This is a genomic window from Pseudomonas sp. GW821-FHT04D07 (genome assembly GCF_059420225.1).
Window position 1 is genome coordinate 1 of record NZ_JBWKTH010000023.1, and the last position, 55989, is coordinate 55989.

Sequence of the window (55989 nt, forward strand, 5' to 3'; positions counted from 1 at the left end):
CCCCCCCCCCCCCCCCCCCCCCCCCCCCCCCCCCCCCCCCCCCCCCCCCCCCCCCCCCCCCCCCCCCCGCTCCCACACAGGGCCACGGTTGTTCATGAGGTGGAGTCAGGCATTGACCCACCGCCAAGACAGAATTCAACACAGGTGTTTCACATGACCACAGCCAACGTTTACCAACAACGCCCGACTTCCGGGGCCAAGGCCGAGTCGTCGTTGCACCATGCCGATCTCGCCAGCCTGGTGGGTAAAGGCCGCAAGAACGCCGGCGTGACCGTGCGGGAAAAGAAACTGCTCGGTCACCTGACCCTTCGTGGCGATGGCCATGATGCGGCCTTCGCCGCCGGCGTGCACAAGGCTCTCGGCCTGGAACTGCCAGTGGCGCTGACCGTGGTTGCCAAGGGCGAGACCAGCCTGCAATGGCTCGGCCCGGACGAGTGGCTGCTGATCGTCCCGAGTGGCGAAGAGTTCGCCGCCGAGAAGGCGTTGCGCGAAGCCCTGGGCGACCTGCATATCGCCATCGTCAATGTCAGCGGCGGCCAGCAACTGCTGGAGCTGAGCGGGCCGAAGGTCCGTGAAGTGCTGATGAAGTCCACCAGCTACGACGTGCACCCGAACAACTTTCCGGTGGGCAAGGCCGTCGGGACTGTGTTCGCCAAGTCGCAACTGATGATCCGCCATACCGCCGAAGACACCTGGGAGCTGGTGATTCGTCGCAGTTTCTCGGATTACTGGTGGTTGTGGTTGCAGGATGCAGCGGCCGAATACGGTCTCAGCGTCCAGGCCTGAGAGGTTGTTTGACCTGTAGGAGCCAGCTTGCTGGCGATGAGGCCGGTGAGCCTTGCATCGCCTGAGCGGCCGCCATCGCCAGCAAGCTGGCTCCTACAGGGTTTGCGAACACAAGGGCAAGGATTGCCTGGAGCCGCTACCAAGAGGCTCGCGATCAACCGCTTGGCGGTTGCCCCTCACGAACAGGAGTCAAGCAATGAGCCGCGCCCCCGATACATGGATTTTGACCGCCGACTGCCCCAGCGTGCTCGGCACGGTGGATGCGGTGACCCGCTACCTGTTCGAGCAGGGCTGCTACGTCACCGAGCACCATTCGTTCGATGACCGCCTCTCGGGGCGTTTCTTCATTCGCGTGGAGTTTCGCCAGCCCGAGGGTTTCGACGAACTGGCCTTCCGCGCCGGCCTGGCCCTGCGCGGTGAGACCTTCGGCATGCTGTTCGAACTGACCGCGCCGAACTACCGGCCGAAAGTGGTGATCATGGTCTCCAAGGCCGATCACTGCCTCAACGACCTGCTCTACCGCCAGCGTATCGGCCAATTGTCCATGGATGTGGCCGCCGTGGTCTCCAACCACCCGGACCTCAAGCCCCTGGCCGACTGGCACCAGATTCCCTACTACCATTTCCCGCTGGACCCGAACGACAAGCCGGGCCAGGAGCGCCAGGTCTGGCAGGTGATCGAGGAGTCCGGCGCGGAGCTGGTGATCCTTGCCCGTTACATGCAGGTGCTCTCGCCTGAGCTGTGCCGCAAGCTCGACGGCAAGGCCATCAATATCCACCACTCGTTGCTGCCTGGGTTCAAGGGTGCCAAGCCCTATCACCAGGCCTACAACAAGGGTGTGAAACTGGTGGGCGCCACCGCGCACTACATCAACAACGACCTGGACGAAGGTCCGATCATCGCCCAGGGCGTCGAGGCGGTGGACCACAGTCACTACCCTGAAGACCTGATCGCCAAGGGCCGCGATATCGAAGGGCTGACGTTGGCGCGGGCGGTGGGTTATCACATTGAGCGGCGGGTTTTCCTCAACGCCAACAGAACAGTGGTGCTCTGAAGGTCGGTCGTTTTACGACCTTCGCGGCGGTGCGGCGGTCCGACCAGCACCGCTCCCACATTAGATTTGTGTCGTACTCAGCAAGTACATACGACTCGGGACCTGTGGGAGCGGAGCTTGCCCGCGAAGAGGCCCGCAAGAACAACGCAACAACCACAAGCAGTAACCCGGGCAATCTCCCACAGTGGGCGCGGTGCCTGCCGTGACGCAATTCCCTTGTGGGAGCCGGCTTGCCGGCGATGGGGCCCGTAAGAACAACGCAACAACCACAGGCAATAACCCGAGCAATCCGCGCGTTGCCCCCTGGCGGCGCGCTGCTACATAAAAACAACAGCGAGGTGAAAGCATGTCTGGCAATCGTGGTGTGGTGTATCTCGGCAATGGCAAGGTCGAGGTGCAAAAAATCGACTATCCGAAAATGCAGGACCCACGCGGCAGGAAGATTGAGCACGGTGTCATCCTGCGCGTCGTCTCCACCAACATCTGTGGTTCGGACCAACACATGGTCCGTGGCCGTACCACCGCCCAGACCGGTCTGGTCCTGGGTCACGAAATCACGGGTGAAGTGATCGAGAAGGGCAGCGATGTCGAGAACCTGAAACTCGGCGACCTGGTCTCGGTACCGTTCAACGTGGCTTGCGGGCGCTGCCGCTCCTGCAAGGAACAACACACCGGCGTCTGCCTGACCGTCAACCCGGCCCGTGCCGGCGGTGCCTACGGTTATGTCGACATGGGCGACTGGACCGGTGGCCAGGCCGAATACGTGCTGGTGCCGTACGCCGACTTCAACCTGCTCAAGCTGCCGGATCGCGACAAGGCCATGGAGAAGATCCGCGACCTGACCTGCCTCTCCGACATCCTGCCTACCGGCTACCACGGCGCGGTCACCGCGGGCGTCGGCCCGGGCAGCACCGTGTACATCGCCGGTGCTGGTCCGGTCGGTCTCGCGGCGGCGGCTTCGGCACGCCTGCTGGGCGCAGCGGTGGTGATCATCGGTGACGTCAACCCGATCCGCCTGGCACACGCCAAGGCCCAGGGTTTCGAAATCGCCGACCTGTCCAAGGACACCCCGCTGCACGAACAGATCGCCGCGCTGTTGGGCGAGCCTGAAGTGGATTGCGCCGTCGATGCGGTAGGCTTCGAAGCCCGTGGTCACGGTCATGAAGGCGTGAAGCACGAGGCTCCGGCCACCGTGCTCAACTCGCTGATGGGCGTGGTCCGGGTGGCGGGCAAGATCGGTATTCCGGGCCTGTATGTGACCGAAGACCCGGGTGCAGTAGATGCCGCCGCGAAAATCGGCAGCCTGAGCATCCGCTTCGGCCTCGGCTGGGCCAAGTCCCACAGCTTCCACACCGGCCAGACCCCGGTGATGAAGTACAACCGCCAGCTGATGCAGGCGATCATGTGGGATCGGATCAAGATCGCCGATATCGTCGGTGTCGAAGTGATCAGCCTCGACGACGCGCCGCGCGGTTACGGCGAGTTCGATGCGGGCGTGCCGAAGAAGTTCGTGATTGACCCGCACAAGCTGTTCAGTGCGGCGTAAGCAGTAAAGGGCAAGACGGAAAAAGGGCGACTTCGGTCGCCCTTTTTAATGTTGCGGTTTTTGTTTTGGCTCTGGAAAGGCAAGGTCGTTTTTTGTCCGCTCGACATTCCAGGGGGACTGCCGGTTTTTTGAAGGCTTAGAGACCGATCGCGTTGATCGCAGCCTTTTCGATGATGTCGTAAGAGATATGGACATCCTCCTTCGGATCGAAGCCCGCGAAGGCATGGATAACGATGGGGGTGTTGCTGTTGTAAGGAAGGGTGTAGCCCTGGCCCTTGAGCTTATGAGTTTCTACATGCTTGGGGGGCGGGCAGCCCATTTTCGTTGACGCATAAAGCGGTCGATCGAGCCGGTAATAACCGGCCGTTGTTTTCTCAAGATTGCTCTCGAGGCCCTCGCGCCTGAGGTAATCAGACATGTTGCAGTCGTACAACAGGCTGATTCGGGCGTTGATCCTGACCTCGAGTTGCTCTTCGTCTGGGCGTTTTTTCAGGAAAAACACAAACTTTCTATAGCCGTTTTCGAGGGGCTGATGTTCCAGGCAGGTCGCATGATCGGCGTCCGTGAGAGCAGACAGGGTGTCGATGCCTGCTTCGATGATTGCGCTGGTGAACATATCCATATTCAAGCCTCTGTGCATTGATTGAGGGGTGTTGTCCTGCACAGTCATCTTCGTCAATGTCGAGCGGGGGCCGATGAGAGATAATTATGGAAAGCACCCTCCATAACAGATCTTGAAAAAACAAAAATATGGCAAAAATAGCCAGATTTCTGCAGCGTTGCTATAGTGAGCAGGCCCTCCCAGCTTGCGAGCACATGCCATGATTGCCTTGCCTGACCTGCTTGATCTGCCCCGCCAGAATGCCTCCCAGGTGAAGAACAAGTGGGCCGACGTTGTCCGTCTGGTCCATCAGTCCGGCACTGTGGCGGTGACTAACCACTCGACTGTGGAAATGGTGCTGCTGGCCGCCGAGACCTATCAGCAACTGATCGCCGAAGTACAAGCCTACAAGGCCCGGGAGCAATCGGCCCTGGAGGAGTTGACCCAGCGTTTCGATGCCCGCCTGGAGGTTCTGCAACAGCCTGAATCTGCCGCTGGCGTGCGCTCGCTGCTGGCGGCCAAAGGCAAGCTGGGCAAGCGACCCAAGGCAGGATCCTCCTACTGATGAGTGAAGTGTTACCCAGCGAACGTCCTTACATTTTCGTCTTGGCAGGTGTCAATGGTGCCGGTAAAAGCTCGGTAGGTGGTGCGCTCCTGGCAGAATACGGGCTGGAGTGGTTCAACCCGGATAGCATGGCGCGTGAGTTGGTCGGTTCCCGGGACATTGATCCTGTTCAGGCTAATGCCCTGGCTTGGGAGTACGGTCGCTCCCGGCTGGAAACCGCGCTGCTCCAGGGGCACAACTATGCCTTCGAAACCACGCTGGGTGGTAACACGATTGCGCGTTTGCTGGCACAGTCCGCCCGGACTCATGATGTGGTGATGCTGTTTTGCGGATTGTCTTCTGCGGAGCAACATCTGCAACGGGTACGTTTTCGCGTGTCTGTCGGTGGTCACGATATTGCGGAAAAGAAGATTCGCGAGCGTTGGGTCTCCTCTCGAGCGAATCTGGTCAGCCTGATGCCACTGTTGGCGCACTTGCAAGTCTTCGATAACAGCGCCGACGCCGCGCCGGGTGAGGATATTCCAGACCCCGTGCTGATTCTGGAGATGGTGGCTGGACAGATCACTTTTCCGGATCCGGAAGATGCCGCTGCCTTGCAGGGCACACCACAATGGGCGCGGCCGTTGGTGCAGGCCGCTATTGAATACCTTGCGCAATAGTCAGTATGGAACGCCGCTGATCCTGCAGGACCACGCGGCTTTTGGGTTCAAAGCGCCGCCAGCGCCCCTTGATACAATACCGGTCCGGTCGGTTGCCCAGTCGGCGAGCCGCCCGTTGGCTCAAGGCTGACCGCCAGCACCGCCGAGGTGCCGAGCAACGCCCTATGCGCTTCGCTCAACTCGACCCGCCCCTTGCCTTCCTTGGGCAGCAGTCCCAGGGACACCGGTTTGCCGCCCACCGGAATCACCCAGAGTTCCAGGCTGCGGTCGGCTTGTACCGCCGCCAGGCTCAACGGCTCCACTTGCAGATAGCCGGTATGGGTCTGGACTCGCAATGCCGGGGTTTGCGTGCCGCTGAGCAGGGTCGCGCTGGCGCTCGCCGGATCATGGTTGTAGAACACGCCCAGGGCGACCACCAGCACCAGTGAACACACCGCTGCGAGGATCCGCAGTCCGCTCCAGAACCGCCGTTTTTCAGGCAGGTGCAAGCGTTGCGGGTCGATCCGTGCGACAACGCCTTGCCAGACGCGATCCGGCACCGGCTGATCGGCCACGGACTCGGTCAGGGCCATCAGGTTTTCCTGCCATTCGGCGACCTGGGCGCGCAGTTTCGCGTCATCGCGCATCAATTCTTCGAAGCGTCGGCGCGCGGCCTTGGACATCAGGCCAATGGCATAGTCGGCGGCCAGGGCACGGCGCAGGCGGGGGTTCTGGTAGTTCATGATTCAAGGCACCTGCGCAGGCGCTCCATGCCGCGACGAATCCAGGATTTGACCGAACCCAGCGGCGCGGGCAGTTGTTTGGCCAGTTCCGCGTAGGACAAACCGTGGAAATAGGCCAGGGTGATCGACTGGCGCTGCGGGCCCTCCAGGGTTTCCAGGCAACGGTTCAGGGCGCTGGCCTCGCGGGCGCTGTCGAGCAGTTCGTGGGCCGACGGGCTGTCGTCAGCCACGCTGTCTTCCTGCCCATCGGTCAGGGGCACTTCACGCAACCTGCGCAACTGATCGATGGCCAGGTTGCGGGTGATATTGACCATCCAGGTCAGCGGCGCCGAAAGGTGCGCTTCGTAGCGCGAGGCGTTGTTCCAGATGCGCACGAAGCTCTCCTGGAGGATTTCTTCGGCCAGGTCGGCACGGCCCAGGCAGCGCAAAGCCACGCCGTGCAGGCGCGGGGCGACACTGCGATACAGCGTTTCAAAAGCATGGCGGTTGCCCTGCGAGCACTGGGCCAACAGCTGCCTGAGTTGATCGGCGTCGGCGGTGGAAATGGCTGTTCTCCAGACAATCACAAGACGATGTATGGGCCGCGCGTTGCGCTCGTTACCGGCTGAGGGTAGTCCACGGCGCGCGGTTGTTCCATTCATGGGGGGCCTCACGGGCTACACGGCCTTACGGATACTGTCTTGGCCATGGACCCGTCACTAGGGTCAACGCGGTCATTGTAGGAGCCAGCTTGCTGGCGATGAACTCAAGGACGCCGGGGGGGGGGCAGGCACCCCGCGTCATCATTGACCGCCATCGCCAGCAAGCTGGCTCCTACAGGTAGAGCGGCGGTAGGGCCGGGTTCAGCTTTTAGGCAGCAGTACCTTGTCGATTACCTGGATTACGCCGTTGGATTGCATCACATCGTAAGTGGTGATATCGGCGCTGGAGCCTTTCTCATCCTTGATCACGATGTTGTGCGGGCCGTTCATCATCGCCCACAACTTGCCACCTGCGACGGTGGTCAGTTCGGTCTGGCCGCCACCGGCCTGGATGCGCTTGGCCAGTTCGGCCATATCCAGTTTCCCGGCCACCACGTGGTACGTGAGGATATGGGTCAGGGTGCCCTTGTTTTCCGGTTTGAGCAGGTTGTCGACGGTGCCGGTGGGCAGGGCGGCGAAGGCGGAGTTGACCGGGGCGAAGACAGTGAACGGACCCTTGCCCTTGAGGGTAGGCACCAGCCCGGCGGCCTTCACGGCGGCGACCAGGGTGGTGTGATCGGCGGAATTGATCGCGTTATCTACAATATCCTGGCTCGGCAGCATGCTTTGTCCGCCGACCATTACACTGTTGTGGTCCATGCTCGCCGCCTGGGCCAGGCCGCCGGACAACGCGAGGGTCAGCAGGCTGGCAATCAGGGGTGCTTTGATCGAAGTGCATTTCATGATGGAGAATCCTTGTCGGTATGAAGTCGGCCAGGAAGTTCTGTCCGTGCTTGATATACGCACGGGAGCGAGGATCGGATGCACCGGCGGTACAGTTTTTTTACAGGCGCGGTGGGAGGATTCGGCGAGCGCGGAACAAGTCCGGTTTTTTTGACTCCAACGGCAAGTGTTCAGCGCCTGTCCCCGCTGGCGGTCGGTTTTGATGACTTTCGAGGTGTTGCAATGAAGATTTCACGCGGTGTGGTACTGGCTTCGTTCCTGGCATTCGCCGCTACGCCGGTGTTCGCGGCGTTCAGCCTGAGCGATGCGGCCAATGCGGTCTCGTCCATGCAAGGCGAGCAGGGCGGCAATGCGGCGGCACCGGCAGGCGGCCTGCTCAGCGCCCTCGGGTCGCAACTGAATGTCACTCCGGAACAGGCGGTGGGTGGCACGGGTGCAATGCTGGGCTTGGCGAAGAACCGGCTCAGTGGTAACGATTATTCGCAGTTGAGCAAGAGCGTGCCGGGGCTTGACCAATTATCGAGCGGCGGTGCCCTGGCCGGCCTGGGCAGTTTGCTCGGCCAGTCGGATAACTCGTCGGCGTTGGGCAACGCGCTGGGCAATGTGCAAAACACCAGTGACCTGAACAAGGCCTTCGGCGCCCTGGGCATGGACAGCGGCATGGTCGGCCAGTTTGCCCCGGTGATTCTGCAATACCTCGGGCAGCAGGGCATCGGTGGTCCGTTGCTCAAGAGCCTGGGCGGTATCTGGGGCGCCGGTAGCTGATCAAGCATCGGGCTGGAATAAAAACGCATCGAACGGTTCGAAACTGTTCGATGCGTTTTTTTGTGGCACGGGCGCAACGCTATTTTTGCGCGGGGACGCGGTTTTGTGGGAGCCGGCTTGCCGGCGATGGCGTCCGAACAGGCATCGTGAGACTCAAGGGTCTTATCGCCGGCAAGCCGGCTCCTGCAGGTGCGGGTCAACCGGGCCGGTCTGTTGGCTCGCTCTCGCTACGCAAAGCCGTAATGCGCGGATCCTTTTCGCTCCAGAGCTGGTTGACCCAATCCTGGATCCGCTGGCGAAACAGCGGATCGTTCTCGTAGTCGCCTTGCCACAGGTCCGCAGTCAACTCGCGGGTCTGGAAGTCGATGATGACCTTGGGCAGGTTGCCGCTGATCAAATCCCAGAACCCCGGAATCCGCTCTTGTGGATAAACCACGGTGACGTCGAGGATCGCGTCCAACTGCTCACCCATGGCCGCCAGTACGAAGGCCACGCCGCCGGCCTTGGGCTTGAGCAGGTGGGTGAAGGGCGAGTCCTGCGTCTGGCGCTTGGCCGGGCTGAAGCGCGTGCCTTCCAGGTAGTTGACCACGGTCACCGGCTGGCGCTTGAACAACTCGCAGGCGGCCTGGGTGATTTCCAGGTCATGGCCCTTGAGTTCCGGGTGCTTGTCGAGAAAGGCCTTGGAATAGCGCTTCATGAACGGGTAGTCCAGCGCCCACCAGGCCAGGCCGAGGAACGGCACCCAGATCAGTTCTTTCTTGAGGAAGAACTTGAAGAACGGCGTGTGCCGGTTGAGCGTCTGGATCAGCGCCGGGATATCGACCCAGGATTGATGGTTGCAGACCACCAGGTACGAGGTGTCGCGACGCAGGCCCTCGGCACCGCGAATATCCCAGCGGGTAGGGATGCACAGGACGAAGATCAGCTTGTCGATCTCGGCCCAGGTTTCGGCGATCCACATCACTGCCGCGCTGGCGTAGTCGCGCAAGCGACCCGGCAACAACAGCTTGAGCAGGGCGAAGAGCATCAGCGGGCCGAACAGTACCAGCGTGTTGAGCAAAAGCAGGAAGGTGACGAAACTGCCGGTGAGCAGGCGGCGCATACAGGGACTCTTTCAAAGCGTGAGGGCGCGCCATGATAAAGGCGGGCGCGGGCGGACACCAAATTGCCCGGGCGAACCTGATCAGTCTGGGGTGAACACGATCCCTGTAGAAGCTGGCTTGCCAGCGATGGCGATGTCATATTCACCATCGCTATCGCCAGCAAGCTGGCTCCCACAGGTTGGAGGTGTCGGTCTGTCAGATTTGTTCATGAACCAACGCGGTAACAGCGGTCTAAAATGGCGCCCCTTGTGCGTCCACTTAAAAGGTACAGCGAAGTGAAATCCATTCTTGCCCTGTTGTCCCTCCTGGCCCTGCCGGTCATGGCGGCCGAACCGACCCTCTACGGGCGCTACGAATACATCCAGTTGCCGGAAATCGGCCAAACCTTCAAGGCCAAGATGGACACCGGTGCCTTGACCGCCTCGCTGTCGGCCAAGGACATCGAGCTGTTCAAGCGTGACGGTGAGGACTGGGTGCGTTTCCGTCTGGGCACCGCCGATGCCGACGGCAAGGTCTATGAACACAAGGTCGCGCGCATCAGCAAGATCAAGACCCGCTCCGAGGAAGACGAAGACGGCGAAGTCAGCGACTCGAGCAAGCGCCCGGTGGTGGAGCTGGAAATGTGCCTGGGCAACGTCAAGCGCAGCGTCGAGGTCAACCTGACCAACCGCAGCAGCTTCAACTACCCGCTGCTGATCGGCGCCAAGGCCTTGCGTGAATTCGGCGCGGCGGTGAACCCGGCGCGACGTTATACCGCCAATCAACCCCACTGCTGATTGACGCGGCGGCACGCGTCCGGCACCGTTGCGCGATCAACAACCGTGCTCGGACGCCATGCCCCATATCCTGATTGTCGAAGACGAAGCGGCGATTGCCGATACCCTGATCTATGCCCTGCAGGGCGAGGGGTTCACTACCACCTGGCTGAACCTGGGCGGCGCGGCGCTCGAGCACCAGCGGGCAACGCCGGCCGACCTGCTGATTCTCGATATAGGCCTGCCGGACATCAGCGGCTTCGAGGTGTGCAAGCAACTGCGGCGCTTTACCGAAGTGCCGGTGATGTTTCTCAGCGCCCGCGATGGCGAGATCGACCGCGTGGTGGGCCTGGAAATCGGCGCCGACGACTATGTGGTCAAGCCTTTCAGCCCGCGGGAAGTCGCGGCGCGGGTGCGGGCGATCCTCAAGCGCGTGGTGCCCCAGGCGCCATCGCCGGTTTCCAGCGAGCGCTTCCTGGTCGATCACGAGCGAGTACAGATCGGCTATCGCGGCCAGCCCTTGAACCTGACCCGCCACGAATTCCGCCTGTTTGCCTGCCTGCTGGAACAACCCGAACGGGTTTTCAGCCGTGAGCAGTTGCTCGATGCCCTGGGGGTGGCGGCGGATGCCGGCTACGAGCGCAATATCGACAGCCATATCAAAAGCCTGCGGGCCAAGCTGCGGGCGGTGGCCAGCGATGCCGAACCGATCCAGACCCATCGCGGCCTGGGCTACAGCTACAGCCCGGGGAACAGCTGATGCCGTTGGGGATCCGGATTTTCCTGGTGTACTTCCTCTTCGTCGGCCTGACCGGCTATTTCGTGCTGAACACGGTGATGAAGGAAATCCGCCCCGGCGTGCGTCAGTCCACCGAAGAAACCCTGGTGGACACCGCCAACCTGCTGGCGGAAATCCTCCATGACGATGTGAAGAACGGCACCCTCAGCCAGAGTCGCCTGCCCGAGGCACTCAAGGCTTACGGCCAGCGCAAGCCGGCGGCGACCATCTGGGGCCTGGAGAAGAATCAGGTCAACCACCGGATCTATGTGACCGACGCCCACGGCATCGTGTTGCTCGATTCCGCCGAGCAGGCGCTGGGGCAGGACTATTCAAACTGGAACGATGTCTACCTGACCCTGCGCGGCGAGTACGGCGCCCGCTCGACCCGTACGGTGGATGGCGACCCGAACTCTTCGGTGATGCACGTTGGTGCGCCGATCAGCGACAACGGTCAGGTCATTGGCGTGGTCACGGTGGCCAAACCCAACAGTTCGTTGCAGCCTTACGTGGACCGCACCGAGCACCGTCTGTTGATGTACGGCGCCGGGTTGATCGGCCTGGGCCTGTTGTTCGGCGCGCTGCTGTCCTGGTGGCTGAGCGCAGCGTTGCGGCGCCTGACCGCTTACGCCCAGGCGGTCAGCGAAGGTCAAAAGGCCGAGTTGCCAAGTTATCGCGGCGGCGAGCTGGCGCAGTTGGCCAACGCCGTGGAGCACATGCGCACGCAGTTGGAGGGCAAGGCCTATGTCGAGCGCTATGTGCACACCCTGACCCACGAACTGAAAAGCCCGCTGGCGGCGATTCGGGGGGCGGCGGAGTTGTTGCAGGGGGAGATGCCGGAGGCCCAGCGCGAGCGTTTTGTCGGCAATATCGACAGCGAAAGCGCGCGGATGCAGCAGTTGATCGAGCGGCTGCTGAATCTGGCATTGGTGGAGCAGCGTCAGGTGCTGGAGGAGCAGGTCGAGGTCCCCTTGGCGAGCCTGGTGGATGAGGTGTTGCAGGCCCAGGCCGCGCGGATCGAACGCGGGCGCTTGCAGGTAGAGCAGTCGATTGCGCCGGACCTGACGGTATTCGGCGAGCCGTTCCTGCTGCGTCAGGCCATCGGCAATCTGCTGGACAATGCCCTGGACTTCACGCCGCCGGAAGGGACTGTACGCTTCAAGGCCGAGCGTCAGGGCCGGCAGTTGTGCTTCAGGCTGTTCAACCAGGCCGAGGCTATCCCTGAGTATGCCCTGCCGAGATTGAGCGAGCGCTTCTACTCCTTGCCACGGCCGAGCAGCGGTCGCAAGAGCACCGGACTGGGGCTGAATTTCGTCGAGGAAGTGATGAAGTTGCACGGCGGCGAACTGCGTATCGGCAATGTGCGCGGTGGCGTCGAGGTCAGCCTGACCTTTCCCTGATAAACATGGCCTCTCCACACAGTCTCCACATTCGCCCCATCAAGCCCCCACACAGGCTGCGCAGACTCTCCCCCCTACCAACAGGGAGAGAACCCATGAACCGCAGTCTGGCTATAAAACTCGGGGCGATTGCCCTACTGATGCTGTTGTTGCTGATTCCCTTGATGATGATCGATGGTGTGATCACCGAGCGTCAGCGCCTGCGCGATGGTGTCCTGGAAGATATTGCCCGCAGTTCCAGCTACAGCCAGCAATTGAATGGTCCGTTGCTGGTGGTACCGTATCGCCAGACGGTTCGCGAATGGAAGACTGACGCCAAGGGCGAGCGCTACCAGCAAAGCAGCGAAGTCAGCGGGCGCCTGTATTTTTTGCCGGAGCGTTTCGAGCTCGATGGCAAGGTCCAGACCGAACTGCGCTCGCGGGGCATTTATGACGCGCGGCTGTTTCACGCCAATAACCAGATCAGCGGGAGCTTCGTGTTGCCACTGCAATTGGGCATCAGCGAAGACTTTGCCGATTACCGCTTCGACGAGCCGTACCTGGCGGTGGGTATCAGCGATATCCGCGGCATCGAAAACGCCCTGACTTTGCAGGTGGGTAGCCAGAACCTGGAGTTCCGGCCCGGGACCCAGGTCAGTTGGCTGGGTGACGGTGTGCATGTGAACTTGCCACGTGTCGATGGTCGCCAAGAGCAACGCCTCGACTTTGCCTTCAATCTGGCGCTGCAGGGCACGGGTCAGTTGCAGGTGCTGCCGGTGGGCAAGACCAGCAATATCCATTTGAGCGCCGATTGGCCACACCCGAGCTTTATCGGCAACTACCTGCCGGTCAAGCGGGAAGTCACCGACCAGGGTTTCAGTGCCCAGTGGCAGACCTCGTTCTTCTCCACCAACCTGCGCGAAGCCCTGAACAATTGCCTACAGAACAGCGACTGCGACGGCTTCAAGGCCCGCAGCTTTGGCGTGAGTTTTATCGAACCGGTGGACCAGTACCTCAAGTCCGACCGGGCGATCAAATATGCGCTGCTGTTTATCGCCCTGACCTTTGCCGGTTTCTTCCTCTTCGAAGTGCTCAAGCGCCTGGCGGTACACCCGGTCCAGTACGCCCTGGTCGGGGTGGCGTTGGCTTTCTTCTATCTGCTGTTGCTGTCGCTGTCCGAGCACCTTGGGTTTGGTCTGGCGTATCTGTTGTCGGCCGGGGCCTGTGTCGGGTTGATTGGCTTTTATGTTTGTCATGTGTTGCGCAGTTTGGTCCATGGCCTGGGTTTTGGTATTGGCCTGGCCGCCTTGTATGGCTTGCTCTACGGGCTGCTCAGCGCCGAGGACTATGCGTTGCTGATGGGCTCGTTGCTGCTGTTCTGCCTGCTCGGGGTGTTTATGGTGCTGACCCGCAAACTCGATTGGTATGGGATCGGCCAGGGCAAACCCGCCGAGGCGCTGAACGTTGATCGCGGGGCCGCCCATGAGTAGGTCGCTGGGATTACGCGAGGATCAGCGATGGGGCGCGGAATTGGCCCGTTTGCTGGCCAGTCAGTCAAGACCGAACACGGTCGTTGTGGGTGCGGTGCTTGTCGGATCGCCGCACCGCCGCGAAGAGGCCCGCGAGACCGCTGAAAGCTTCGCGGGCACGCCTCGTTTCAGATTACCTGACGCTTTGTCTTGAAGGCCTCACCAGCGGTCATCCGTGGCGACGGCCCAGCAGCCCGTGCAGGGAGAGGGCCGCCGGAATCCCCAGCCCCAGCCAGCTCAGCGCGTCCCAGGCGCCATCGCCCAGCAGCGCGGCGAACAGGCCGGCGGCGCTGAGCAGGGCGATCAGCGCGGGAATACCGAAGACCTTCCGGATATTCGATGAGTGCGGTTTCATCGGGCGCCCTCGGTTTTCAGGGCGCTCCGCCGGCGCACCCACCACAGGTACACGCCGCTGCCGAGCACGATGATGGTCAAGCCATCCAGCACGGCCCAGAGCACCTTCATCGGCAGGCCGCCGTAATCGCCGAAATGCAGCGGTTGCGACATGCCCATGGCATCCATGTACCAGGGGCGCTGGCCCACGGCGGTGACTTGCAGGGTACTGGCGTCGATCAGCACCGGGGTCAGCAGGTGCGAGGTGAGATGGGTGCTGCCTTTCATAAAGACCGCGTAGTGGTGCGCGCTGGAAAAGCGTGTACCGGGGAAGGCGGTGAAGTCCGGGCGCATGCCGGGGGCGGCTTCGGCGGCGATTTCCAGCAGGTGCGTGGCCGGGGCGAGTTCGGTCAGCGGCGGGGCGTTGCGGTAGGGCGCGACCATGGCGCCGAGGGTGTCGGTGCGCCAGGCGGCGATCAGCAGATCGGCACAGGCGCTGATGACCCCGGTGATACCCACCACCAGGCACCAGGTCAGGGTCACGATGCCGATCAGGTTGTGCCGGTCGAGCCAGCGCAGGCGGGTGGATTTATCCCGGCGCACGCTGGCGAACTTCCGCCGGCGCATGAACGGCAGGTAGAGCACCACGCCGGAGACGATCGCCAGTACGAACAGTACGCCCATGAAGGCCAACAGCAGTTTGCCGGGGAGCCCGGCGAACATATCCACGTGCAGGCGCAGCAGGACCATCATCAGTCCGCCATTGGCCGAGGGCAGTGCCACGGCCTGGCCGCTGCGGGCGTCGAGCATGAAGGTGTGGGAGGCGTTGGGTTCGGTGCCAGCGGTTTGCGCCATGATGGTGGTCACGCCATTGGGCTCGTCCTCGTCCCAGCCGAAATACTGCATGACCTCGCCCGGGCGATGGGCCTCGGCGGCGCGGACCAGTTGCTGCAGGTCCAGGCGCGGGGTGTCGACGGGCAGGGTGGGCAGCTCGGCGGCGTCGCCCAGCAAGTAGTCGATTTCGTGGTGGAAGATCAACGGCAGGCCGGTCAGTGCCAGCATCAGCAGGAACAGGCTGCAGATCAGGCTGGTCCAGGTGTGGACAAAGGACCAGCGACGGATGGTTTGGCTTTTCATGGTTTGCCACAGTCTGGATGGGGGCCGCTATAGAAAAGGGGCTTGCCTCAAGGTTGTTCAGCTAAGCAAGTGGGACATGGGAAACGCCGCAAAATCTGTGGGAGCCGGCTTGCTGGCGATAGCGTCCGAATGGGCGCTGCAAGGCTCAGGGGCCTCATCGCCAGCACGCCGGCGCCTACAGGTCCGCGGTGTTTCAGGTGGCCCGCGTGATCAAGGCGTGCGCGGGTGCGGTTACCACTTGTAGTTCACGCTGGCGGCCACGCTGCGTTCGTCGCCGTAGTAGCACCAGTAGCCGTCGCAGGTGGCGAGGTAGTCCTTGTTGAACAGGTTCTTGGCGTCCACGGCCAGAGAAGCTCCCTTGAGGCTTTGGCCCAGGCGACCGAGGTCGTAGTGCACCGAGGCGTCATAGATGGTGTAGGCGCCGACATGGCCCAGAGCGGTGTTGCTCTGATTGCCATAGGTGTCACCCACATAACGAACCCCCGCGCCGACGCCAAAGCCGTCCAGTACCCCGGCATGCCAGGTGTAGTCGCCACGCAAGGTCGCCTGGTTGCGAGGAATCTGCGGTACGCGGTTGCCCTTGTCGTCACCGTTGAGGATTTTGGTCTCGGTGTAGCTGTAAGCGCTCACCAGCTTCAGGTTGTCGGTGACGTCGGCGGTGGCTTCCAGTTCCAGGCCCTGGGCCTTGATTTCTCCGATCTGGCTGGTGATGCTGTTCTCGGTGATCGAGACGTTCTTCTGACGCAGGTCGTACACGGCGGCGGTCAGCAGGGTCCTGCTGCCGGGTGGCTGATACTTGATCCCGGTCTCGTATTGGCGACCCTGGGTTGGCTTGAGCGAGCGGGTGGCGCTGACGTTGGCACCGGCGGCCGGCTGGAAGGACTCGGTATAGGAAATGTAGGGCGTAATGCCGTTGTCGAAGACGTAGCTCAGGCCGGCATTGCCGCTGAAGGCGCTGTCGCGCTGGGTGCTGGTGACACCATTGTTATTGTTGAAGGTGGTGCCGGTATGGACCCAGTCCTCCCGTCCGCCGAGGGTCAGGCGCCATTGGTCGAGGCTGATCTGGTCCTGGGCGTAGAGGCCGGTCTGGTCGGTCTTCTGGTTGTAGTTGTATAGGTCGAAGTACTGGATATTGGAGAAATTCTGGCCGTAGATGGGCCGGATGACATTGGTGCCCGGCGCCGTACCGTACTGCCAGCGGTAGTCGGTGTCGGAGCGTTGGTGATCCAGGCCTAGCAACAGCGTATGGGTCAGAGCAGCGGTCTGGAAGTCGGCCTGGAAGTTGTTGTCCACGGCGATCTGGGCGATGTCTTCGTTGACGATACCGGCGGAGCGGCCGATGTTGCCGTCGGCGTCGACCGCGTTGGCGCCGCTGGCCACGGTCAGGCCCTGGAAGTGCAGTTCGCTCTTGGTGTAGCGCAGGTTCTGCTTGAACTGCCAGATATCGTTCAGGCGATGATCGAAGGCATAGCCGAGGGCGTAATAGGTGCGGTGGTAGAACTCCCAGTTCGGGTCTCCCAGGTCCTTGCTGTGGGAGATCGGGCCAAAGGGCGAGTCGATTTTTGTTCCTTGCAGGGGCAGGAACTGCCCGGTGATGCCGGTGTTGTCGTGGGTGTACTGGGAAATCAGGGTCAGGTGGGTATCGTCGTCGATATTCCAGGTCAGGCTCGGCGCAATGTTGTAGCGCTCGTCCGGGATATGCTCGGTGGCCGAGCCGCTGTCGCGCACGACACCGCTGACACGGTAGAGAAAGCGGCCTTCGTCATCGATTTTTCCGCTGCTGTCGAAGTTGATCTGCTTGTGGTCGTTGTTGCCGGCCTGCAGTTCGATCTCGTGTGTGCTTTCTGCCTGCGGGCGGCGGCTGAGCATGTCGAGCATGCCACCGGGAGGCGTCTGGCCGTAGACCGAGGACGCCGGGCCGCGCAGTACGGTGATGCGCTCCAGGTTCCAGGGCTCGACTTTCGGGTTGGCGTAGGAGCCTTTGGGCAGGGGCAGGCCATCGAGGAACTGCGTCGGGTCGAAGCCGCGAATCCGCAGCCAGTCGGCCCGGGAGTCGGAACCATAACCGCTGCTGGTGACGCCGGCGGCATAACGCAGCGCGTCGTTGAGGTTGAGCACGCTGCGGTCGTCCATCTGCTGGCGGGTGATCACCGACAGGGAGCGTGGGACTTCGACGATCGGCGTATCGGTCTTGGTGCCGGCGGCGGTGCGCATGGCGGTATAGCCTTCGACCGGGCCCCAGGCGCTTTCAGCAATGCCCTGGCCAGTGATAGTGGTTTCCGGTAAGGCCACGACGCCGCTCGGGATCGCGATCAGGGTGTAGGTCCCGGCGCTGCTCTGGAGCAATTGCAGACCGGTACCGCCGAGAGCGGTGTGCAGGGCGGTGATGGCATCGAACTGGCCTTTGACCGGTGCCGAAGTCTTGCCCGAGGCCAGCGCCGGGTCGAGGCTGAGGGCCAGGCCCGCCTGGCTGGCGATCTGGCTCAGGGTTGAACCCAGCGGCCCGGCCGGCAGGTTGTAGGCATGCACGTTGGAAGTCTGTTCGGCCGCGACCAGCGTCGGGCTGAGCAGTGGGGCGCCAAGGGCAATGGCGACGGCGAGGAGACTGGGGCGCAGCCAGGTATCGAGCGAGCGGGACATAGGGCGGGTTCCTGAATGGAAAAATTTCTCAATGCCTATGGGCCGGACGAAACGCTGGAAGTGATAGGGCTGATTGAAAATAATTTAGATTCACATCGGTGGCAGGGGCGAACACCGACCTTGTAGGCGCCGGCTTGCTGGCGATGGCGTCCGCGAATACACCGCAGGACTCAAGGGCCTCATCGCCAGCAAGCCGGCTCCTACAAGGTGGGGACGTATTCCAAGGCGTATCAGGGCTTGGTGTCGGCCTTGGCCTGCACCGTCACCCACCACTGGGTATGCCGTGCGATCTGTACCGGCAAGGTCGGCAGCAACGCGGTTAGCGCCAGATTGGTATCGTGCAGCGGGAAACTGCCAGTGATCCGCAGGTTGGCGACTTTCGGGTCGACGCCCAGATGACCAGGGCGGTAGCGACCCAATTCCTCGAGCATGTCGGCCAGGCGGACGTTGTCCACCACCAGCATGCCCCGGGTCCAGGCATCGGCACCGGGGGTGAGGGCCTGCAGCGGACCCAGGCCGTCGCGGCGCATCAGCACTTGCTGGCCTTCATGCAGGATCTGTTCGTCGGCAGCGGCCTGCGGATGAGCGGCCACCGCCGATTGCAGGACGCTCAAGAGCGTGCCGTCGTCCTCGCGCTTGACCAGGAAACGTGTACCCAGCGCGCGCATGCGTCCTTCATCGGTTTCGACGATAAACGGCCGGGTATCGTTATGCCCGGTTTCGATCAGGATTTCGCCATCGCGCAGGACAATGCGCCGAGTCTTCTCATCGAAACGTACATCCAGCGCACTGTGGGTATTGAGCTGGATCAGCGTGCCGTCGACCAGGTGCAGGGTGCGTTGCTCACCGGTGGCGGTGCGCTGGTCGGCCAGCCAGTAATCGATGGGCAGATAACGGTGGCCGAGGAACAGTGCCAGACCGCAGGCCAGCATCACACTGGCCAGGCCACTGCCGAGTTTGCGCAGCCGCTGTCGAACGCTGTCGTGGGATTTCAACAGGGCACCGCGTGCCGGGCCGCTGGTGCCGCTGAAGCGTTGGTCGAGTATGCCCAATTGCGACCAGGCGCGGGCGTGTTCTTCATGGGCCGCATGCCATTTCTCGAACTCGGCCTGTTCCACCGTGTTGTGCCCACCGGCGTCCAGGCACAACTGCCAGGCAATCGCGGCATCGAGGACGCGGGTGGACACCGGCCTGGCGCTGAATGGGGTCATGTCGGCTCGCCGTACAGCGCGATATAGCACTGGCGAATGCCCTGGGCCAGGTACTGGCGCACCCGGGGCACGGAAACCCCGAGCTTTTCGGCGATCTCGGCATGACCGAGGCCGTCCAGGCGACTGTAGAGGAACGCGCCGCGGGCTTTGCTTGAGAGCTTGCCGAGCAGCTGGTCGATGGCTCGCAGGTCTTCGAGGATCAGGTGTTGTTCTTCCGGGGACGGTTGTTCGCCTTCCGGGATCCGCACCAGTTCTCTGAGGTAGGCCTGTTCCAGCGCGGCGCGGCGGAAGTGATCGAACAGAAGGCCCTTGGCAATGGACACCAGGAAGGCCCGGGGTTGTCGTGGGGTGTTCAGTTCGTCGCGACCCAGCAGGCGGACGAAGGTGTCCTGGCTCAGGTCTTCGGCCCGCTGCGGGCAGGCAATGTTGCGGCGCAGCCAAGCCAATAGCCAGCTGCGATGGTCGCGATACAACGCGCCGACAAGGGCATGATGGGGGCTTCGGACTGACGACAACGGACATCACCGATAAAAAGTTTAAACTAACGAGAATTATTCGCGATTGTGTCAGAGCATAGGAAGAGGCGCAATTACAACTAGAAGGAGGGGCTCTGCCGACGACGTTTCCACTGGCCCAAACGCTGTTGCAGATTCAACGGACTGTGGATCTGTTGCTGCCGTGCCCGACTGAACAGGATCAGTGCCAGTTCGGCGGTGGCCAGGGCGTCGGCACTGGCGTGATGGCGCTCTTGCACCTGCAACTTGAAATAGTCGATCCAGTCGTCCAGTCCGGCTTCGCGCAGGGTCGCGTGCGGGCACAACAACCGCGCGATATCGGCGACATCGAGAAACGCATGTTGCAGGCGGTAACCGAGGCTGTCCTTCAGCGCGCGCGCCAGCATGTGCTGGTCGAAGGGTGCATGGAACGCCAGCAGCGGGCTATCGCCGACGAACTCCATGAATTCAAGCAACGCCTGCGCCGGATCGCTGCCGGCGGCCAGGGCACTCGGGCCGAGGCCATGGATCAGCACGCTGGGATTGACGCTCTGCCCGGGGCGCAGCAAGGTTCGTTCGAAGCACTGCCCCAGGTCGATGGCACCGTCTTCGATGACCACCGCGCCGATGGACAGCACCTGGTCGCGGTTCAGGTTCAGGCCGCTGGTTTCCAGGTCGACGACAATCCAGCGCTGCTCCCGCAGCGAGCACTCGCCCAGGGGCTCGGCGGCCGGCAGTTGCCTGAGTCGCGCCTGTGTCGCGGCATCGAGGGTTGGCTCGTTGCTCCTCAGCCAGGAAAACAGCCTCATAGCTGATACCGCAGGGCCAGGCTGCTTTGCAGGCGTTGGGCCTGGCGCAGGGCTTCACGCAGGATGCGCCGGTCCAGCTGGTTGAGGCTGTCCGGGTCAACCCGGTTGGAATACGGCAGGTTGTGCCGGGTTTGCAGTTGATGCTGTTGCAGACGGGTCTGCTGGATGAAGTGATAGGCCTCTTCATAGGCCGCGCCATCGAGGCGTTCGATGACTTCCTTGGCCACCAGCTGGCGCAAGCGTTCGAGGGTGTTGCCGGCGTCGATGCCATTGGCCAACGCCAGCAGGCGGGCGCCGTCGACGAACGGGGTCAGTCCCTGGACTTTCAGATCGAGAGTGGCCTTGTCGCCACCGTTGCGGCTCAGTACGAACTCGCGCAAACGCCCTACCGGTGGGCGTTGGCGCAAGGCATTGTCCGCCATCATGCGCTGGAACAGCCGGTTGTCGGCGACCTGGGCGAGAATGCCCTGGCGCAGTTGCTGGCAACCCTGTTCCTCGCCCCAGACCACCCGCAGGTCGAAATAGATGCTCGATGCCAGCAGGTTTTCCGGCGTGGCCTCGCGAATAAAGGCGGCGAAGCGCCGCGCCCATTCGGCCCGCGACAGGCACAGCTCGGGGTTGCCGGCCATGATATTGCCCTTGCACAGGCTGAAGCCGCACTGCGCCAGGCTCTGGTTGATCTGCTGCGCCAGGGGCAGCAGTTTGCCGCGAATCTCGGCGGCCTGGGCGGCGTCGCGGGCCTCGAAGAGGATGCCGTTGTCCTGGTCGGTGTACAGCGTCTGTTCGCGGCGGCCTTCGCTGCCGAAGCTCAGCCAACTGAACGGTACGCCCGGGTCGCCCTTGTCGGCCAGGGTCAGTTCGATGACCCGACAGACGCTGTGATCGTTGAGCAGGGTGATAATCTGGGTGATCTGGGTCGACGAGGCGCCGTGGGCCAGCATGCGCTCCACCAACTGGCCGATCTCGCCGCGAATGGCGATCAGGCTGTCCAGCCGCGGGGCGCTGCGGATGGTGCGCGCCAGGTGCACCAGGTCGACCCGCTGCAGGGAAAACAGGTCGCGTTCGGAGACCACGCCACACAGGCGCTGCTCCTTGACCAGGCAAACGTGGGCGATGTGCCGTTCAGTCATGGCAATCGCGGCGTCGAAGGCACTGTGGTCGGGGGTCAGGGCAAAGGGCGCCTGGGTCATGTGCCGGTCGATGGGCAGGTTGAAGTCCTGGACACCGTCGGCCACCACCTGACGCAGGTCACGCAGGGTGAAGATGCCGACCGGGGCCTTGGCCCCATCGACCACGACGATGCTGCCGACCTGTTGCTCGTGCATCAGGCTCACCGCTTCGCGCAGCGGGGTGTCCGGACTGCAGGTCACGGGGTGGCGCATCGCCAGTTCGCCCAGGCGGCTATTGAGCGAGTATTGGGTGCCGAGGGTTTCCACGGCTTGGCGCTGGACCTGCTGGTTGACCAGATCGAGCAGGCTGCTGACGCTGCGCAGGGCAAAGTTGCGAAAGACCTCGGAGGACGAGAACAGCTTGATAAACGCGGCTTTGTTCAATTGCAGGCAGAAGGTGTCTTCGCCGGCCAGGTGTGCGGTGCGGGTGGCCCGCTCGCCCAGCAGCGCCGCCAGGGGGAAACACTCGCCGCTGGTGATTTCGAACACGGTTTCGCTGCCGTCCTTGGCGGTGTACGGGCGTTCACCGACCACGCGGCCCTGCTTGACGATATAAAAGTGCTCCACCGGCCCATCCGTGGGCTTGATGATGCTCTCGCCGGTGCCGTAGAAACGCAGCTGGCACTGCTCGACCAGATAGGCCAGATGGGCGTTCTCCATCTGGTTGAAGGGCGGGAATCGTTGCAGGAACTGCAAGGTACCGTGGATGTTTTGCAACACCGCGGTCTTCCCGGCCTGGGTGAATGCATCCGCTTTGCTCATGAGCGCTACCGCTTTTTTTGTCCGTTGTCAGAAGGGCGAAGACTCGCTGTTGCAAGCATGGTCGGCCCCCGCTTCCCGGGTGCCCATTGGACGTAAGTCTAGGTTTGTGAAATGGCCTACAGTTGAATAAGCAGATTCTTAACAAATATCGACTTGGAAAACTTTCCGACGAAGTGCACATTGAGCATCCGTTTAGCGATGTCTGAGCACTGTGCTAGGGAATTGGATTGCTAAGGGATACCAGAGAGCCGTATGTCCGACCACGATATTTTGAGCGATGCCGAGCGCGAGGCCATTTTGCAGGTAATGCAGGCGCCGCAATTGTCGTATCAGCGGGTCCTGATCGTCGATGACGACCAGGATGCCCGGGAGTTGCTGTCGGAAATCCTGGCCCTGCACGATATCCACTGTGTGACCGCCGCCAGTGGCGCGGCCGCCTTTGCGTTGCTGGAGTCCAACCGCGGCATCGGTCTGCTGATCACTGATTTGCGCATGGCCGATGATGGGCTGGATCTGATCCGCAAGGTGCGCGGCTCGGAGCGGGCAGCGCTGCCGATCATCATCGTGTCCGGCAATGCCGATGTGCGCGATGCGATTGATGCGATGCATTTGAGCGTGGTGGATTTTCTGCTCAAGCCCATCGATACCACGCATTTGCTGCGGCTGGTCAAGCGTGAGCTGGGGATGGTGGTGTAGGCGCAGCAGGATGCCTGGAATGAAAAAGCCCTGATCGTTACCGATCAGGGCTTTTTGTTTTCAGCGCGGGATTACAGGCCGTTACGGGCCTTGAACTCGCGACGCCGACGGTGCAGCACCGGCTCGGTGTAGCCGTTGGGCTGTTTAGTCCCTTCGATCACCAGTTCGACCGCCGCCTGGAAGGCGATGTTGCTGTCGAAGTCCGGGGCCAGCGGGCGGTACAGCACATCGCCGGCATTCTGCCGATCGACCACCGGGGCCATGCGCTTGAGGCTTTCCATGACCTGGTCCTGGGTGACCACGCCATGGCGCAGCCAGTTGGCGATGTGCTGGCTGGAAATGCGCAGGGTGGCGCGGTCTTCCATCAGGCCGACATCATGGATGTCCGGCACCTTCGAGCAACCGACACCCTGGTCGATCCAGCGCACCACGTAGCCGAGGATACCCTGGGCGTTGTTGTCCAGTTCGTTGCGGATGTCCTCGGCCGACCAGTCGGTGTTGCTCGCCAACGGGATGCTCAGGATATCGTCGAGCGAAGCCCGCGCGCGCTTGGCCAGTTCGGCCTGGCGGGCGAACACGTCGACCTTGTGGTAATGCAGCGCGTGCAACGCGGCCGCCGTGGGCGACGGTACCCAGGCGGTGTTGGCGCCGGCCAGTGGATGGGCGATCTTTTGTTCGAGCATCGCTGCCATCAGGTCGGGCATGGCCCACATGCCTTTGCCAATCTGGGCGCGACCTTGCAGGCCGGTGCTCAAACCGATATCGACGTTCCAGTTCTCGTAGGCGCCGATCCATTTCTCGGCCTTCATCGCCGCCTTGCGCACCATGGCGCCGGCTTCCATGGAGGTGTGGATTTCGTCGCCGGTGCGGTCGAGGAAGCCGGTGTTGATAAACACCACGCGCTCGCTGGCGGCCTTGATGCAGGCTTTCAGGTTGACGGTGGTGCGCCGCTCTTCGTCCATGATCCCGACTTTCAGGGTGTTGCGCGGCAGGTTCAGGACGTCTTCGATGCGGCCGAACAGCTCGTTGGTGAACGCCGCTTCTTCCGGACCGTGCATCTTCGGCTTGACGATATAGACCGAGCCGGTGCGGCTATTCTTGCGCACGCTGTTGCCGTTGAGGCTATGGATCGCCGCGAGGCTGGTGAGCAGGCCGTCGAGAATCCCTTCAGGCACTTCGTTGCCGTGGCTGTCGAGGATCGCGTCGATGGTCATCAGGTGACCGACGTTGCGCACGAACAGCAGCGAGCGACCGTGCAGGCTCAATTCACTGCCGTCGACGGCGGTGTAGCGGCGGTCGGCGTTCATGGTCCGGGTGAAGGTGGTGCCGCCCTTGGCGACCTGTTCCGCCAGGTCACCCTTCATCAGGCCGAGCCAGTTGCGGTAGATCACCACCTTGTCATCGGCATCGACGGCGGCGACCGAGTCTTCGCAGTCCATGATGGTGGTCAGGGCCGCTTCCATCAGCAGGTCCTTCACGCCGGCGGCGTCGGTCTGGCCGACGGGGCTGTTGGCATCGATCTGGATTTCGAAGTGCAGGCCGTGGTTTTTCAGCAGGATCGCGCTGGGTGCCGCGGCATCGCCCTGGAAGCCGATCAACTGGGCATCGTTGCGCAGGCCGGTGTTGCTGCCGCCTTTGAGGCTGACCACGAGTTTGCCGTCGACGATCTTGTAGCCCACGGAGTCGACATGGGAGCCGGCGGCCAGGGGCGTGGCCTCGTCGAGGAAGACGCGGGCGAAGGCGATGACCTTGTCGCCACGGACCTTGTTGTAGCCTTTGCCTTTTTCCGCGCCGTCCGCCTCGCTGATGGCATCGGTGCCATAGAGCGCGTCATACAGCGAGCCCCAACGGGCGTTCGAGGCGTTGAGGGCGAAACGCGCGTTCATCACCGGCACCACCAGCTGTGGGCCGGCCATGCGGGCAATTTCGTCGTCGACATTCTGGGTCGTGGCTTGGAAGTCCGGCGCTTCTGGCAGCAGATAACCAATGTCTTGCAGGAAGGCTTTGTAAGCCACGGCGTCGTGGGCCTGGTCGGCCCGGGACTGGTGCCAGGCATCGATCCGGGCCTGGAAATCATCGCGTTTGGCGAGTAGGGCCTGGTTCTTCGGTGCCAGGTCATGAATGACCTTGTCGGCGCCGGCCCAGAACTGCTCGGCGGTCAGACCGGTACCGGGAATGGCTTCGTGGTTCACGAAGTCGAACAGGACTTTGGCGACCTGAAGGCCACCGACTTGAACGTGTTCAGTCATTGCTTGCCTCACTCTGCTCAGCTATTCAGCTCTTCTGTTTAAAGCCTTGCGTGCTTCTCTAGACACAGTACCAGAACATGCCCTTGCAGGCGGCTGGGCGAACCCCGCCAACGCGAGCGGGCAGGGCTTTGCGTGCTTTCGCAGGCACTCGGGCAGATGTCGTTGCAGCGTTATGTAGTGCTTGCTGGCGCATACTACATGATGCATTGCGGTTGTGAAAATTAGACTAAATACGTCGTTTCGCGACCAGTGGGTTCTGCCTGGTCATGCCGCGGGCGTTGATGTTCTCAAGAAATGTATGAATTGTTCCAGATAAATATAAAAATCGTACACGATTTTTCTTGGTGGCCTTATCGCAATCGGCGTACGGCGGCCGACAGGGGCAGTGCCTATACTGGATCAACCAACCAGAGGGCTATCCCGTGGACCATCTCGTACTGACTGTATTCGCACCCGACAAGGCCGGCCAGGTCGAACAGATTGCCCTGTGCATCGCCGAGCATGGCGGCAACTGGCTTGAAAGCCGGATGTCGGGCTTGGCCGGGCAGTTTGTCGGGATTGTTCGGGTCGAGGCGCCGGCCCAGAGCCATGACGCGCTGATCAAGGCGCTCCAGGCGCTTGGCAGCCAAGGGATTCAGGTCCAGGTGATTCCCGGCGGCGGCGAAACGCCTGGCCAGTGGAAACCCATCGCGATGGAATTGGTGGGCAATGATCGCCCGGGCATCGTGCGGGATATCACCCGCCTGCTGACTGAACAGGGCATCAATCTGGAACAACTGGTGACCGATGTAAGCCCCGCGCCGATGAGCGGCGATCCGCTGTTTCATGCCGAGGCGATCCTGGCGGTGCCCCTGGACCTGCCGCTGGAAGCCTTGCAGTCGTGCCTGGAAACCCTGGCCGATGAACTGATGGTGGAGTTGATGTTGCGCAGCGACGAAGACTGAGGCGGGTTATCCAGTTTTAACGGGGACGGGCCTGTGGATAACCTGGGGAGATCCGGCCCTCGGCCAGGCCGGCCGGGGCTTTCCAGGCACTGAGCAAAAAACGAGCAGTTTCAAGGGCTTGTGCACAAACGCCGTGGACCGGCTTGTGGATAACCTTGGGGTAGAAGCCTGCAGCCCAGGTAGAACAAAGCTTGCAGGCTTTTGTGTGTTTTTTGATCAGCTGCGCTTGCGCAGGCTGAGCCAGGCATCGACGCTGTACACCGCCAGTCCTGTCCAGATAAACACGAAGGCCATCAGGTTGCTGGCGGTCAGGTGTTCGTCGTACAGCAGCACGGCCAGCAGCAGCACCAGGGTTGGCGCGATGTATTGCAGGAAACCCAGGGTGGTGTAGGGCAGATGACGCGCCGCGGCGTTGAAGCTCACCAGCGGGATCAGCGTGACCGGGCCAGCGGCGATCAACCACCAGGCTTGCGAGGTGCTCCAGAATTCGGCCTGGGCGCTGGTGGCGAGCGGATTCAGCAACAGCCAGCCGAGGGCGATGGGCACCAGCATCCAGGTCTCCACCACCAACCCCGGCAGGGCCTTGACCGGTGCCTGTTTGCGGATCAGCCCGTAGAAACCGAAGGTCAGCGCCAGCACCAGCGAGATCCAGGGCAGGCTGCCAACTTGCCAGACCTGCTGCGCCACACCCACGGCGGCGAGGCCGACGGCGATCCATTGCAGGCGGCGAAGGCGTTCGCCCAACAGCAGCATGCCGAGCAGTACGTTGACCAACGGATTGATGTAGTAACCCAGACTGGCTTCGAGCATGCGCCCGTTGTTGACCGACCAGACGTAGGTCAGCCAGTTGGCGGCGATCAGGGTCCCACTCAGGGCCAGGATCGCCAGGCGGCGCGGGTTGTCGCGCAGTTCGCGCCACCAGCCCGGGTGTTTCCAGACCAGCAGCAGCAGGGAGCCGAACAGGGCGGACCAGAGCACGCGGTGGATGATGATCTCGACGGCCGGTACCGCGGCGATGGCTTTGAAGTAGATCGGGAACAGGCCCCAGATGATGTAGGCGCTGAGGCCGAGGATGTACCCGCGACGCGGGTTGGCGGCTTGCATGCAGAGTCCTTTCTTGGGCTGCTGACTGATTGTCGTTATTGGGGGGCTTGGTTGGTGTAGTGGGGCTGATGGCCCTATCGCTGGCAAGCCAGCTCCTACAGGTTCCGGGTTTGACTGGAGGGCGATTGGATGTAGGAGCTGGCTTGCCAGCGATGGCGTCTTTTCAGGCGCCATTGTCAGCAAATCCTGCCACAACCGTCAGAATAATTTCAGCGGTTCTTCATTCAGCGCTGAAAGTTGTTCGCGCAAGGCCAGGACCTGGTCGCCCCAGTAACGCTCGCTGCCGAACCACGGGAAGCTGTGGGGAAACGCCGGGTCGTCCCAACGGCGGGCCAGCCAGGCGCTGTAGTGCATCAGGCGCAGGGCGCGCAGGGGTTCGATCAGCGCCAGTTCGCGGGGATCGAAGTCGTGGAACTCTCGGTAGCCATCCATCAGTTCCGACAGTTGGCCGAGGCATTCCTGGCGATCGCCGGCGAGCATCATCCACAGGTCCTGCACTGCAGGGCCCATGCGGCAGTCGTCGAGGTCGACGATGTGGAACATCTCGTCGCGGCACATCATGTTGCCGGGGTGGCAATCGCCGTGAATGCGGATGTTCTGGTGCGGGGTCTCGGCGTAGACCTGTTTGACCCGCTTGAGCAGGTCGCGGGCCACGGACTCATAGGCCGGCAGCAGGCTGCGGGGAATGAAGTTGCCTTCCAGCAGGGTGGTCAGCGAGTCGTCGCCGAAGTTCTTCACGCCCAGCGCTTCGCGGTGTTCGAACGGACGGGTGGCGCCCACGGCGTGCAGGCGGCCGAGCAGTTGCCCAAGGCGATAGAGTTGGTCGAGATTGCCCGGCTCCGGTGCCCGGCCGCCACGCCGGGGGAACAGAGTGAAGCGAAAATCGGCGTGTTCGAACAGGCTTGCGCCGTTGTGGATCATCGGCGCGACGACCGGCACGTCGCAGTCGGCCAGCTCAAAGGTGAAGCTGTGTTCCTCGAGAATGGCCTCGTTGGTCCAGCGCTGGGGGCGGTAGAACTTGGCGATCAGCGGTTCGCTGTCTTCGATGCCCACCTGATAGACACGGTTTTCGTAGCTGTTGAGCGCCATGACCCGGGCGTCACTGAGAAAGCCGATGCTTTCCACGGCGTCGAGCACCAGGTCGGGGGTGAGTGTTTCAAACGGGTGGGACATGTTGACTCCTGCGGGCGGCAGGCGGCCGCGTCCGGCCAAGCATGTTAGCGCACCGGGGCGTAGAAAGGTGTCGGCTGTTCTGGCCTCTTCGCGGCGGTGCGGCGATCCGACAAGCTCCGCTCCCACAGTATTTGAGTCAAGCCTGGATACCGCATACGACAGAAACCTTGTGGGAGCGGAGCTTGCCCGCGAAGAGGGATCGTCAGGCGCCGATGATCCCGCCATCGTCCCGCCGGATCGCCATCACCGAGGAGCGTGGCTTGCCGTTCGGCAAATGTTCGGGGAAGGTCGAGTTACCGGCCTCACCGGGATGCTGGATGCCGACGAACAAGGTCTTCTGGTCCGGGGAGAAGCTGATGCCGGTCACTTCGCAGCCCACCGGGCCGACCATGAAGCGGCGGATCTCGCCGCTGGCCGGATCGGCGCAGAGCATCTGGTTGTTGCCCATGCCGGCAAAATCCCCGGCGTTGCTGTAGTCGCCATCGCTGAGGATCCACAGGCGGCCGGCCTGGTCAAAGCCCAGGCCGTCGGGGCTGTTGAACATATTCTGCGGAGTGATATTGGATGAGCCGGCCTTGGCCGTGCCGGGGTGTGCGGCAGGGTTGCCCGCGACCACGAACAGGTCCCAGCCAAAGGTGTTGGCGCCATGATCATTGCCCGCGGCCTGCCAGCGCAGGATCTGCCCGTAGAGATTCTTCTCCCGCGGGTTCGGCCCGCCCACCGGCTGACCCTCTTCACCACGCTTGGCGTTGTTGGTCAGGGTGCAATAGACCTGGCCGTCAATGGGACTGACGACGATCCACTCCGGACGGTCCATGCGCGTGGCCTTGACCACGCTGGCGGCCAGACGAGCATGGATCAGCACTTCGGCCTGGCTGGCGAAACCGCTGCCGGCGTCGATGCCGTTCTTGCCGAAGCTCAGTTCTACCCATTCGCCAGCGCCCTTCGGTCGGTCCGGGTTGCCGTCGCCGTTGTCGAATCGCGCGACATACAAGGTGCCGTGATCCAGCAGGTCGCGGTTGGCCTTGGGGTGCTTGTGGTTGATCGGGTCGCGACTGATGAACTTGTAGATAAACTCGCCACGTTCATCGTCGCCCATATAGACCACGGCACGGCCGTCGCGGGTTTCGGCCAGCGCCGCGTTTTCGTGCTTGAAACGGCCCAGGGCGGTGCGTTTCACCGGTGTCGACTGCGGATCGAACGGGTCGATTTCCACCACCCAACCGTGACGGTTCAGCTCGTTGGGATTCAGGGCCATGTCGAAGCGCGAATCGTGGGCGTGCCAGTTGATCTCTTTGCTGGTGGCGACGACGCCATAGCGCTTTTGCGCGGCATCGAATTTCTGTTCGGTATTGCCGCTGCCGAAACAGTCGGTGAAGTTCTCTTCGCAGGTCAGGTAGGTGCCCCAGGGTGTCTTGCCATTGGCGCAGTTCTGGAAAGTGCCGAGGACTTTGCGGCCCCGCTTGTCGGCTTTGGTCTGCAGCCAGGGATGGCCGGCTGCCGGACCACCGAAGCGGATCGGTGTATTGCCGTGGATCCGTCGGTTGTAGGGCGAACCCTGGACGAAGTGCCATTGATCGTCCTTGCGCTGTATTTCGATCACCGACACGCCTTCGCTGGCCTGGGCCTTGCGCACATCTTCGAGGGATTGCGGCTGGCCGCCGTGGGGGTAGAGGTAGCGGTAGTTGGTGTATTCGTTGTTGATCGCCATCAGCGCGCGGTTGTCGTCGCCGGGGAAGGGGAACAGGCTCATGCCGTCGTTGTTGTCGCCGAACTGCACTTCCTGGGCCTGGGCGGTGCCGTTGCCGCTAGGGTCGAAGGCCGGGCCGTTCTTGGTCAGCGGTTGGCCCCAACTGATCAGCACCGAAGAGGTATAGCCGGGCGGCAAGGTCAGGGTGTCACTGGTGGCGGCGGCGATGCTGTCGAAACCCAGCAGTTGGCCGGAAGCGGCGCTGACGCTGGCAGCCATCACGCTGCGAGTCAGCAGGTTGCCGCCGAGGAACATCGCCGCGCCGCACAAGGCGCCGGCACTGATAAAGCCACGACGGCTGAGGCCGACCATCTGTTCCAGGTCGGTGGGTTGGTTTTCTTCTAAGAGGTTCATGATCAGGCTCCCTGCGGGTCAGGGGCTCACCTTAGTAAGGCGTTGTGACGGATTTGTTGCAGGAAAAGCGGGGGGATCGCTGCGCGATCGATCGCCAGCAAGCTGGCTCCTACAGGGGGTATGCGCTCTTCTGTAGGAGACGGCTTGCTGGCGATGGCGTCATAACGGTGTGCCCAGAATCACCAGGGACGGCGCAAACACCGTCTGCACCGGGCTTCCGACCCCCAGGCCGAGATTTTTTATTTGCTCCGGTGGTGCCAGTGCACAGAGAGTTTGTCCGTTCGGCAGCGCGATCCTGACCTCCGAAGGGCCGTCTTCGTCCTCGGAAATGGCCTCGATTTGACCGCTCAGAGAATTGTGTCCGGATTTTTCGGTAGCGCCGATGGCACTTAATTCCAGCCACCCGGCCTTGATCAGGGCGACCACTTCGGTACCGCTCTCCAGCTCCAGGCGCAGGGTGCTGTCGTGGGTGATCTGCGCCTGGAGCGTGAGCCCACCGGCCAAAGCTAGGCGCACCAGGTCGTTGCGGCCGTGGCGGGTGATGTCCTGCACCGTGCCGTGAAGTTGGTTGCGGGCGCTGGTGCGCAGCATCAGGCGGCCGAGCAGGTCGAGGTCGCCGCTGTCTTCGGCGGCTTCGAGGACCTGGGCCTGGATGGTTTGCAGGCGTTGATAAAGACGCAGCACCCGTTCGCCTTCAGTCGACAGCTTGGCGCCACCGCCGCCCTTGCCACCGACGCTGCGTTCCACCAGGGGCTTTTGCGCCAGGTTGTTCAACTCGTCGATGGCATCCCAGGCGGCCTTGTAGCTCAGGCCGGCACTTTTCGCGGCGCGGGTGATCGAGCCCTGTTCGGCGATATGTTGCAGCAGGGCGATGCGCTGCGGGCGGCGGACGATGTGTTGGGTCAGCAGGACGGGCAGGGACATGGCGCGGACTTCGGGCGGCGGGGGTATTGGGCAAGGTGCCTCTCGGTGCTTTCGACGTCAAGCCGCCGAGACTTGTTAACTCAAGCCGAACGCGATTTCTGTAGGAGCCAGCTTGCTGGCGATGGCGTTCGCAAGATCGCCGCAAGGCTCAAGGGCCTATTCGCTGGCAAGCCAGGCTCTACAGGTTCCGTGGTGTCTTTGAGACGGCTAGCGATTTTCCGGGCTCGGTGTCCGCGCCAGGCAATAGACATCGACCCGGCGTGCCCCCGCCTTCATCAGCAAGCGGGCCAGGCTTTCGGCGGTGGCACCAGTGGTCAGTACATCGTCTACCAGCGCCAGGTGCAGACCTTCGACCTCCGAGCCAGGCGCCAGGGCAAAGGCATTCAGCAGGTTGCGTCGGCGGGCCCTGGCGTCCAGTTCCTGTTGCGCGATGGTGTCCTGAACACGCTGCAAACGGTGTTCATCTGCGGAGATTTCCAGGTTCTGGCTCAACCAGTTCGCCAGCATCGCCGCCTGGTTATAACCCCGTTGACGCAGACGCCGGGTCGCCATGGGCACCGGCAGCAACAGGTCTGGTCGCGGCAAGCCATCGTCAAAGCGTTCACGCAACGCCTGGGCCAGCAATTCACCCAGCAGTCGCCCCAGCGGCCATTGGCTCTGGTGCTTGAAACGGGTGATCAGGCTGTCCAGCGGGAAGCGATAGGTCCAGGGCGCAATCACCTGCTCGAAGGTCGGCGGCTGCTTGAAGCACTGCCCGCAGGTCAGCCCCATCGCTGGCAACGGCAGGGCACAGACCTGGCAGGCCGCCATCAACCAGGGCAGCTCGCTCTCGCAGGGCGTACAGATCGGGTGAGGGGTGTCGGTGGCTTCATCGCATAACAAACAGGTTTGTTTGTTTTTTAACCAGATGTAAACCGGTCCTGCGTATCGTGGTTGACAGCGCATGAGTCTTCCTTAAATATGCCGAGCATCCGTGTCGCGTCTGTGGGTATTCCTTTGCCCCAGCCGCTTGCCCAGCATAAAACAAGGAACTCCGCCGATGAGCGCCAGCATCACCGCCACTTTGCGTCACGATTGGTCTTTGGCCGAGGTCAAGGCTCTGTTCGTCCAGCCGTTCAACGACCTGCTGTTCCAGGCCCAGACCGTGCACCGCGCGCACTTCGACGCCAACCGTGTGCAAGTGTCGACCCTGCTGTCGATCAAGACCGGCGCCTGCCCGGAAGACTGCAAGTATTGCCCGCAGTCCGGTCACTACAACACCGGGCTGGAAAAAGAAAAACTGATGGAAGTGCAGAAGGTGCTGGAGGAGGCCGCGCGGGCCAAGGCCATCGGTTCGACCCGCTTCTGCATGGGCGCGGCGTGGAAACATCCGTCGGCCAAGGACATGCCTTACGTGCTGGAGATGGTCAAAGGGGTGAAGGCCATGGGCCTGGAAACCTGCATGACCCTGGGTAAGCTCGACCAGGACCAGACCGCCGCCCTGGCCGATGCCGGCCTGGACTACTACAACCACAACCTCGACACCTCGCCGGAGTTCTACGGCAGCATCATCACCACCCGCACCTACGGCGAGCGCCTGCAGACCCTGGCCTATGTCCGCGATGCCGGGATGAAGATCTGCTCCGGCGGGATCCTCGGCATGGGCGAGTCCCTCGACGACCGCGCCGGGTTGCTGATCCAGCTGGCGAACCTGCCGGAACACCCGGAGTCGGTGCCGATCAACATGCTGGTGAAGGTCGCCGGCACGCCGCTGGAAAATGCCGATGACGTCGATCCGTTCGATTTCATCCGCATGCTCGCGGTGGCGCGGATCCTGATGCCGCAATCCCACGTCCGCCTGTCGGCGGGCCGTGAGGCGATGAACGATCAGATGCAGGCCCTGGCGTTTTTCGCCGGTGCCAACTCGATCTTCTACGGCGATAAATTGCTGACCACCGCCAACCCGCAGGCCGACAAGGACATGCAGTTGTTCGCGCGTCTGGGCATCCTGCCGGAAGCCCGCGAAGAGCACGCTGACGAAGTGCACCAGGCGGCCATCGAGCAGGCGCTGGTGGAGCAAAAGAGCAGCGAGCAGTTCTACAACGCCGCTGTTTGATCCACACCGTTTTCACCCAGGACACCGCTCGGCTTTGTGGGAGCGGGGTTCATCCGCGAAGGCGTCCTCAAGATCGCCAAAAGCTTCGCGGATAAATCCTGTTCCCACAGGTTCGGGCGGTGTTCCTCGGATCGCCTTTGCGAGGCTCCAATGTCCTTCGATCTCTGTGCCCGGCTGTCCGCCCGACAGGCCGAAAACCTCTATCGCCGGCGCCCGCTGCTGGAGAGTCCGCAGGGCCCGCAGGTGGTGGTCGATGGCCAGCCCTTGCTGGCCTTCTGTAACAACGACTACCTGGGCCTGGCCAATCATCCGCAGGTCATCGAAGCCTGGCAGGCCGGCGCGGCGCGCTGGGGTGTCGGCGGCGGTGCCTCGCACCTGGTGATCGGCCACAGTGGACCGCACCAAGCCCTGGAAGAGGCCCTGGCCGATCTTACCGGCCGGCCACGTGCGCTGTTGTTCACCACCGGCTATATGGCCAACCTCGGTGCGGTCACGGCCTTGGTGGGGCAGGGCGACACGGTGCTGGAGGACCGTCTCAACCATGCGTCGCTGCTGGATGCCGGGTTGCTCTCGGGGGCGCGCTTCAATCGTTACCTGCACAACGACGCCGCCAGCCTCGCCAAGCGCCTGGAAAAAGCCACCGGCAATACCCTGGTGGTTACCGACGGGGTCTTCAGCATGGACGGCGATCTCGCCGACTTGCCAGCCCTGGCCCGTGAAACCCGGGCCAAAGGCGCTTGGCTGATGGTCGATGACGCCCACGGTTTCGGCCCGCTGGGGGCCAACGGTGGCGGCATTGTCGAGCATTTCGGCCTGAGCCAGGAGGACGTGCCGGTGCTGGTCGGCACCCTGGGCAAGGCCTTCGGCACGGCGGGTGCTTTTGTCGCCGGCAGTGAGGAGTTGATCGAAAGCCTGATCCAGTTCGCTCGGCCCTACATCTACACCACCAGCCAACCGCCGGCCCTGGCCTGTGCGACGTTGAAGAGTCTGGAACTGTTACGCAGCGAACACTGGCGGCGCGAGCACCTGAATGGGCTGATTCGCCAGTTCCGCCAGGGCGCGGAGCAAATCGGCCTGACCTTGATGGACAGCTTCACCCCGATCCAGCCGATCCTGATCGGCGACAGCGGCCGGGCGCTGCGCTTTTCGCAGCTGTTGCGTGAGCGCGGGCTGATGGTGACGGCGATTCGTCCGCCGACCGTCCCGGCGGGCAGTGCCCGGCTGCGGGTGACCCTGTCCGCGGCCCACAGCGAGGCGCAGGTGCAGCTATTGTTAGAGGGGCTGGCCGCGTGTTTCAGCGTGTTGGGTCCCTTTGCGCCGTTGGAGCCAAACCATGCGTGATCGTCTGATTCTGTTGCCCGGTTGGGGCCTCGGCATCTCGCCGCTGGAGCCCCTGGCCGCCGCCTTGCGCGGGCTGGATGAGCACCTGCGGGTGGAAATCGAGCCCTTGCCGGAACTGGCTTCCGGTGACCCCGACGAGTGGCTCGACGAACTGGATGCGACCCTGCCGGACAATGCCTGGCTGGGTGGCTGGTCCCTCGGCGGCATGCTCGCCTCGGCGCTGGCGGCGCGGCGCGGCGAGCGTTGCTGCGGCCTGCTGACGCTGGCGAGCAACCCCTGTTTCGTGGTCAGTGATGGCTGGTCCGGGGCAATGGCGAACGATACCTTCGACCTGTTCCTGGCCGGCTGTCGCGCCGATCCGCAAATGACCCTCAAGCGCTTCAGCCTGCTCTGTGCCCAAGGGGCGGCTGACCCGCGCGGGCAGGCTCGACTGCTTCTGGCTGGTGCGCCGCACACGGCACCGGCGACCCTGTTGAGCGGGTTGGAGGTGCTGGCGCAACTGGATACCCGCCAGGCCCTGCAAGCCTATCGCGGTCCGCAACTGCACTTGTTCGCCGGCCAGGATGGCCTGGTGCCGGCCGAGGCCGCCAGTAATTTACTGGCGTTGCTGCCGGATATCGAAGTCGGCCTGATCGAACAGGCCGGCCACGCTTTTCTGCTGGACGACCCCCATGGAGTGGCCGGGGCTATCCAGGCCTTTTTGCATGAGTCCGGTGATGACTGATCTTTCCCACCCTGCCTTGCCGGGCGGCCTGCCCGACAAGCGTCAGGTTGCTGCCTCGTTTTCCCGTGCGGCGGCCAGCTATGACAGCGTCGCCCAGTTGCAGCGCGATGTCGGTCATGAATTGCTCGGACGCCTGCCCACCGAGTTGAGTCCGTCCCGATGGCTCGACATGGGTTGTGGCACCGGCTACTTCAGTCGGGCCCTGGGCGTTCGCTTCGAGCAGGGCGAAGGCGTGGCGCTGGATATCGCTCAAGGCATGCTGGAACACGCCCGCCCGCTCGGCGGTGCCCGGCACTTTGTTGCCGGGGACGCTGAGCGCCTGCCATTGCAGGCCGGTAGCTGCGACCTGGTGTTCTCCAGTCTGGCGGTACAATGGTGTGCCGATTTCGCCGCAGTACTCGGCGAGGCCCACCGCGTACTGCGGCCGGGCGGCGTGATGGCCTTTGCCAGCCTGTGTGTCGGCACCCTGCACGAACTGCGGGAAAGTTGGCGGGCGGTGGATGGTCTGGTGCACGTCAACCGCTTCCGGCTGTTCAGCGACTATCAGCAGTTGTGCCGGGACAGCGGCTTGCGCGTGGTCAGCCTGGAAAGCCGACCGCAGGTGTTGCACTACCCGGATGTGCGCAGCCTGACCCATGAGCTCAAGGCGCTGGGCGCGCATAACCTCAATCCCGGCCGTCCGGGTGGTTTGACCGGACGGGCGCGGATTCTCAGGTTGATGCAGGCCTATGAACAGTTTCGCCAGGCCGAAGGTTTGCCGGCGACCTATCAGGTGGTCTACGCGATTCTGGAGAAACCGCTATGAGTGTTGCCTATTTCATTGCCGGTACCGACACCGACGTGGGCAAGACCACGATTGCCGCGGGCTTGCTGCACGCGGCCCGTCAGGCTGGCCTGAGTACCGCGGCGGGCAAACCGGTGGCGTCCGGCTGCGAGGTGACGCCCGAGGGGCTGCGCAACACCGATGCCCTGGCGTTGCTGGCCGAATGTTCGCTGCCGCTGACCTATGCCGAGGTCAATCCGATGGCCTTCGAACCGGCGATTGCCCCACATCTGGCCGCACGCGAGGCCGGGGTGAAGCTGACCGTGCAGTCCTTGCTGGGACCGATGCAACGGGTGTTGGCCAAGCAGGCCGACTTTACCCTGATAGAAGGCGCTGGCGGCTGGCGGGTGCCGTTGGCGGACCAGGCCAGTCTGTCGGATCTGGCGCGGGAATTGCTCTTGCCGGTGATCCTGGTGGTGGGGGTGCGCCTGGGGTGCATCAGCCATGCCCTGCTGACCGCCGAAGCCATCGACCGGGACGGGCTGCAACTGGCCGGCTGGGTCGCCAATATCATCGAGCCGAAGACTTCGCGCCTGGAAGAGAACCTCGCGACTCTCGCCGAACGCCTGCCTGCGCCTTGCCTGGGGCGGGTGCCGAGGCTCAAGGCGGCGACTGCTGGAGCCGTGGCGCAGTACCTGCAATTGGACCTGCTGGATTAGATGCCGCACTGCGGTGTCTGCGGGTTGCTCGGTGCTTGCCGAAGACTCTGGCTATCAACAGGCAATTTGCCATTATTGTTTTTGACGGGTGTTTCTTTGACAGGTCTGCTTAAATGCAGGCTGTTGATTCTGTATCCAGTCGAGTCTGCCCATGGAAATCTCAGGAAATACCGCTGTTTATGCCGGTCTGAGCACTATTCGGTCCGGGCAGAATCGTGTCGATCAGTCGGCCAGTCAGGTTGCCGATACCATTGCCGAGCGCTCGCTGAAGAGCCAGTCGTCCGACACCCAGGTCAACCGGCTGTTGTCGGTGGACCGCAGCCAGCAAGATCTGTCGAGCACCATGGTGGACATGTCCCAGGGCAAGCTTCAGGTCGAGTTGGGCGCCAAGGTGGCCAAGGCCTCGGACCAGGCGCTGGGTACCTTGATCGATACCTACGCCTGAGGGCGCGCACCACCCTATCAGAATTGAAACGCGGTCCTTTTGTAGGCGCCGGCTTGCTGGCGATGGCGGTCGGTAAGTCGATGCGAGACTTGCAGGCCTCATCGCTGGCAAGCTAGCTCCTACAGGATTTGCGGTGTTTTCAGCTGTTCGGCTTTAGTCCCGCCCCCGCATAACCCTTTCTCACCCTCGACTATTCTTTCTACTACACGCCCCTGGCTGCCCTTCAAGGCTGTCGGCCTTTTCCTGCGCACCGTTCACCCATGTATGACGAATGGACTATGAACGATACTTGACAAGGATTGAGCGCAAACGTATGTTTCAAACAACCGTTTGACCGGCGTGGCAAATCGACGCGGTCGCTCATTCCAGGATTCATCAGCAGAGGTTTATCGCTATGCCTGACTACAAGGCCCCCTTGCGTGATATTCGCTTCGTCCGTGACGAGTTGCTCGGTTACGAAGCGCACTATCAGAGCCTGCCGGCATGCCAGGACGCTACCCCGGACATGGTTGACGCCATCCTCGAGGAAGGCGCCAAGTTTTGTGAGCAGGTACTGGCCCCGTTGAACCGGGTTGGCGACACCGAAGGTTGCACCTGGAGCGAGTCCGGCGTTAAGACACCCAGCGGTTTCAAGGAAGCCTACAAGCAGTTCGTCGAAGGTGGCTGGCCAAGCCTGGCCCACGACGTCGAACACGGCGGCCAAGGCCTGCCGGAGTCCCTGGGCCTGGCGGTCAGCGAAATGGTCGGCGAAGCCAACTGGTCGTGGGGCATGTACCCGGGCCTGTCCCATGGCGCGATGAACACCATTTCCGAACACGGTACCCCTGAGCAACAAAAGGCCTACCTGACCAAGCTGGTTTCCGGCGAATGGACCGGCACCATGTGCCTGACCGAACCGCACTGCGGTACCGACCTGGGCATGCTGCGGACCAAGGCCGAGCCTCAAGCCGACGGTTCCTACAAGGTCAGTGGCACCAAGATCTTCATTTCGGCCGGTGAACACGATATGGCCGACAACATCGTCCATATCGTCCTGGCACGCCTGCCGGATGCGCCGGCCGGTACCAAGGGTATTTCGCTGTTTATCGTGCCCAAGTTCCTGCCGAACACCGACGGTAGCGTGGGTGAGCGCAACGCGGTGTCCTGCGGTTCCCTGGAACACAAGATGGGCATCCACGGTAACGCCACCTGCGTGATGAACTTCGACGCCGCCACCGGCTTCCTGATCGGCCCGCCGAACAAGGGCCTGAACTGCATGTTCACCTTCATGAACACCGCTCGCCTGGGGACCGCGCTGCAAGGCCTGGCCCACGCCGAGATCGGTTTCCAGGGCGGTCTGAAATATGCGCGCGAGCGTCTGCAGATGCGTTCCCTGACTGGCCCGAAAGCGCCGGACAAAGCCGCCGACCCGATCATCGTGCACCCTGACGTGCGTCGCATGCTGCTGACCATGAAGGCCTTCGCCGAAGGCAACCGGGCGATGGTCTACTTCACCGCCAAGCAGGTCGACATCGTCAAGTACGGCCAGGATGAAGAAGAGAAGAAGAAAGCCGATGCACTGCTGGCGTTCATGACCCCGATTGCCAAGGCGTTCATGACCGAAGTCGGCTTCGAAGCCGCCAACCATGGCGTGCAGATCTATGGCGGCCACGGCTTTATCGCCGAGTGGGGCATGGAGCAGAACGTTCGCGACAGCCGCATTTCGATGCTGTACGAAGGCACCACCGGGATCCAGGCACTGGATCTGCTGGGTCGCAAGGTGCTGATGACCCAGGGCGAAGCGCTGAAGGGCTTCACCAAGATCGTCCACAAGTTCTGCCAGGCCAACGAAGGCAACGAAGCGGTCAGCGAGTTCGTCGCACCGCTGGCGGCCATCAACAAGGAATGGGGCGAGCTGACCATGAAAGTCGGCATGGCCGCGATGAAGGACCGTGAAGAGGTCGGCGCCGCTTCGGTGGACTACCTGATGTACTCCGGTTATGCCTGCCTGGCTTACTTCTGGGCCGACATGGCGCGCCTGGCGGCCGAGAAACTGGCCTCCGGTACCAGCGAGGAAGGTTTCTACACCGCCAAGCTGCAGACCGCGCGCTTCTACTTCCAGCGGATCCTGCCGCGTACCCGCACTCACGTGGCAACCATGCTGTCGGGCGCGAACAACCTGATGGACATGAAAGAAGAGAACTTCAGCCTGGGCTACTAAGCCGCACTGAGTTCACTGCAAAAGCCGCTTCGCCTTCGGGGGAAGCGGCTTTTTTGCGTGCCACCCGTGGCGATGCGCAGAGAAAAAATTCCCGACTAAATCGCTAAGAAGAATCGTTGCGCTGCCGTTAAAGAGGTGGCATTTGTGACTGATATCACATTGCCGTACTTTAGATCTTACAATACAGGCACAATGCCATTTATTGCGTTGCCGGTCGGAGCTTTACCCTTGCCGCGTTCTTCCGCTGTCCATGTTGGTCATTTTTTACCCTCTCTCCTGTTGTTGCTTGCGGGGCTCGCGGCTGCCTACGTCAAGGAACTCAACGTCTTCTTCACCTCGCTGTTCAATGTGCTGCCGACCCTGGTTTTGCTGCTGGGCGGGTCCTACTGCGCGGTGTACCGACGCCAGCGCGAACTGTTCCTGATGGTGACGGTGTACATCGCCTATTTCCTGCTCTCCACCCAGACCGATTATTACCGGGATCACGGCAAGGTCCGTGAGGACGCCGCGGTGGTCTTCCACCTGTGTTGCCTGTTATTGCCCCTGCTGTTTGGTGTGTATGCCGCCTGGCAGGAGCGCACGCACCTGTTCCAGGACATGGTCGCGCGGTTCGCCGTGCTGTTGGCGGTGGGCAGCGTGGCACTGGGCCTGGAGCAGAGTTATCCGCAAAGCTTGCTCGACTGGTTGGCGGAAATCCGCTGGCCGGCGCTGCACGGCGCCTGGATGAGCCTGATCCAGTTGTCCTACCCGGTGTTCTTCGCGTCCTTTGTGTTGCTCACGGTGCAGTACTGGCGCAATCCACGCCCCCTGCACGCGGCGCAACTGACCGGGCTGCTCGGGCTGTTCTGGATGTTGCCCAAGACCTTCATTCTGCCGTTCACCTTGAACATCATGTGCAGCCAGGTGATGTTAATGATTGCCGCGGCGGTGGCTCACGAGGCTTATCAGATGGCCTTCCGCGACGAGCTCACGGGCTTGCCGGGACGTCGCGCGCTGAACGAGCGCATGCAGCGCCTGGGGCGCAACTATGTGCTGGCGATGACCGACGTCGACCACTTCAAGAAATTCAACGACACCCACGGTCACGACGTTGGCGACCAGGTGCTGCGCCTGGTGGCCAGCAAGCTGGCGAAGGTCAGCGGCGGCGGTCGTGCCTATCGCTACGGCGGTGAAGAGTTCGCGGTGGTGTTCGCCGGCAAAAGCCTGGAGGAGTGCATGCCGCACCTGGAGGTCATTCGCGAAGTGATCGCCAACTACCATATCCAGTTGCGCAACCAGGACAACCGCCCCCAGGACGACCAGCAAGGTCGTCAGCGCCGGGCCGGCAGTGGCGCTACCAGTGTGTCGGTGACCGTGAGTATCGGTGTCGCCGAGCGTCAGCCGGAGCAGCGCACCCCGGAAGAAGTGCTCAAGTCCGCCGACCAGGCGCTCTATGCCGCCAAGGGCGCGGGGCGTAACTGCGTGGTCGCGGCGGGGCAGAGCCGGCGTGGCGCGATCCGCACGGGCGAAGCTGTCGGCTGAGTGATGGTGGAGCATTCAGCGGTTGGACGGTGATTGTCCGGGACCGGGCAGGGCAGTAGCTTGAGGCATCTGCTGCCGGAGAAACGACCATGCCTGAGTACAAAGCCCCGCTACGTGACATGCGCTTTCTGATCGACCATGTTTTCGATTTCCACGCCCACTACCTCGCCCTTGGCGCCACCGATGCCAGCCCCGACATGGTCGGCGCGATCCTGGAAGAGGGGGCGAAGTTCTGCGAGCAGGTGTTGTCGCCGCTGAACCGCTCCGGCGATGAAGAAGGCTGCCATTTCGACAACGGTGTGGTGACCACGCCCCAGGGCTTCAAGCAGGCCTTTGCCCAGTATGTCGAAGGCGGCTGGCATGGCCTGGCGGCGGACCCAGCCTATGGCGGGCAAGGCCTGCCACTGTCCCTGGGGTTGGTGATCAGCGAGATGATCGGTTCCAGCAATACCTCCTGGGGCATGTACCCGGGTCTGACCCACGGCGCCATGTCGGCGATCCATGCCCACGGCACCGAGGAACAGAAGAACACCTACCTGAGCAAACTGACCGAGGGTCGCTGGACCGGCACCATGTGCCTGACAGAGGCTCACTGCGGCACTGATCTGGGGCTTATCAAGACCCGCGCCGTGCCCCAGGCCGACGGTAGCTATGCGATCAGCGGCAGCAAGATTTTCATCTCCGCTGGCGAGCACGATATGAGCGAGAACATCGTGCACCTGGTGCTGGCCAAGCTGCCGGACGCCCCGGCGGGGACCAAGGGCATTTCCCTGTTTATAGTGCCCAAGTTCCTGGCTAATGCCGCCGGCGATGCGGGTGAGCGCAATGCCGTGCGCTGTGGTTCCATCGAGCACAAGATGGGGATCAAGGCTTCCGCGACCTGCGTGCTGAACTTCGACGACGCCAGGGGCTTTCTGATTGGCGAGGCCAACAAGGGCCTGAACTGCATGTTCACCATGATGAACCATGCCCGGCTTGGCACCGGGATGCAGGGCCTGTGCCTGGGGGAGACGAGTTTCCAGGGTGCGGTCCGCTACGCCAACGATCGCCTGCAGATGCGCGCACTCACCGGTCCCAAGGCGCCGGACAAGGTTGCTGACCCGATCATCGTCCATCCCGATGTGCGGCGCATGCTGCTGACCATGAAGGCCTTCAACGAAGGCAACCGGGCGCTGACCTACTTCACCGCGCAGTGGCTGGATGTCGCTCACCTGGGCGGCGATGCGAGCCAGCGCCAGGAGGCCGAGGACCTGCTGGCCTTCCTGACGCCGATCTGCAAGGCCTTCATGACCGAGACCGGTCTTGAGGTGACCAACCATGGGATGCAGGTGTTCGGTGGTCACGGCTTCATTCGTGAGTGGGGCATGGAACAGTTGGTCCGTGATTGCCGGATCGCGCCGATCTATGAGGGCACCAACGGCATTCAGGCGCTGGATCTGCTGGGGCGCAAGGTGCTCGGCAGTCAAGGCAAGTTGTTGCGTGGCTTTACCAGGATCGTGCACAAGTTCTGCCAGGCGAATGCCGGGCATCCGCAGCTCAAGGGTTATGTGGCGCAACTGGACGGCTTGAACCAGCAGTGGGGTGAGCTGACTACCCAGGTTGGCGTGGCGGCGATGAAGAACCCGGATGAAGTGGGGGCCGCGGCGTTGGATTATCTGATGTACAGCGGTTACATCATCCTCGCCTACCTCTGGCTGCGCATGGCGTTGGTGGCCCAGGCGCAGTTGGAGGAGGGTAGCGGTGACGCCGAGTATTGCCAGGGCAAGCTGGCGACCTGCGAGTTCTATTTCAAGCGCCTGCTGCCGCGCACGACTGCCCATCGGGCGGCGGTTGAGGCGGGGAGTGAGTGTTTGATGCGCCTGCCAGCGGAGTTGTTTTCTCTTTAATGGGTTGGGTGATCTCGAGGGCCTCTTCGCGGGCAAGCTCCGCTCCCACATTAAATTTTCTGCCGTGCACGAAACTTGTGCCCGGCACAGATCCCATTGTGGGAGCGGAGCTTGTCGGATCGCCGCACCGCCGCGAAGGCGTCGGCACAGACAGCGCATGCCCCGGATATATTTATGACCAAAAATAACAAAAAAGTCACACATAGACCCTATGTGTCGCAAAAGTTGTTCGGGTAAACTCAGACCTTAGAAAATCGGCCCCATCCGGGGCCTATCGTTTAGATCTTGCGAGGTTTGCCATGGCTGACTACAAAGCGCCCCTGCGCGATATGCGCTTCGTCCTCAACGAAGTGTTCGAGGTCGCGAAACTCTGGGCTCAATTGCCTGCCCTGGCCGAGACCGTCGACGCCGAAACCGTCGAAGCGATTCTCGAAGAGGCCGGCAAGGTCACCGCCAAGAGCATCGCGCCGCTGAGCCGTGGCGGCGATGAGGAAGGCTGCCGCTGGGACAACGGCGCGGTGTTCACCCCGGCCGGTTTCCCGCAGGCCTACCAGACCTACGCCGAAGGCGGTTGGGTCGGTGTTGGCGGTGATCCGGACTTCGGCGGCATGGGCATGCCCAAGGCGGTGTCGGCCCAGGTCGAAGAAATGATCAATTCCTCCAGCCTTGCGTTCGGTCTCTACCCGATGCTGACGGCTGGTGCCTGTGTCTCGATCAACACCCATGCCAGCGAAGAGCTGAAAGCCGCTTACCTGCCGAACATGTATGCGGGTGTCTGGGCCGGTTCCATGTGCCTGACCGAACCCCACGCCGGTACCGACCTGGGGATTATCCGCACCAAGGCCGAGCCGCAGGCAGATGGCTCCTATAAGGTCAGCGGGACGAAGATTTTCATCACCGGCGGTGAGCACGACCTGACCGAGAACATCATTCACCTGGTGCTGGCCAAGCTGCCAGACGCCCCGGCCGGTCCCAAGGGGATCTCGCTGTTCCTGGTGCCGAAGTTCAGGGTCAATGCCGACGGCAGCCTCGGCGCGCGCAACCCGGTGAGCTGTGGTTCCATCGAGCACAAGATGGGCATCCAGGCTTCCGCGACCTGCGTGATGAATTTCGATGAAGCCGTGGGTTACCTGATTGGCGAGCCGAACAAGGGCTTGGCCGCGATGTTCACCATGATGAACTACGAGCGCCTGGGTGTGGGTATCCAGGGCTTGGCGTCGGGTGAGCGCTCGTACCAGAACGCTGTCGAATACGCCCGTGATCGCCTGCAAAGCCGTTCGCCGACCGGGCCGAAGGCCAAGGACAAGGTCGCCGACCCGATCATCGTGCATCCCGATGTGCGGCGCATGCTGTTGACCATGAAAGCCTCGAACGAAGGCGGTCGGGCATTTTCCACCTACGTGGCGATGCAGTTGGACACCGCCAAGTTCAGTGAAGACGCCAGCACCCGCGAACGCGCGGATGGCCTGGTGGCCTTGTTGACCCCGGTGGCCAAGGCGTTCCTGACCGACCTGGGCCTGGAAACCACCGTGCACGGCCAGCAGGTGTTCGGCGGCCATGGTTACATCCGCGAGTGGGGACAGGAACAACTGGTGCGCGATGTGCGTATCACCCAGATCTACGAGGGTACCAACGGCATCCAGGCCCTGGACCTGGTGGGGCGCAAAATCGTCGGCAACGGCGGCGCCTATTACCAGCTGTTCGCCGAAGAGATTCGTCATTTCATCAACACCGCCGACGCCGGGTTGGCCGAGTTCACCCAGCCGCTGGGCGCTGCCGTGGACAACCTCGATGACCTGACGGCTTGGGTCCTGGAACGTGCCAGGAGCAACCCGGACGAGATCGGTGCGGCATCTGTCGAATACCTGCAAGCCTTCGGTTACACCGCCTATGCCTACATGTGGGCACTGATGGCCAAGGCGGCGTTGGGCAAGGAGAGTCAGGAGACGTTCTACGCAAGCAAAATGGGCACGGCGCGGTTCTATTTCGCACGTCTGTTGCCGCGTATTCACTCGCTGACGGCCTCGGTAAAAGCCGGGAGCGAGTCGTTGTTCCTACTGGATGCCGAGCAATTTTGATTCTTCGGATGCCTTGTAAGCATTTACTTACATAACGCGCTGCTCTTTGCCCCTATCGCCAGATTGGATCCAGCGATAATCTTTGCACCAAGGACGTCGAGCAGGAAGCTCAAAAGCAACAACAGGGACACGTAGGATTCTGCCAGGACGGTGGAGTGAAAGGGATGTCAGGGAAACAGTCTGCAAAGCCCCGCCTCGGCGGGGTTTTCTTTTTCCCGCGAAAAAGTAGCGGTCAGTTCAGTCCTTCGCGTACCACCGGCGAATGCCCGCCCGAGCGGTTCGTCACGTCTTCGAGCAAGTTGCGCAATAACTCCAGCGTTGCCTGTTGGCGCTGCATATCGCGGCACACCAGTCCCACTTTCAAGGCAACCCGCGGTTCGGTCAGCGGCTTCCAGAGCAGCAGGTCGTCGTCATGTTCATGCCGTGAGCGGCCTGGTAACACCGTCGCCAGCCGTGTGTGCGGCAGGCTGTCGAGGATGCCGGCCATATTGTTCAGCTCGGCTTGAACCTGAGGGCGTCGCCCCAGATTGGCCAGTTGTCCCTGCCAGATCTGGCGGATCTGGAACTCCTCGCCCAGCAGCAACATCGGCAGTTCGGCGGCCTGGCTCAAGGAGACCTTCTTGAATTCGCGCAAGGGATGATCGCTGGGAATCACCAGTTGCAGTTCGTCTTCGTACAACAGCACCCCGTGCAAGCCGGGTTGGCGTGGCGGCAGATAGCTGATGCCGATATCCAGCGAACCATTGAGCAGGCGCCGTTCGATCTCCATGCCGGTCAATTCGTAGATCTGCACCACCAGGTGCGGCTGGGCCTTGCGCACCCGTTCCAGCATCTGCGGCACCAGGCTGGTGTGCACGGTCTGCAGCACGCCGATGGCCAGGGTTCGCAGGGCCTGGCCCTGGAAGTTGCGCAGGTCGTCGCGGGCCCGTTGCAGGCCATCGAGCAGCGGCAATGCATGGTTGTAGAGGGTATGGGCGGCGAGGGTTGGCAGCAGGCGCTTGCTGCTGCGTTCGAACAGGCCCACATCCAGGTTGTGTTCGAGCTGGCGGATCTGCTGCGAGAGGGCCGGTTGCGAGATCGACAGGCGTTCGGCGGCCCGGCCGACATGGCCCTCTTCATACACCGCGACGAAATAACGCAGTTGCTTGAAATCCATAAGCTGTACTTATCGAAAATGCTCGAAAAACGAAATGGCTGCGGGTGCCGGAGAAGCCTAGTCTAACCCCAATCATAAGGCTTACAGGGCCATAGAGTGCGATGAATACTGTTTACGTGGACGGTGTTTACATAGGCAAGGCAAAAAATCTCGGCCAGGGTCTGGTGGGGGATACGGATAAACATCGGGTTGCCAACCGGCTCTGGTTGTGGCCGCAGGGCCTGGGCAGTGATGAGCACGGCGACCCGCGCTTTCATACCGGGCCTGAGCGGGCGTTGCATCACTACCCCGCCGAGCACTACGCCTACTGGCGCAAACGTTATCCACAGTTCGACTGGGCCGCACCGGCCTTTGGCGAGAATTTGTCGACGCGGGGTCTGACCGAGGAGCAGGTCTGCCTGGGCGATCTGTTTCGTTGGGGCGGCGCGTTGTTGCAGGTCAGCCAACCGCGTTCGGCCTGCTATCGCCTGAGCCGCCTCGGAATGCTCCCGGAGCTACCACAGCAGGCGCAGGACACGGGGCGCTGCGGTTGGTTCTACCGGGTGCTCAAGTCGGGTTTTGTCAGCGCCGATCAACCGTTCGAACTGATTCAACGCAGTTATCCCGGCCTGACCGTGGCCTGGGCACTGCATGCTTTCTATCAGGAGCCTCTGGAACACGCAGGCCTGAAGAAGTTGGTGGATTGTCCGGCGCTGTCCTCGCGCTGGCGCGACACGGCGATCAAGCGCCTGCGCAGTGGGCGGGTGGAGGACTGGTCGTCGCGGCTGCTCGGCCTGCCGCTGGAAGGTTTGCGCGCATGAACCTGTTCAGCTTGCGCCGCACGCCACCGAGTCTCGATGACCTGACGGCCGAGTACCGACAATCCACCCGGCGTGACAGTGTCACCCATGAATACCTGATGACGGCTGTCGAGCGTCCTGCTCCGGTGTTCGTTCGCGGGCAGGGCTCCTCGGTGTGGGATGCGCAGGGCCAGGCTTATCTGGATTTCAGCCAGGGTGCTGGGAGCAACAGTCTTGGCCACAGTCCCGGCGTGCTGGCCCGGGCTTTGTCCGACCAGGCCCATGGCTTGATCAACGTTGGTGGCGGACTGCACAACCAGGGTCAATTGAATCTGGCCCAGCGACTGTGTGAAAGCACCGGCTGCGATCAGGTGCATTTTTTCAACAGCGGCTCCGAAGCCTGCGACGGCGCGATCAAGCTGGCGCGCAAATGGGGGCAACTGCATCGCGGTGGCGCGTCTCGGATCATCTCTGTGAGTGATGCTTGCCACGGTAGTGGTTTCGGCGCCCTGGCGGCGTCAGATGCTTTTGACAATCGATTCGAGCCGCCACTGCCGGGTTTCAGTCAGGTGCCGTTCAATGACTTGTCGGCCTTGCATGCGGCCGTGGATGCCAAGACCGTCGCGATCATGCTGGAACCGATCCAGAGTACCGCAGGGGTGATTCCGGCGACGGGGCATTATCTCAAGGGGGTCGAGCGGTTATGCCGTGAGTTGGGCATCCTGCTGATTCTGGATGAAGTGCAGACCGGCATGGGGCGCTGCGGTACCTTGCTGGTCGAGCAACAGTACGGTGTGAAAGCGGACATCATCACCCTGGGCAAAGGCCTGGGCGGCGGTGTGCCGCTGGCCGCCCTGCTGGCACGGGGCAAGGCTTGTTGCTTCGCGCCAGGTGAAGTCAGTGGCAGTCACCACGGCAATGCCATGATGTGCTGTGCCGGGCTGGCGGTGTTGGAGACGCTGCTTGGCGGTGATTTCCTCCCCCGTGTCCGCGAAACCGGGCAGTACCTGCGGGATGGGTTGACACGTCTGGCCCAGCGTTATGCCCTGGGAGAGTTGCGCGGTACCGGCTTGCTCTGGGGCTTGACCCTGGGTGACGAGTCGGCGGATGCGGTTGTCAAGGCGGCGTTGCAGGAAGGGCTACTGCTCGATGCGCCGAACGCCGACTGCCTGCGATTTTCTCCGGCACTGAACGTCAGCAAGAGCGATATCGACGCGATGCTGCTGCGCCTGGCCCATGCCTTTTCCCGAGTGCGGACCGCCCAGGTCCAGTGCCGCAAGGGTATTGCCGTCTGACATTGACCAGCGCCTTTTCCCCGACGAATTCCCGAACCGTCTCGCGGTATAACGCATCACCCTGTGCCTGACTCTTTTGGCACGGGGTGTTTTTTTGTGGGCGGCGTTCAACGCGTGCTGTCTTACACGAGGACACCCTTCAGGAGCTCGAACAACGAGGTGTGTGACGGGCTTGAACTTATATACCACTCAGTGGTATGTTTTTGGAGAAGGATTTCCATGCCATACAGGTTTTTCAAAACCCGGCGCTTCAGCGTCGATGCGAGAAAGGCACTGATTACCGATGCAGCGCTAGTCGCCGCGATGAAGGAAGCCATCAGTGGTCAGGCGGACAATCTGGGCGGCGGGGTCTGGAAGAAGCGGCTCAACGAGAACCGTCATCGCTCCATTGTATTGGCGAGGGGGCGTTGTTACTGGGTCTTCCAGTTTCTATTCGCCAAAAGCGATCAGAGCAATATCACGGCGCAGGAGCTCAGTGCCTTCAAGGCGTTGGCCAAAGCCTATGAGGGGCTTAGTGAGCAACAGGTCCAACAGCTACTGGAAATGAAAGAATTTGTGGAGATAGGTCATGACCAAGACATTTAAAAGCGAGGCACTGGAGTCGATTCATGAGTCGGCCAGCGCGTTGCAGGCCATTGGGGCGATCAGCAAGGCGACCATGCGTGAGTTCGATGAGTCCTGCCTGGCGCAGGTCCCGGATGAAATCGAGCCGGAACAGATCAAGCAACTGCGTGAGCGTAACCATGTCAGTCAACCGGTTTTCGCCCGTTACCTGAACACCAGTGCCTCGACCGTGAAGCAGTGGGAGGCGGGCGACAAGCAACCCAGCGGCATGGCACTCAAATTATTGAGCATCGTGCAGAAATACGGCTTGCAGATATTGGCCTAGCGTTCGCGGCGATTGCGTGAGCGGTCCTGGGCAAAGGTGCGCAGCCCGCGGTGGGCGCTGGTTTGTCCGCGAATCAGCCCGGCGCGCTCGGCGGGCTCAGTGGGCGACACAAGGGGACTGGAAGGCTGCGTGGGTACTGGCTCCGCGGATTCGTTCGAGGACGCGGGACCTTCGGGGTCGGGTGAGGTCGGCAGGGACATGGGCGTTTCCGGGGAAGAGGAACGCCCATTTTAGCGGATAACGCTCGCTCAGTCCCGGCTCAGGTCCGTATAGAGCGCCGGACGGCGGTCCAGCAGATAGCGATTGTTGGCCCGTGAGGCCTGCATCAGCGAACGGTCCAGGGTGGCGACGATCAAGGTCTCATCCAGGCCGGCGCGGGCCAGGCGGCTGCCGTCCGGTGCGGCGATGCTGCTCTGGCCGCAGTACTGGATATCGCCCTCATGACCGCAGTAGTTGGCGTACGCCACAAAACACTGGTTCTCGAAGGCCCGGGCCCGAATGGTGACATCGGCGACGAAGTCGAACGGCACCATATTGGCCGTAGGCACCAGGATCACCTCCGCCCCGTGCAGGGCCAGGCGACGGGTGTTTTCCGGGAATTCGACGTCGTAGCAGATCAACAGTCCGAGTTTCCAGCCGCCCAGTTCCACCACCGGAAAGTGGTCGGGGCCGGCACTGAACATCGAATGATCAAGGTCACCGTAGAGGTGGGTCTTGCGGTAGTTGCACAGGCTCTGGCCGTGGGCGTCGATCAACTGCACCGCGTTGTAGATCTGGCCATCCTCGGCGCGCTCCGGGTAGCCATAGACGATGGCCATGTTCGCCGCCCGGGCGAGGGCGGCAATATGTTGTGCGCTGGCGCCGTCGTGGGCTTCGGCCAGGGCGCCGACCGCTTCGGCACCGATGTTGTAGCCGGTCAGGAACATCTCCGGGAGCACCAGCACGTCCACGCCACGGGCCTCGACGGTCAGACGTTGCAAGCGTTGCAGGTTGCCCGCGACATCCAGTGGTTGCGGCGGGCATTGATAGAGAGCGATCTGCACAAGCGCGTTCCTTTCAGTCGGCCAGGGCGATTGGACCAATGTCATTGAAGACATCGCCCGGTCCCGGGTTCTCGGCGTGGGTACGTCCACCGAAGTGGCTCATGATGCCCCACACGGCGTTGAGCGAAGTCTGTACCGCGCCTTCGACCCAGGCCGGGGTCCAGGACACATCGTCACCGGCAATGAAGATGCCGCGATGTGCGGCGGGCATATCGGCCTGCATGAAGTGCGCGTACATCCGCTGGTTATAGCGGTAGTGGCCGGGCAGGGCGCCTTTGAAGGCCCCGAGGAAATGTGGGTCGGCTTCCCAGGACACGGTGATCGGATCGCCGATGATGCGTGCGGCGATATCCACTTTCGGGTAGATCTTCTTCAGCGCGTCCAAGGCCAGCTTCACCCGCTTGTCGATGGGCTGCGGGAGCATTTTCAGGGCGTCGCTCATCCACGAGTACGACAGGCAGATCACGCCCGGCTTGTCGTCACCGTTGTCGAACAGATAGGTGCCGCGGGTCAGGCGATCGGTGAGGGTCATGCTCATCAGGTCGCGACCGGTTTCCGGATCCTTGTCCTTCCAGAACGGGCGGTCAACCATGACAAAGGTCTTCGAGGACTGCATGTAACGTGTGCGATCCAGGGCCATCCACATTTTCTGGGAAAACAGCGATTCCTCGCATTCGATCTGGGTGGTCAGCAGCCAGCTCTGGCAGGTGGTCAGGACGGCGGCGTAGTGACGGGTATCGCCCCAGTTGTCGGTGACCGCGAACTGGCCGTCGGCAGCACGGGCAATGCGCTTGACGCCGGTGCGTGGTGCGCCGTGGTGCAGAGTGCTCAGGCTGGTGTCGGCCGGCCAATGGGCGCAGCGCTGCGGTACATGACGCCAGATCCCCAGCGGCACCTGCTCCACGCCGCCGACCACCAGGTGCTGGTGGTCGTCGCAATTGGTCATTACCACGCGGAAGATTTCCAGCATCGAGTTGGGGAAGTCCGAGTCCCAGCCGCCGGTGCCGAAGCCGACCTGGCCGAACACTTCGCGGTGCTGGAACGACAGCTTGGCGAAGGCTTTGGAGGTGGCGACGAAGTCGTAGAAGGTGCGGTCGTCCCATAGCGGCACCAAGGTGTTCCAGAGTTCTTTCAGACGCGGCACGTCGCGGTCGCGAATGGCCTGCTGGATATCACCGAAGCGCGAGCCGTCTTCCAGGGCATCGGCCCAGGCGTCGGCCACTTCCTGGAACAGGGCCGGCAGGTCGGCGAGTTTCTCTGCGTAGTAGGTTTCGCCTTCGAGATCGATCACCGTGCTGCCTGAGGCCGGGGTCAGTGGGTTGGGGAAGGGTTTGGTCTCCAGGCCGAGCTTGTCGACGTAGTGGTAGAACGCCGTGGACGAGACCGGGAAACGCATGCCGCCCAACTCGGCGATGATGCCTTCGGTGCCTTCGAAGGCCTGGGAGCGCAGGCGCCCGCCCATTTTCGAGGCTTCGTAGACGACCGGCTTGAGGCCCAGTTTCATCAGTTCATAGGCGGCCACCAGCCCGGCGATCCCGGCACCGACAATCGCCACTTCGGCGCCGTGATTTTCCGCCGGGATGCTGCCCAGTCCGGCCGGGTGCTCGATCCAGTCATCGAAGGCAAACGGGAAGTCCGGGCCGAAGATGGTGATGGGTTTTTTACCGTCGGCAGGATGGCGATTGTTCTTGTTCATGGCTGACCTTGCTGGCGACTCGGGCCGGGCGGTGTGTCCGGCTGGAGTATAGATAGGAAAAGACTGAGGCCATTGTAGGGAGCGGGGAGTGCGTTAATAAGACGCAAAGTGTCGTCGTTTTGACTGGAAATAATACGTTATGACGACAATATTATTCGAATCGACGAGAACCTGTAGGAGACAGCTTGCTGGCGATGACGTCCGAACGTTCGCCGCAAGACTTAAGGGCCTCATCGCCAGCAAGCTGGCTCCTACAATGACCGTGTTGACTGGCGTTGCGAGTCCAGGGCGAGGCGGTCTCTACAAGGCGGCGCTAAACCGGCTGCCCCCGATCCACCTTGCTACTGAGAATGATCGAGGTAGTGGTTTTCTCCACCCCTTCGACACTGCCGATCTGGTCGAGCAACTGATCCAGCTGTTCCGGCGAATCGCTGCGCAGCCAGGCGACGTAGTCGAACTCACCGCTCACTGCGCAGAGTTGCTGGATCTGTGCCATGGCGCTGAGGCGCCGCACCACATCCTTGCCCGAACGCGGTTGGACCGTGATTCCGACATAGGCCTGCAAACCGCCATCGACCACCCGCTGACCCAGACGCACGCCATAACCGGTAATGACCTTGGCCTTTTCCAAGCGAGCCAGCCGCGAGGTAACCGTGGTGCGCGCGATCCCCAACTGCCGCGCCAGCATCGCCACGCTTTCACGGGCATTGATCTGCAGGGCGGAAATCAACTGACGGTCGATTTCGTCGAGCGCGGGAGGGCGGGTGTCGGACAAGGTCGGGCTCCGGTGGCGGGTGTCGAGAGTTGGGTGATGTTACAGGCTTGAAGTGGCCGCCGGTTGCAAGCCGGGAATCTGATAGCGGGTACTGCGTCCGCCTCCGGGAAGGCGATAGAGGCAGCCTTTCTCCAGAAGATCCGCCAGATGACGGGTTGCCGTCGCCTTACTGACTTTGGCGACTGCCTGGTATTGCGCAGCATTGATGCCACCCTCAAAACCTCTCTCACCACCATCGAGCAGCCTGTTGATAACTTTGAGTTGTTCCGGCGAGAGTTGAAGATGGCGGTGCTGCTGCCAATACCTTGCCTTGACCAGCACCCGGTCGATGTTGGCCTGGGCCTGTTCCAGGCTGCGCAACAGAGTTTTCAGGAACCATTGCAGCCAAGGGGTGATATCCAGCGAGTCCTTCTGGCTGGACTCGAGTATTTCGTAATAGCCCTTCCGGTCTTCGAGAATGCTCGCGGACATCGCATAGAACCGAATCGCTTGTTGCTCGCCTTGCGCCAGTGCCAGATCAGTGAGGGTACGGGTCAGGCGACCATTACCATCATCGAATGGATGCAAGGTCACGAACCAGAAATGCGCAACGCCGGCACGCAGCAGTGGGTCGAGTGCCGTGTCGGCCTGACTGGCGTTGAACCAGTGGATAAACGCCATCAGCTCTTCGTCGAGCCCGGCCCGCGGTGGTGCCTCGAAATGCACGACAGGTCGATCCAGACGTCCGGAGACCACCTGCATCGGCTCGTTACCGCGCAGCATGCCGATACGGATTTTCGGTGCCAGAGGGCTTTCGTCAGGCTGGAAAAGCAGTGTGTGCCAATACAGCAGGCGCTCAAGGCTCAACGGCGATTGGTGGTGTTGCGTTGCGTCCAGCAGCAGTTCCGCCAGGCCCTCGCTACGTGGACTGGCGGATTGGTCGGCACTCAGCCCCAGGCGTCTTGCCAGTGAGGACCTGACAGAGCCGACATTCAACGGCTCTCCTTCTATGGCCGATGATGTGATGATGTTTTGCAGCAAGGCATCCAGTTCGTTCTGCGCGCTGCTGTCCTCGCCGATGGCTGCGGCCATGCCGAGCAAGCGTCCCTGGGCGTGTCCGCATTCCAGCAGCAGCGGCGTCAGGGCCTTTTCCTGCCAGGTGAAATGAGGCCAGTCGGGCTGTTGCCAGATCCAGTGAGGCAGATCGATCATAGAGGACTCCGCATGAGCGTGAGCCGAATAAAAGGCTTATTCGGCTCATATGGTGAGCCGATTGTGCGATTTATTCGGCTCATCGTCTAGCTGGGAGACGCTTGCAGGCTGCACTTGGGTTGAGCGGCATATCTGCTTTGATTTTTCAGAGGTTCGGTATACGTTACATTTAATATAGTTTGTCGCGTATACAGAACATGGATTATGCCCTTATCACAACGCGTCTTGGCGAGCAGGTCCGGCAGCGTCGTCTGAGTCGCGGGTTGACTCAAGCCCGACTCGCTACCTTGGCTGGCATCACCCGACAGAAGGTCATCGCCATCGAGAAGGGTGATCTGTCAGTGGGTATGGTCGCCTATGCGCGAGCCCTGGGCGCTATGGACTGTGAGTTCGCCGTGGTGCCGGCGGTAATGCCCACGCTGGATGAAATACAGAGAGTGTTCGACTGATGACAACCGTACTGCAAGTTGCGATGCCTTTCCGGGCGGGTACGAATCCTGACCAGGTACACGAGTGCTCAGGCAGCAATCGGCCAAAAAGCGACATCTGGCCTATCGGGAAATCTCTTCTCGTTGCAATTTCGCTAACCGCTTTGAACGCTCGTTGATTACCTGATGACGACGATGATCCGTCATTTTCTTCCAGCCGCGAATTTCCTCCAGGGTGCGCAGGCAGCCTACGCAGAGAGTGGTCTTGCCATCGAATTTACAGACTTCGGTGCAAGGGGATTTGAGAGCCATTGCTCAGACCTCAGCTTCTGGACGCACTTCCACTGTGAGATGGGACAGCCCCTTAAATTGGGCGAGATGCTGGTGGTAAAATTGTGCGGTCCGTTTTGGCTCGCCTGTGACCACCGAAACCACCGCTCCGAGATGCCCAGGGCCGAGTCGCCAAACATGCAGATCCGCCAGCTTGTCACCGGCTTTGTCGATGACCGTCCTGATCTTGCTTTCAATTCGAGTGTCTGCACTCGCATCTACCAGGATCGCACCGGTCTGGCGTATCAGTCCGTAGGACCAGTTGGCGATCACCAATGCCCCAACGATCCCAGCCAGTGGGTCCATCCACAACCAGCCAAATGCTTGGGCCAACAGCAGGCCGATGATGGCCATCACTGACACAGCGGCGTCCGCAATCACGTGAATGTAAGCCGCTCTCATATTGTGGTCGCTGCTGTCCACGTCATGGTCGTCGTGAGCATGCTCCGTGAATTCGACGATCTGTTCACCTGATGGCAGGGCAACGGCTACCTGGAAACCATGCGGCTCCGGAATGTCGCTGGTGGATTCCAGAAAGCCAGCTTTCTGTACAAAATTGAATACCTGCCGCGAACCGTCCTGGCGGATCGTCGTCACCGTAACATCGCCTGGTGAGAGCAAGGGACCTGAGCCTTCACAGGAAAGGCGAAATACTGGTGGAACACCCTCTTCGAAGATCGACAGTTCGAACACGCCCTCAGCAGTGACAACACGCTGCATCTCTTCAGGATGATCGTCATGTTCATCACCTTCGGCGTGCCCATGACTGTGCCCATGGCTATGTCCGTGGTCATGCCCATGATCCGCACCGCTGAGCAGCCAGGCACTGGCAATGTTCACGGCTAAGCCAACGACGGCGATGGGAATGGCTTCGCTGAAATGGATGGGGACTGGCGACAGGAAGCGGGAAACCGCTTCGTAGCCTATCAGTAAGGCGATCATCGCGAGAATGATGGCGCTGGTGAAGCCCGCCAGATCACCCAGTTTGCCAGTGCCAAACACGAACCGCCGGTCATTAGCGTATTTGCGCGCGTAGGTGTAAGCGAGTGCAGCAATCAACATAGCCCCGGCGTGTGTGGACATATGCAAGCCATCCGCAACCAATGCCAGTGAGCCATACAGGTTCCCGCCGATGATCTCGGCCAACATCATGGCCGTGCACAGGGCAATCACAGCCCACGTCTTGCGCTCATTTTTTTCATGGCCGACGCCCAGGAAAA

General features: G+C 62.0%; 52 protein-coding genes (1 of these 52 only partly in view). 27 read left to right on the plus strand and 25 right to left on the minus strand.

The window, feature by feature from the left end:
* The first annotated feature begins 153 nt into the window (after positions 1-153).
* From AC07T0_RS22930 to fdhA, 3 genes are all read left to right on the plus strand, one after another.
* On the plus strand, positions 154-786 hold the full coding sequence (locus tag AC07T0_RS22930) for a sarcosine oxidase subunit gamma (protein WP_495003333.1): 633 nt from the start codon (positions 154-156) through the stop codon (positions 784-786).
* A 196-nt stretch (positions 787-982) separates the two neighbouring features.
* Entirely contained in the window at positions 983-1840 is an 858-nt protein-coding gene (gene purU / locus AC07T0_RS22935) for a formyltetrahydrofolate deformylase (protein WP_495003334.1), read from the plus strand.
* 346 nt (positions 1841-2186) lie between these two features.
* Positions 2187-3386, plus strand: a complete 1200-nt coding sequence (gene fdhA / locus AC07T0_RS22940; protein WP_495003335.1) for a formaldehyde dehydrogenase, glutathione-independent — start codon at positions 2187-2189, stop codon at positions 3384-3386.
* Between the two features lie 136 nt (positions 3387-3522).
* On the opposite strand, the gene AC07T0_RS22945 is transcribed toward fdhA, so the two are convergent.
* Positions 3523-4008: an ecotin family protein gene (locus AC07T0_RS22945; RefSeq protein ID WP_495003336.1), complete on the minus strand. Its 486-nt coding sequence runs from the start codon at positions 4006-4008 to the stop codon at positions 3523-3525.
* A gap of 199 nt (positions 4009-4207) precedes the next feature.
* Here AC07T0_RS22945 and AC07T0_RS22950 point away from each other — a divergent pair, with 199 nt between their 5' ends.
* Both AC07T0_RS22950 and AC07T0_RS22955 read left to right on the plus strand, forming a co-directional pair.
* On the plus strand, positions 4208-4552 hold the full coding sequence (locus tag AC07T0_RS22950; protein WP_191489568.1) for a type II toxin-antitoxin system Phd/YefM family antitoxin: 345 nt from the start codon (positions 4208-4210) through the stop codon (positions 4550-4552).
* Entirely contained in the window at positions 4552-5211 is a 660-nt protein-coding gene (locus AC07T0_RS22955) for an ATPase (RefSeq protein WP_495003337.1), read from the plus strand. Before AC07T0_RS22950 ends, AC07T0_RS22955 begins: the two co-directional genes overlap by 1 nt.
* A 47-nt stretch (positions 5212-5258) precedes the next feature.
* Here the strand turns inward: AC07T0_RS22955 and AC07T0_RS22960 are convergent, their stop codons facing one another.
* From AC07T0_RS22960 to AC07T0_RS22970, 3 genes are all read right to left on the minus strand, one after another.
* On the minus strand, positions 5259-5933 hold the full coding sequence (locus tag AC07T0_RS22960) for an anti-sigma factor (protein ID WP_495003338.1): 675 nt from the start codon (positions 5931-5933) through the stop codon (positions 5259-5261).
* A complete protein-coding gene (locus AC07T0_RS22965; protein WP_495003339.1) occupies positions 5930-6574 on the minus strand; it encodes an RNA polymerase sigma factor in 645 nt (214 codons plus the stop codon). Before AC07T0_RS22965 ends, AC07T0_RS22960 begins: the two co-directional genes overlap by 4 nt.
* A gap of 201 nt (positions 6575-6775) precedes the next feature.
* Entirely contained in the window at positions 6776-7357 is a 582-nt protein-coding gene (locus AC07T0_RS22970; RefSeq protein WP_495003340.1) for a fasciclin domain-containing protein, read from the minus strand.
* A 222-nt stretch (positions 7358-7579) separates the two neighbouring features.
* Here AC07T0_RS22970 and AC07T0_RS22975 point away from each other — a divergent pair, with 222 nt between their 5' ends.
* Complete coding sequence (locus AC07T0_RS22975) at positions 7580-8122, plus strand: DUF2780 domain-containing protein (RefSeq protein WP_495003341.1); 543 nt, start codon at positions 7580-7582, stop codon at positions 8120-8122.
* A gap of 196 nt (positions 8123-8318) precedes the next feature.
* On the opposite strand, the gene yihG is transcribed toward AC07T0_RS22975, so the two are convergent.
* Positions 8319-9224 carry a 1-acylglycerol-3-phosphate O-acyltransferase, YihG family gene (gene yihG, locus AC07T0_RS22980; RefSeq protein WP_495003342.1) on the minus strand — a complete coding sequence of 302 codons (906 nt, stop codon included), beginning with the start codon at positions 9222-9224 and terminating at the stop codon, positions 8319-8321.
* Positions 9225-9500: 276 nt separating this feature from the next.
* Here yihG and rloA2 point away from each other — a divergent pair, with 276 nt between their 5' ends.
* The 4 genes from rloA2 to creD all read left to right on the plus strand — a co-directional run bounded on the left by rloA2 (position 9501) and on the right by creD (position 13627).
* Entirely contained in the window at positions 9501-10001 is a 501-nt protein-coding gene (gene rloA2, locus AC07T0_RS22985; protein WP_495003343.1) for a retropepsin-like aspartic peptidase RloA2, read from the plus strand.
* A 58-nt stretch (positions 10002-10059) separates the two neighbouring features.
* Positions 10060-10740 (plus strand): two-component system response regulator CreB, encoded by a 681-nt coding sequence (gene creB, locus AC07T0_RS22990; protein WP_495003344.1) that lies wholly within the window; start codon positions 10060-10062, stop codon positions 10738-10740.
* Positions 10740-12158 (plus strand): two-component system sensor histidine kinase CreC, encoded by a 1419-nt coding sequence (creC, locus tag AC07T0_RS22995; protein WP_495003345.1) that lies wholly within the window; start codon positions 10740-10742, stop codon positions 12156-12158. Before creB ends, creC begins: the two co-directional genes overlap by 1 nt.
* A 95-nt stretch (positions 12159-12253) precedes the next feature.
* Entirely contained in the window at positions 12254-13627 is a 1374-nt protein-coding gene (gene creD, locus AC07T0_RS23000; RefSeq protein WP_495003346.1) for a cell envelope integrity protein CreD, read from the plus strand.
* Positions 13628-13835: 208 nt separating this feature from the next.
* On the opposite strand, the gene AC07T0_RS23005 is transcribed toward creD, so the two are convergent.
* The 7 genes from AC07T0_RS23005 to AC07T0_RS23035 form a co-directional block, all read right to left on the minus strand.
* Complete coding sequence (locus AC07T0_RS23005; RefSeq protein ID WP_495003347.1) at positions 13836-14021, minus strand: hypothetical protein; 186 nt, start codon at positions 14019-14021, stop codon at positions 13836-13838.
* A complete protein-coding gene (locus tag AC07T0_RS23010) occupies positions 14018-15136 on the minus strand; it encodes a PepSY-associated TM helix domain-containing protein (RefSeq protein WP_495003348.1) in 1119 nt (372 codons plus the stop codon). The genes AC07T0_RS23005 and AC07T0_RS23010 overlap by 4 nt, the downstream gene beginning before the upstream one ends.
* A 231-nt stretch (positions 15137-15367) precedes the next feature.
* The gene (locus AC07T0_RS23015) at positions 15368-17776 is read right to left on the minus strand and encodes a TonB-dependent siderophore receptor (RefSeq protein WP_495003349.1); all 2409 of its coding nucleotides are present in this window, start codon (positions 17774-17776) and stop codon (positions 15368-15370) included.
* Positions 17777-18006: 230 nt separating this feature from the next.
* Positions 18007-18987, minus strand: coding sequence for a FecR family protein (locus AC07T0_RS23020; protein WP_495003350.1), 981 nt, complete (start codon positions 18985-18987; stop codon positions 18007-18009).
* Complete coding sequence (locus AC07T0_RS23025; RefSeq protein WP_495003351.1) at positions 18984-19502, minus strand: RNA polymerase sigma factor; 519 nt, start codon at positions 19500-19502, stop codon at positions 18984-18986. Before AC07T0_RS23025 ends, AC07T0_RS23020 begins: the two co-directional genes overlap by 4 nt.
* A gap of 80 nt (positions 19503-19582) precedes the next feature.
* Positions 19583-20290 (minus strand): 3'-5' exonuclease, encoded by a 708-nt coding sequence (locus tag AC07T0_RS23030; RefSeq protein WP_495003352.1) that lies wholly within the window; start codon positions 20288-20290, stop codon positions 19583-19585.
* Positions 20287-22221 carry a putative nucleotidyltransferase substrate binding domain-containing protein gene (locus AC07T0_RS23035; RefSeq protein ID WP_495003353.1) on the minus strand — a complete coding sequence of 645 codons (1935 nt, stop codon included), beginning with the start codon at positions 22219-22221 and terminating at the stop codon, positions 20287-20289. Before AC07T0_RS23035 ends, AC07T0_RS23030 begins: the two co-directional genes overlap by 4 nt.
* Positions 22222-22473: 252 nt before the next feature.
* Here AC07T0_RS23035 and AC07T0_RS23040 point away from each other — a divergent pair, with 252 nt between their 5' ends.
* Entirely contained in the window at positions 22474-22917 is a 444-nt protein-coding gene (locus AC07T0_RS23040; protein WP_495003354.1) for a response regulator, read from the plus strand.
* A gap of 71 nt (positions 22918-22988) precedes the next feature.
* Here the strand turns inward: AC07T0_RS23040 and AC07T0_RS23045 are convergent, their stop codons facing one another.
* A complete protein-coding gene (locus tag AC07T0_RS23045; RefSeq protein ID WP_495003355.1) occupies positions 22989-25166 on the minus strand; it encodes a malate synthase G in 2178 nt (725 codons plus the stop codon).
* A gap of 422 nt (positions 25167-25588) precedes the next feature.
* On the opposite strand from AC07T0_RS23045, the gene AC07T0_RS23050 reads away from it, so the two are divergent.
* Entirely contained in the window at positions 25589-26110 is a 522-nt protein-coding gene (locus AC07T0_RS23050; RefSeq protein ID WP_495003356.1) for a glycine cleavage system transcriptional repressor, read from the plus strand.
* A 216-nt stretch (positions 26111-26326) separates the two neighbouring features.
* Here the strand turns inward: AC07T0_RS23050 and rarD are convergent, their stop codons facing one another.
* The 5 genes from rarD to AC07T0_RS23075 form a co-directional block, all read right to left on the minus strand.
* Positions 26327-27214: an EamA family transporter RarD gene (gene rarD, locus AC07T0_RS23055; RefSeq protein WP_495003357.1), complete on the minus strand. Its 888-nt coding sequence runs from the start codon at positions 27212-27214 to the stop codon at positions 26327-26329.
* A gap of 198 nt (positions 27215-27412) precedes the next feature.
* Positions 27413-28387, minus strand: a complete 975-nt coding sequence (locus AC07T0_RS23060; protein ID WP_495003358.1) for a serine/threonine protein kinase — start codon at positions 28385-28387, stop codon at positions 27413-27415.
* 202 nt (positions 28388-28589) lie between these two features.
* Positions 28590-30491, minus strand: coding sequence for a PhoX family protein (locus AC07T0_RS23065; RefSeq protein ID WP_495003359.1), 1902 nt, complete (start codon positions 30489-30491; stop codon positions 28590-28592).
* Positions 30492-30650: 159 nt separating this feature from the next.
* Positions 30651-31415, minus strand: a complete 765-nt coding sequence (locus AC07T0_RS23070; RefSeq protein WP_495003360.1) for a TOBE domain-containing protein — start codon at positions 31413-31415, stop codon at positions 30651-30653.
* A 207-nt stretch (positions 31416-31622) separates the two neighbouring features.
* Entirely contained in the window at positions 31623-32360 is a 738-nt protein-coding gene (locus AC07T0_RS23075; protein WP_495003361.1) for a double zinc ribbon domain-containing protein, read from the minus strand.
* A 94-nt stretch (positions 32361-32454) separates the two neighbouring features.
* Between AC07T0_RS23075 and bioB the strand changes: the two genes are divergently transcribed.
* The 10 genes from bioB (at position 32455) to AC07T0_RS23125 (ending at position 45187) form a co-directional block, all read left to right on the plus strand.
* The gene (gene bioB, locus AC07T0_RS23080) at positions 32455-33510 is read left to right on the plus strand and encodes a biotin synthase BioB (RefSeq protein WP_495003362.1); all 1056 of its coding nucleotides are present in this window, start codon (positions 32455-32457) and stop codon (positions 33508-33510) included.
* 150 nt (positions 33511-33660) lie between these two features.
* Positions 33661-34851 (plus strand): 8-amino-7-oxononanoate synthase, encoded by a 1191-nt coding sequence (gene bioF, locus AC07T0_RS23085; protein WP_495003363.1) that lies wholly within the window; start codon positions 33661-33663, stop codon positions 34849-34851.
* Positions 34844-35575 (plus strand): alpha/beta fold hydrolase, encoded by a 732-nt coding sequence (locus AC07T0_RS23090; RefSeq protein ID WP_495003364.1) that lies wholly within the window; start codon positions 34844-34846, stop codon positions 35573-35575. Before bioF ends, AC07T0_RS23090 begins: the two co-directional genes overlap by 8 nt.
* Positions 35568-36380 (plus strand): malonyl-ACP O-methyltransferase BioC, encoded by an 813-nt coding sequence (gene bioC, locus AC07T0_RS23095; protein WP_495003365.1) that lies wholly within the window; start codon positions 35568-35570, stop codon positions 36378-36380. The genes AC07T0_RS23090 and bioC overlap by 8 nt, the downstream gene beginning before the upstream one ends.
* Positions 36377-37057, plus strand: a complete 681-nt coding sequence (gene bioD / locus AC07T0_RS23100; protein WP_495003366.1) for a dethiobiotin synthase — start codon at positions 36377-36379, stop codon at positions 37055-37057. The genes bioC and bioD overlap by 4 nt, the downstream gene beginning before the upstream one ends.
* Positions 37058-37208: 151 nt before the next feature.
* Positions 37209-37502 carry a pyrroloquinoline quinone biosynthesis protein PqqE gene (locus AC07T0_RS23105; RefSeq protein ID WP_495003367.1) on the plus strand — a complete coding sequence of 98 codons (294 nt, stop codon included), beginning with the start codon at positions 37209-37211 and terminating at the stop codon, positions 37500-37502.
* A 394-nt stretch (positions 37503-37896) separates the two neighbouring features.
* Positions 37897-39702 (plus strand): phenylacyl-CoA dehydrogenase, encoded by a 1806-nt coding sequence (locus tag AC07T0_RS23110; protein ID WP_495003368.1) that lies wholly within the window; start codon positions 37897-37899, stop codon positions 39700-39702.
* 228 nt (positions 39703-39930) lie between these two features.
* Complete coding sequence (locus AC07T0_RS23115) at positions 39931-41223, plus strand: GGDEF domain-containing protein (protein ID WP_495003369.1); 1293 nt, start codon at positions 39931-39933, stop codon at positions 41221-41223.
* Between the two features lie 89 nt (positions 41224-41312).
* Positions 41313-43109 carry an acyl-CoA dehydrogenase C-terminal domain-containing protein gene (locus AC07T0_RS23120; protein ID WP_495003370.1) on the plus strand — a complete coding sequence of 599 codons (1797 nt, stop codon included), beginning with the start codon at positions 41313-41315 and terminating at the stop codon, positions 43107-43109.
* A 299-nt stretch (positions 43110-43408) separates the two neighbouring features.
* Complete coding sequence (locus AC07T0_RS23125; protein ID WP_495003371.1) at positions 43409-45187, plus strand: acyl-CoA dehydrogenase C-terminal domain-containing protein; 1779 nt, start codon at positions 43409-43411, stop codon at positions 45185-45187.
* A gap of 232 nt (positions 45188-45419) precedes the next feature.
* Here the strand turns inward: AC07T0_RS23125 and AC07T0_RS23130 are convergent, their stop codons facing one another.
* A complete protein-coding gene (locus AC07T0_RS23130) occupies positions 45420-46343 on the minus strand; it encodes a LysR family transcriptional regulator (RefSeq protein ID WP_495003372.1) in 924 nt (307 codons plus the stop codon).
* Positions 46344-46444: 101 nt separating this feature from the next.
* Between AC07T0_RS23130 and AC07T0_RS23135 the strand changes: the two genes are divergently transcribed.
* From AC07T0_RS23135 to AC07T0_RS23150, 4 genes are all read left to right on the plus strand, one after another.
* Positions 46445-47143 (plus strand): MOSC domain-containing protein, encoded by a 699-nt coding sequence (locus tag AC07T0_RS23135; protein WP_495003373.1) that lies wholly within the window; start codon positions 46445-46447, stop codon positions 47141-47143.
* A complete protein-coding gene (locus AC07T0_RS23140; protein ID WP_495003374.1) occupies positions 47140-48417 on the plus strand; it encodes an aspartate aminotransferase family protein in 1278 nt (425 codons plus the stop codon). Before AC07T0_RS23135 ends, AC07T0_RS23140 begins: the two co-directional genes overlap by 4 nt.
* A 219-nt stretch (positions 48418-48636) precedes the next feature.
* A complete protein-coding gene (locus AC07T0_RS23145) occupies positions 48637-49002 on the plus strand; it encodes a type II toxin-antitoxin system RelE/ParE family toxin (protein WP_495003375.1) in 366 nt (121 codons plus the stop codon).
* Entirely contained in the window at positions 48986-49306 is a 321-nt protein-coding gene (locus AC07T0_RS23150) for a helix-turn-helix domain-containing protein (protein WP_495003376.1), read from the plus strand. The genes AC07T0_RS23145 and AC07T0_RS23150 overlap by 17 nt, the downstream gene beginning before the upstream one ends.
* A gap of 248 nt (positions 49307-49554) precedes the next feature.
* Here the strand turns inward: AC07T0_RS23150 and AC07T0_RS23155 are convergent, their stop codons facing one another.
* From AC07T0_RS23155 to AC07T0_RS23170, 4 genes are all read right to left on the minus strand, one after another.
* Positions 49555-50349 (minus strand): carbon-nitrogen hydrolase family protein, encoded by a 795-nt coding sequence (locus AC07T0_RS23155; protein ID WP_495003377.1) that lies wholly within the window; start codon positions 50347-50349, stop codon positions 49555-49557.
* 13 nt (positions 50350-50362) lie between these two features.
* Positions 50363-52045: a flavin monoamine oxidase family protein gene (locus tag AC07T0_RS23160; RefSeq protein WP_495003378.1), complete on the minus strand. Its 1683-nt coding sequence runs from the start codon at positions 52043-52045 to the stop codon at positions 50363-50365.
* 313 nt (positions 52046-52358) lie between these two features.
* Positions 52359-52820, minus strand: a complete 462-nt coding sequence (locus AC07T0_RS23165; RefSeq protein ID WP_100938519.1) for an Lrp/AsnC family transcriptional regulator — start codon at positions 52818-52820, stop codon at positions 52359-52361.
* 39 nt (positions 52821-52859) lie between these two features.
* Complete coding sequence (locus tag AC07T0_RS23170; RefSeq protein WP_495003379.1) at positions 52860-54011, minus strand: Fic family protein; 1152 nt, start codon at positions 54009-54011, stop codon at positions 52860-52862.
* Between the two features lie 197 nt (positions 54012-54208).
* Between AC07T0_RS23170 and AC07T0_RS23175 the strand changes: the two genes are divergently transcribed.
* A complete protein-coding gene (locus AC07T0_RS23175) occupies positions 54209-54460 on the plus strand; it encodes a helix-turn-helix transcriptional regulator (RefSeq protein WP_495003380.1) in 252 nt (83 codons plus the stop codon).
* Positions 54461-54562: 102 nt separating this feature from the next.
* On the opposite strand, the gene AC07T0_RS23180 is transcribed toward AC07T0_RS23175, so the two are convergent.
* Both AC07T0_RS23180 and dmeF read right to left on the minus strand, forming a co-directional pair.
* Positions 54563-54751, minus strand: coding sequence for a DUF1289 domain-containing protein (locus tag AC07T0_RS23180; protein WP_495003381.1), 189 nt, complete (start codon positions 54749-54751; stop codon positions 54563-54565).
* 3 nt (positions 54752-54754) lie between these two features.
* Positions 54755-55989, minus strand: partial view of a CDF family Co(II)/Ni(II) efflux transporter DmeF gene (gene dmeF / locus AC07T0_RS23185; RefSeq protein ID WP_495003382.1) — the 3' portion only. The gene runs 46 nt beyond the window's last position; 1235 of the gene's 1281 nt are visible here — the last part of the coding sequence; the start codon falls outside the window, past its right edge; it ends in the stop codon at positions 54755-54757.

Bases quoted from the DNA above. Each gene is read 5' to 3' on its own strand.
- AC07T0_RS22930 (WP_495003333.1), top strand. From the start codon at position 154: ATGACCACAGCCAACGTTTACCAACAACGCCCGACTTCCGGGGCCAAG.
- purU (WP_495003334.1), top strand. From the start codon at position 983: ATGAGCCGCGCCCCCGATACATGGATTTTGACCGCCGACTGCCCCAGC.
- fdhA (WP_495003335.1), top strand. From the start codon at position 2,187: ATGTCTGGCAATCGTGGTGTGGTGTATCTCGGCAATGGCAAGGTCGAG.
- AC07T0_RS22945 (WP_495003336.1), bottom strand. From the start codon at position 4,008: ATGGATATGTTCACCAGCGCAATCATCGAAGCAGGCATCGACACCCTG.
- AC07T0_RS22950 (WP_191489568.1), top strand. From the start codon at position 4,208: ATGATTGCCTTGCCTGACCTGCTTGATCTGCCCCGCCAGAATGCCTCC.
- AC07T0_RS22955 (WP_495003337.1), top strand. From the start codon at position 4,552: ATGAGTGAAGTGTTACCCAGCGAACGTCCTTACATTTTCGTCTTGGCA.
- AC07T0_RS22960 (WP_495003338.1), bottom strand. From the start codon at position 5,933: ATGAACTACCAGAACCCCCGCCTGCGCCGTGCCCTGGCCGCCGACTAT.
- AC07T0_RS22965 (WP_495003339.1), bottom strand. From the start codon at position 6,574: ATGAATGGAACAACCGCGCGCCGTGGACTACCCTCAGCCGGTAACGAG.
- AC07T0_RS22970 (WP_495003340.1), bottom strand. From the start codon at position 7,357: ATGAAATGCACTTCGATCAAAGCACCCCTGATTGCCAGCCTGCTGACC.
- AC07T0_RS22975 (WP_495003341.1), top strand. From the start codon at position 7,580: ATGAAGATTTCACGCGGTGTGGTACTGGCTTCGTTCCTGGCATTCGCC.
- yihG (WP_495003342.1), bottom strand. From the start codon at position 9,224: ATGCGCCGCCTGCTCACCGGCAGTTTCGTCACCTTCCTGCTTTTGCTC.
- creB (WP_495003344.1), top strand. From the start codon at position 10,060: ATGCCCCATATCCTGATTGTCGAAGACGAAGCGGCGATTGCCGATACC.
- creC (WP_495003345.1), top strand. From the start codon at position 10,740: ATGCCGTTGGGGATCCGGATTTTCCTGGTGTACTTCCTCTTCGTCGGC.
- creD (WP_495003346.1), top strand. From the start codon at position 12,254: ATGAACCGCAGTCTGGCTATAAAACTCGGGGCGATTGCCCTACTGATG.
- AC07T0_RS23005 (WP_495003347.1), bottom strand. From the start codon at position 14,021: ATGAAACCGCACTCATCGAATATCCGGAAGGTCTTCGGTATTCCCGCG.
- AC07T0_RS23010 (WP_495003348.1), bottom strand. From the start codon at position 15,136: ATGAAAAGCCAAACCATCCGTCGCTGGTCCTTTGTCCACACCTGGACC.
- AC07T0_RS23015 (WP_495003349.1), bottom strand. From the start codon at position 17,776: ATGTCCCGCTCGCTCGATACCTGGCTGCGCCCCAGTCTCCTCGCCGTC.
- AC07T0_RS23020 (WP_495003350.1), bottom strand. From the start codon at position 18,987: ATGACCCCATTCAGCGCCAGGCCGGTGTCCACCCGCGTCCTCGATGCC.
- AC07T0_RS23030 (WP_495003352.1), bottom strand. From the start codon at position 20,290: ATGAGGCTGTTTTCCTGGCTGAGGAGCAACGAGCCAACCCTCGATGCC.
- AC07T0_RS23035 (WP_495003353.1), bottom strand. From the start codon at position 22,221: ATGAGCAAAGCGGATGCATTCACCCAGGCCGGGAAGACCGCGGTGTTG.
- AC07T0_RS23040 (WP_495003354.1), top strand. From the start codon at position 22,474: ATGTCCGACCACGATATTTTGAGCGATGCCGAGCGCGAGGCCATTTTG.
- AC07T0_RS23045 (WP_495003355.1), bottom strand. From the start codon at position 25,166: ATGACTGAACACGTTCAAGTCGGTGGCCTTCAGGTCGCCAAAGTCCTG.
- rarD (WP_495003357.1), bottom strand. From the start codon at position 27,214: ATGCAAGCCGCCAACCCGCGTCGCGGGTACATCCTCGGCCTCAGCGCC.
- AC07T0_RS23060 (WP_495003358.1), bottom strand. From the start codon at position 28,387: ATGTCCCACCCGTTTGAAACACTCACCCCCGACCTGGTGCTCGACGCC.
- AC07T0_RS23065 (WP_495003359.1), bottom strand. From the start codon at position 30,491: ATGAACCTCTTAGAAGAAAACCAACCCACCGACCTGGAACAGATGGTC.
- AC07T0_RS23070 (WP_495003360.1), bottom strand. From the start codon at position 31,415: ATGTCCCTGCCCGTCCTGCTGACCCAACACATCGTCCGCCGCCCGCAG.
- AC07T0_RS23075 (WP_495003361.1), bottom strand. From the start codon at position 32,360: ATGCGCTGTCAACCACGATACGCAGGACCGGTTTACATCTGGTTAAAA.
- bioB (WP_495003362.1), top strand. From the start codon at position 32,455: ATGAGCGCCAGCATCACCGCCACTTTGCGTCACGATTGGTCTTTGGCC.
- bioF (WP_495003363.1), top strand. From the start codon at position 33,661: ATGTCCTTCGATCTCTGTGCCCGGCTGTCCGCCCGACAGGCCGAAAAC.
- AC07T0_RS23090 (WP_495003364.1), top strand. From the start codon at position 34,844: ATGCGTGATCGTCTGATTCTGTTGCCCGGTTGGGGCCTCGGCATCTCG.
- bioC (WP_495003365.1), top strand. From the start codon at position 35,568: ATGACTGATCTTTCCCACCCTGCCTTGCCGGGCGGCCTGCCCGACAAG.
- bioD (WP_495003366.1), top strand. From the start codon at position 36,377: ATGAGTGTTGCCTATTTCATTGCCGGTACCGACACCGACGTGGGCAAG.
- AC07T0_RS23105 (WP_495003367.1), top strand. From the start codon at position 37,209: ATGGAAATCTCAGGAAATACCGCTGTTTATGCCGGTCTGAGCACTATT.
- AC07T0_RS23110 (WP_495003368.1), top strand. From the start codon at position 37,897: ATGCCTGACTACAAGGCCCCCTTGCGTGATATTCGCTTCGTCCGTGAC.
- AC07T0_RS23120 (WP_495003370.1), top strand. From the start codon at position 41,313: ATGCCTGAGTACAAAGCCCCGCTACGTGACATGCGCTTTCTGATCGAC.
- AC07T0_RS23125 (WP_495003371.1), top strand. From the start codon at position 43,409: ATGGCTGACTACAAAGCGCCCCTGCGCGATATGCGCTTCGTCCTCAAC.
- AC07T0_RS23130 (WP_495003372.1), bottom strand. From the start codon at position 46,343: ATGGATTTCAAGCAACTGCGTTATTTCGTCGCGGTGTATGAAGAGGGC.
- AC07T0_RS23135 (WP_495003373.1), top strand. From the start codon at position 46,445: ATGAATACTGTTTACGTGGACGGTGTTTACATAGGCAAGGCAAAAAAT.
- AC07T0_RS23140 (WP_495003374.1), top strand. From the start codon at position 47,140: ATGAACCTGTTCAGCTTGCGCCGCACGCCACCGAGTCTCGATGACCTG.
- AC07T0_RS23145 (WP_495003375.1), top strand. From the start codon at position 48,637: ATGCCATACAGGTTTTTCAAAACCCGGCGCTTCAGCGTCGATGCGAGA.
- AC07T0_RS23150 (WP_495003376.1), top strand. From the start codon at position 48,986: ATGACCAAGACATTTAAAAGCGAGGCACTGGAGTCGATTCATGAGTCG.
- AC07T0_RS23160 (WP_495003378.1), bottom strand. From the start codon at position 52,045: ATGAACAAGAACAATCGCCATCCTGCCGACGGTAAAAAACCCATCACC.
- AC07T0_RS23170 (WP_495003379.1), bottom strand. From the start codon at position 54,011: ATGATCGATCTGCCTCACTGGATCTGGCAACAGCCCGACTGGCCTCAT.
- AC07T0_RS23175 (WP_495003380.1), top strand. From the start codon at position 54,209: ATGGATTATGCCCTTATCACAACGCGTCTTGGCGAGCAGGTCCGGCAG.
- AC07T0_RS23180 (WP_495003381.1), bottom strand. From the start codon at position 54,751: ATGGCTCTCAAATCCCCTTGCACCGAAGTCTGTAAATTCGATGGCAAG.